47 protein-coding genes (2 of these 47 cut by a window edge) are annotated in these 57,671 nt (G+C 69.3%); 36 read left to right on the top strand and 11 right to left on the bottom strand.

Annotated elements, in window-relative coordinates:
• Window positions 1–1,445 carry the 3' portion of a GTPase HflX gene (gene hflX, locus NBY69_RS28950; RefSeq protein ID WP_250304837.1) on the top strand. The gene continues 61 nt to the left of window position 1, outside the view, so only the last 1,445 of its 1,506 coding nucleotides appear in the window; its start codon lies beyond the left edge, outside the window; its stop codon occupies window positions 1,443–1,445.
• Window positions 1,446–1,547: 102 nt separating this feature from the next.
• Here hflX and NBY69_RS28945 read toward each other — a convergent pair whose 3' ends face one another.
• Together NBY69_RS28945 and NBY69_RS28940 are read right to left on the bottom strand one after the other, a co-directional pair.
• Window positions 1,548–2,723, bottom strand: coding sequence for a serine protease (locus NBY69_RS28945; protein ID WP_250304836.1), 1,176 nt, complete (start codon window positions 2,721–2,723; stop codon window positions 1,548–1,550).
• 57 nt (window positions 2,724–2,780) lie between these two features.
• Entirely contained in the window at window positions 2,781–3,998 is a 1,218-nt protein-coding gene (locus tag NBY69_RS28940) for a serine protease (protein WP_250304835.1), read from the bottom strand.
• 303 nt (window positions 3,999–4,301) lie between these two features.
• Between NBY69_RS28940 and NBY69_RS28935 the strand changes: the two genes are divergently transcribed.
• The 5 genes from NBY69_RS28935 to NBY69_RS28915 all read left to right on the top strand — a co-directional run bounded on the left by NBY69_RS28935 (window position 4,302) and on the right by NBY69_RS28915 (window position 12,426).
• Complete coding sequence (locus NBY69_RS28935) at window positions 4,302–5,681, top strand: diaminobutyrate--2-oxoglutarate transaminase family protein (protein ID WP_250304834.1); 1,380 nt, start codon at window positions 4,302–4,304, stop codon at window positions 5,679–5,681.
• A gap of 27 nt (window positions 5,682–5,708) precedes the next feature.
• The gene (locus NBY69_RS28930) at window positions 5,709–7,643 is read left to right on the top strand and encodes an IucA/IucC family siderophore biosynthesis protein (RefSeq protein WP_250304833.1); all 1,935 of its coding nucleotides are present in this window, start codon (window positions 5,709–5,711) and stop codon (window positions 7,641–7,643) included.
• 30 nt (window positions 7,644–7,673) lie between these two features.
• On the top strand, window positions 7,674–8,438 hold the full coding sequence (locus tag NBY69_RS28925) for a GNAT family N-acetyltransferase (RefSeq protein WP_374211354.1): 765 nt from the start codon (window positions 7,674–7,676) through the stop codon (window positions 8,436–8,438).
• A 176-nt stretch (window positions 8,439–8,614) separates the two neighbouring features.
• On the top strand, window positions 8,615–10,417 hold the full coding sequence (locus tag NBY69_RS28920; protein WP_250304832.1) for an IucA/IucC family siderophore biosynthesis protein: 1,803 nt from the start codon (window positions 8,615–8,617) through the stop codon (window positions 10,415–10,417).
• A gap of 38 nt (window positions 10,418–10,455) precedes the next feature.
• Entirely contained in the window at window positions 10,456–12,426 is a 1,971-nt protein-coding gene (locus NBY69_RS28915) for an ATP-dependent DNA helicase (RefSeq protein ID WP_250304831.1), read from the top strand.
• 196 nt (window positions 12,427–12,622) lie between these two features.
• Here the strand turns inward: NBY69_RS28915 and lexA are convergent, their stop codons facing one another.
• The gene (gene lexA, locus NBY69_RS28910) at window positions 12,623–13,417 is read right to left on the bottom strand and encodes a transcriptional repressor LexA (protein ID WP_250304830.1); all 795 of its coding nucleotides are present in this window, start codon (window positions 13,415–13,417) and stop codon (window positions 12,623–12,625) included.
• A 502-nt stretch (window positions 13,418–13,919) separates the two neighbouring features.
• Here lexA and nrdR point away from each other — a divergent pair.
• The 5 genes from nrdR (at window position 13,920) to NBY69_RS28885 (ending at window position 19,806) form a co-directional block, all read left to right on the top strand.
• Complete coding sequence (nrdR, locus tag NBY69_RS28905; protein ID WP_250304829.1) at window positions 13,920–14,432, top strand: transcriptional regulator NrdR; 513 nt, start codon at window positions 13,920–13,922, stop codon at window positions 14,430–14,432.
• A 127-nt stretch (window positions 14,433–14,559) separates the two neighbouring features.
• On the top strand, window positions 14,560–17,436 hold the full coding sequence (locus NBY69_RS28900; RefSeq protein ID WP_250304828.1) for a vitamin B12-dependent ribonucleotide reductase: 2,877 nt from the start codon (window positions 14,560–14,562) through the stop codon (window positions 17,434–17,436).
• A 116-nt stretch (window positions 17,437–17,552) separates the two neighbouring features.
• On the top strand, window positions 17,553–18,158 hold the full coding sequence (locus NBY69_RS28895) for a YdbC family protein (RefSeq protein ID WP_250304827.1): 606 nt from the start codon (window positions 17,553–17,555) through the stop codon (window positions 18,156–18,158).
• Between the two features lie 46 nt (window positions 18,159–18,204).
• Complete coding sequence (locus NBY69_RS28890) at window positions 18,205–18,864, top strand: histidine phosphatase family protein (protein ID WP_250304826.1); 660 nt, start codon at window positions 18,205–18,207, stop codon at window positions 18,862–18,864.
• Window positions 18,865–18,876: 12 nt separating this feature from the next.
• Complete coding sequence (locus NBY69_RS28885) at window positions 18,877–19,806, top strand: ADP-ribosylglycohydrolase family protein (protein ID WP_250304825.1); 930 nt, start codon at window positions 18,877–18,879, stop codon at window positions 19,804–19,806.
• A gap of 105 nt (window positions 19,807–19,911) precedes the next feature.
• Here NBY69_RS28885 and NBY69_RS28880 read toward each other — a convergent pair whose 3' ends face one another.
• Window positions 19,912–21,471 (bottom strand): MFS transporter, encoded by a 1,560-nt coding sequence (locus NBY69_RS28880; RefSeq protein WP_250304824.1) that lies wholly within the window; start codon window positions 21,469–21,471, stop codon window positions 19,912–19,914.
• Window positions 21,472–21,678: 207 nt separating this feature from the next.
• Between NBY69_RS28880 and NBY69_RS28875 the strand changes: the two genes are divergently transcribed.
• From NBY69_RS28875 to NBY69_RS28865, 3 genes are all read left to right on the top strand, one after another.
• Complete coding sequence (locus NBY69_RS28875) at window positions 21,679–22,314, top strand: TetR/AcrR family transcriptional regulator (RefSeq protein WP_250304823.1); 636 nt, start codon at window positions 21,679–21,681, stop codon at window positions 22,312–22,314.
• A 60-nt stretch (window positions 22,315–22,374) separates the two neighbouring features.
• On the top strand, window positions 22,375–23,085 hold the full coding sequence (locus NBY69_RS28870) for a ribonuclease HII (protein ID WP_250304822.1): 711 nt from the start codon (window positions 22,375–22,377) through the stop codon (window positions 23,083–23,085).
• Between the two features lie 89 nt (window positions 23,086–23,174).
• Window positions 23,175–23,846, top strand: a complete 672-nt coding sequence (locus NBY69_RS28865; protein WP_250304851.1) for a hypothetical protein — start codon at window positions 23,175–23,177, stop codon at window positions 23,844–23,846.
• Window positions 23,847–23,930: 84 nt separating this feature from the next.
• On the opposite strand, the gene NBY69_RS28860 is transcribed toward NBY69_RS28865, so the two are convergent.
• Entirely contained in the window at window positions 23,931–24,563 is a 633-nt protein-coding gene (locus tag NBY69_RS28860) for a hypothetical protein (RefSeq protein WP_250304821.1), read from the bottom strand.
• Window positions 24,564–24,795: 232 nt separating this feature from the next.
• Complete coding sequence (locus NBY69_RS28855) at window positions 24,796–25,365, bottom strand: MepB family protein (RefSeq protein WP_250304820.1); 570 nt, start codon at window positions 25,363–25,365, stop codon at window positions 24,796–24,798.
• A gap of 137 nt (window positions 25,366–25,502) precedes the next feature.
• On the opposite strand from NBY69_RS28855, the gene NBY69_RS28850 reads away from it, so the two are divergent.
• Entirely contained in the window at window positions 25,503–27,662 is a 2,160-nt protein-coding gene (locus tag NBY69_RS28850; protein WP_250304819.1) for a RecQ family ATP-dependent DNA helicase, read from the top strand.
• 76 nt (window positions 27,663–27,738) lie between these two features.
• Here NBY69_RS28850 and NBY69_RS28845 read toward each other — a convergent pair whose 3' ends face one another.
• The gene (locus NBY69_RS28845) at window positions 27,739–28,455 is read right to left on the bottom strand and encodes a 4'-phosphopantetheinyl transferase superfamily protein (RefSeq protein ID WP_250304818.1); all 717 of its coding nucleotides are present in this window, start codon (window positions 28,453–28,455) and stop codon (window positions 27,739–27,741) included.
• A gap of 361 nt (window positions 28,456–28,816) precedes the next feature.
• Between NBY69_RS28845 and NBY69_RS28840 the strand changes: the two genes are divergently transcribed.
• From NBY69_RS28840 to NBY69_RS28815, 6 genes are all read left to right on the top strand, one after another.
• Window positions 28,817–30,115, top strand: a complete 1,299-nt coding sequence (locus tag NBY69_RS28840; protein WP_266640435.1) for a DUF4192 domain-containing protein — start codon at window positions 28,817–28,819, stop codon at window positions 30,113–30,115.
• Window positions 30,116–30,250: 135 nt separating this feature from the next.
• Window positions 30,251–31,021, top strand: a complete 771-nt coding sequence (locus NBY69_RS28835; RefSeq protein WP_250304817.1) for an NUDIX domain-containing protein — start codon at window positions 30,251–30,253, stop codon at window positions 31,019–31,021.
• 100 nt (window positions 31,022–31,121) lie between these two features.
• Complete coding sequence (locus NBY69_RS28830; RefSeq protein ID WP_250304816.1) at window positions 31,122–32,930, top strand: ATP-binding cassette domain-containing protein; 1,809 nt, start codon at window positions 31,122–31,124, stop codon at window positions 32,928–32,930.
• Between the two features lie 160 nt (window positions 32,931–33,090).
• A complete protein-coding gene (locus tag NBY69_RS28825) occupies window positions 33,091–33,978 on the top strand; it encodes a FadR/GntR family transcriptional regulator (RefSeq protein ID WP_250304815.1) in 888 nt (295 codons plus the stop codon).
• Between the two features lie 333 nt (window positions 33,979–34,311).
• Window positions 34,312–35,856 carry an RNA polymerase sigma factor gene (locus tag NBY69_RS28820; RefSeq protein ID WP_250304814.1) on the top strand — a complete coding sequence of 515 codons (1,545 nt, stop codon included), beginning with the start codon at window positions 34,312–34,314 and terminating at the stop codon, window positions 35,854–35,856.
• A gap of 144 nt (window positions 35,857–36,000) precedes the next feature.
• The gene (locus NBY69_RS28815; protein WP_250304813.1) at window positions 36,001–36,819 is read left to right on the top strand and encodes a trypsin-like serine protease; all 819 of its coding nucleotides are present in this window, start codon (window positions 36,001–36,003) and stop codon (window positions 36,817–36,819) included.
• Between the two features lie 126 nt (window positions 36,820–36,945).
• On the opposite strand, the gene NBY69_RS28810 is transcribed toward NBY69_RS28815, so the two are convergent.
• Complete coding sequence (locus NBY69_RS28810; protein WP_250304812.1) at window positions 36,946–37,176, bottom strand: hypothetical protein; 231 nt, start codon at window positions 37,174–37,176, stop codon at window positions 36,946–36,948.
• A gap of 434 nt (window positions 37,177–37,610) precedes the next feature.
• Between NBY69_RS28810 and NBY69_RS28805 the strand changes: the two genes are divergently transcribed.
• The 6 genes from NBY69_RS28805 to NBY69_RS28780 all read left to right on the top strand — a co-directional run bounded on the left by NBY69_RS28805 (window position 37,611) and on the right by NBY69_RS28780 (window position 44,383).
• Window positions 37,611–39,731 (top strand): type IIA DNA topoisomerase subunit B, encoded by a 2,121-nt coding sequence (locus NBY69_RS28805; RefSeq protein WP_250304811.1) that lies wholly within the window; start codon window positions 37,611–37,613, stop codon window positions 39,729–39,731.
• A 148-nt stretch (window positions 39,732–39,879) separates the two neighbouring features.
• On the top strand, window positions 39,880–40,401 hold the full coding sequence (locus NBY69_RS28800) for a DUF1453 domain-containing protein (RefSeq protein ID WP_250304810.1): 522 nt from the start codon (window positions 39,880–39,882) through the stop codon (window positions 40,399–40,401).
• The gene (locus NBY69_RS28795; RefSeq protein ID WP_250304809.1) at window positions 40,398–41,546 is read left to right on the top strand and encodes a sensor histidine kinase; all 1,149 of its coding nucleotides are present in this window, start codon (window positions 40,398–40,400) and stop codon (window positions 41,544–41,546) included. The genes NBY69_RS28800 and NBY69_RS28795 overlap by 4 nt, the downstream gene beginning before the upstream one ends.
• Window positions 41,543–42,211 carry a response regulator transcription factor gene (locus tag NBY69_RS28790; protein WP_250304808.1) on the top strand — a complete coding sequence of 223 codons (669 nt, stop codon included), beginning with the start codon at window positions 41,543–41,545 and terminating at the stop codon, window positions 42,209–42,211. Before NBY69_RS28795 ends, NBY69_RS28790 begins: the two co-directional genes overlap by 4 nt.
• 97 nt (window positions 42,212–42,308) lie before the next feature.
• Window positions 42,309–42,779 (top strand): DUF485 domain-containing protein, encoded by a 471-nt coding sequence (locus NBY69_RS28785; protein WP_250304807.1) that lies wholly within the window; start codon window positions 42,309–42,311, stop codon window positions 42,777–42,779.
• Between the two features lie 11 nt (window positions 42,780–42,790).
• On the top strand, window positions 42,791–44,383 hold the full coding sequence (locus NBY69_RS28780; protein ID WP_250304850.1) for a cation acetate symporter: 1,593 nt from the start codon (window positions 42,791–42,793) through the stop codon (window positions 44,381–44,383).
• Here the strand turns inward: NBY69_RS28780 and NBY69_RS28775 are convergent.
• Entirely contained in the window at window positions 44,357–45,079 is a 723-nt protein-coding gene (locus tag NBY69_RS28775; protein WP_250304806.1) for a response regulator, read from the bottom strand. The two genes, NBY69_RS28780 and NBY69_RS28775, sit on opposite strands and share 27 nt — an antisense overlap.
• Window positions 45,080–45,289: 210 nt before the next feature.
• Here NBY69_RS28775 and NBY69_RS28770 point away from each other — a divergent pair, with 210 nt between their 5' ends.
• From NBY69_RS28770 to NBY69_RS28760, 3 genes are all read left to right on the top strand, one after another.
• Window positions 45,290–46,105 carry an ABC transporter ATP-binding protein gene (locus tag NBY69_RS28770; protein ID WP_250304805.1) on the top strand — a complete coding sequence of 272 codons (816 nt, stop codon included), beginning with the start codon at window positions 45,290–45,292 and terminating at the stop codon, window positions 46,103–46,105.
• The gene (locus NBY69_RS28765) at window positions 46,095–47,018 is read left to right on the top strand and encodes an ABC transporter permease (protein ID WP_250304804.1); all 924 of its coding nucleotides are present in this window, start codon (window positions 46,095–46,097) and stop codon (window positions 47,016–47,018) included. The genes NBY69_RS28770 and NBY69_RS28765 overlap by 11 nt, the downstream gene beginning before the upstream one ends.
• Window positions 47,019–47,088: 70 nt before the next feature.
• Entirely contained in the window at window positions 47,089–48,120 is a 1,032-nt protein-coding gene (locus tag NBY69_RS28760) for an ABC transporter substrate-binding protein (protein ID WP_250304803.1), read from the top strand.
• Between the two features lie 91 nt (window positions 48,121–48,211).
• Here the strand turns inward: NBY69_RS28760 and NBY69_RS28755 are convergent, their stop codons facing one another.
• Window positions 48,212–49,846 carry a sensor histidine kinase gene (locus NBY69_RS28755; RefSeq protein ID WP_250304802.1) on the bottom strand — a complete coding sequence of 545 codons (1,635 nt, stop codon included), beginning with the start codon at window positions 49,844–49,846 and terminating at the stop codon, window positions 48,212–48,214.
• Between the two features lie 88 nt (window positions 49,847–49,934).
• On the opposite strand from NBY69_RS28755, the gene NBY69_RS28750 reads away from it, so the two are divergent.
• The 5 genes from NBY69_RS28750 (at window position 49,935) to NBY69_RS28730 (ending at window position 56,136) form a co-directional block, all read left to right on the top strand.
• Window positions 49,935–50,954 (top strand): LacI family DNA-binding transcriptional regulator, encoded by a 1,020-nt coding sequence (locus tag NBY69_RS28750; protein WP_250304801.1) that lies wholly within the window; start codon window positions 49,935–49,937, stop codon window positions 50,952–50,954.
• A 125-nt stretch (window positions 50,955–51,079) separates the two neighbouring features.
• Window positions 51,080–52,495 (top strand): extracellular solute-binding protein, encoded by a 1,416-nt coding sequence (locus tag NBY69_RS28745; protein WP_250304800.1) that lies wholly within the window; start codon window positions 51,080–51,082, stop codon window positions 52,493–52,495.
• Between the two features lie 73 nt (window positions 52,496–52,568).
• A complete protein-coding gene (locus NBY69_RS28740; protein WP_250304799.1) occupies window positions 52,569–53,537 on the top strand; it encodes a carbohydrate ABC transporter permease in 969 nt (322 codons plus the stop codon).
• A 12-nt stretch (window positions 53,538–53,549) separates the two neighbouring features.
• Window positions 53,550–54,425: a carbohydrate ABC transporter permease gene (locus NBY69_RS28735; RefSeq protein WP_250304798.1), complete on the top strand. Its 876-nt coding sequence runs from the start codon at window positions 53,550–53,552 to the stop codon at window positions 54,423–54,425.
• Window positions 54,426–54,546: 121 nt separating this feature from the next.
• Window positions 54,547–56,136, top strand: a complete 1,590-nt coding sequence (locus NBY69_RS28730; RefSeq protein ID WP_250304797.1) for a glycoside hydrolase family 13 protein — start codon at window positions 54,547–54,549, stop codon at window positions 56,134–56,136.
• 21 nt (window positions 56,137–56,157) lie between these two features.
• Here the strand turns inward: NBY69_RS28730 and NBY69_RS28725 are convergent, their stop codons facing one another.
• Complete coding sequence (locus NBY69_RS28725; protein ID WP_250304796.1) at window positions 56,158–57,405, bottom strand: citrate synthase; 1,248 nt, start codon at window positions 57,403–57,405, stop codon at window positions 56,158–56,160.
• 197 nt (window positions 57,406–57,602) lie between these two features.
• Between NBY69_RS28725 and NBY69_RS28720 the strand changes: the two genes are divergently transcribed.
• Window positions 57,603–57,671, top strand: the 5' portion of a protein-coding gene (locus NBY69_RS28720; protein WP_250304795.1) for a citrate synthase/methylcitrate synthase. It continues 1,077 nt past the right edge of the window; 69 of the gene's 1,146 nt are visible here — the first part of the coding sequence; its start codon is at window positions 57,603–57,605; its stop codon lies off the right edge, out of view.

Genomic DNA, 57,671 nt, shown 5'->3' with positions numbered 1-57,671 from the left:
AAAGCCTTCGGGCCGATGCCCTGATGGAAGAGGACGTCGCCTGGAGCCACAAGATCGACGGGGAGCGGGACGGCGATCAGTACGACCGCTCGGAGCGTGCTGCCCTGCGGCGCGTGGCCGGTCTCTCCACCGAGCTGGAGGACGTCACCGAGGTCGAGTACCGGCAGCTGCGCCTGGAGCGTGTGGTGCTGGTGGGCGTCTGGACCTCAGGGACCGCCCAGGACGCGGACAACTCCCTCGCGGAGCTCGCCGCTCTCGCCGAGACGGCCGGTGCGCTGGTCCTCGACGGAGTCGTCCAGCGCCGCGACAAGCCCGACCCGGCCACCTACATCGGCTCGGGCAAGGCCCAGGAGCTGCGGGACATCGTGCTCGAAACAGGTGCCGACACCGTCGTGTGCGACGGTGAACTCAGCCCTGGCCAGCTGATCCATCTGGAAGATGTCGTCAAGGTCAAGGTCGTCGACCGTACGGCACTGATCCTCGACATCTTCGCCCAGCACGCCAAGTCCCGTGAGGGCAAGGCCCAGGTCGCGCTCGCACAGATGCAGTACATGCTGCCGCGTCTGCGTGGCTGGGGTCAGTCGCTCTCCCGGCAGATGGGTGGTGGCGGTTCGGGGTCGGCGGGCGGCGGAATGGCGACCCGTGGTCCCGGTGAGACCAAGATCGAGACGGACCGGCGACGGATCCGCGAGAAGATGGCGAAGATGCGCCGGGAGATCGCGGAGATGAAGACCGGCCGCGACATCAAGCGGCAGGAGCGCAAGCGCCACAAGGTGCCGTCGGTCGCCATCGCCGGGTACACGAACGCCGGGAAGTCCTCGCTGCTCAACCGCCTCACGGGTGCGGGCGTACTGGTGGAGAACTCCCTGTTCGCCACCCTGGACCCGACGGTCCGCAAGGCCGAGACGCCCAGCGGCAGGCTCTACACCCTGGCGGACACGGTCGGATTCGTCCGGCACCTGCCGCACCACCTCGTCGAGGCGTTCCGCTCCACCATGGAAGAGGTCGGCGAATCCGACCTGATCCTCCATGTCGTGGACGGCTCGCACCCGGCGCCGGAGGAGCAGCTCGCCGCCGTGCGTGAGGTGATCAGGGACGTCGGCGCGACCGACGTGCCGGAGATCGTGGTGGTCAACAAGGCGGACGCGGCCGATCCGCTGGTGCTGCAGCGGCTGCTGCGTATCGAGCGGCACGCCATCGCTGTCTCGGCCCGTTCGGGCCAGGGCATCGCGGAGCTGCTCGCGTTGATCGACGAGCAACTGCCCCGGCCTCAGGTCGAGGTGGAGGTGCTCGTGCCGTACACGCAGGGACAGCTCGTCGCCCGTGCGCACACCGACGGCGAGGTGATCTCCGAGGAGCACACCCCGGAGGGCACGTTGCTGAAGGCGCGGGTGCACGAGGAGCTGGCCGCCGATCTGGCGCCGTACCTTCCGGTCGCGCACTGACGTCGCGGTTCACCGCACCGGACCGAAGGCCCGTCCCCGGCGATTTCCCGGGGGCGGGCCTTCGGTCCGTTCAGCAGCCGTTCAGTGGTCCTCTGCTGCGCTCTACCGGCCGGCGAACCTGGTGCTCATGGCCTTGTAGAGCTGTTCCGCGCCCTGGCCGAGACGCGGCCCCGCGAGCCAGCCCGAAGTGACCGGTCCGATCGAGGTGTTGGAGACCAGCTCCGACTTCCCGTTCTTCCCGGTGATGAACCAGCCGCCGCCGGACGAGCCGCCGGTCATGGTGCATCCGATGCGCCACATCGTCGGTGTGCCGGGGCTGATGGACAGTCGTCCCGGCCGGTCGACGCACTTGTTCATCAGCTGTCCGTCGAACGGCGGAGCCGCCGGGTAGCCCCAGGCGCCCATCGCCGAGATGTCCTTGGCCTCCGGGGCGTTGAAGTCGACAGCCAGCGCATTGCCGACGGTCTCTTCGAGCGACTTGCCGCCGTTCTCCGGCTTCACGTGCAGAAGCGCGTAGTCGTACGGCGCCCCCCGGCCGCCGGTCGGGCCGCCGTCGTTGATCCACGCATTGGAGGTCATGGCCCAGTCGGCCCAGTAGGTGCCGTACGGGGCTATCTCCTGCTGTCGTGCGGTGCGCAGCTGGGCGACCGACCTGCCCTGGTCGTTGTACGACGGAACGAACATGATGTTCCGGTACCAGCCGCCCTTGCCGCCCGCGTGGACACAGTGACCGGCGGTCCACACGAGGTTGGACCTGCCCGGGTTCTTCGGGTCCTTGACGACGGTTCCCGAGCAGACCATGGAACCTTCGGGGGAGTCGAAGAAGACCTTGCCCACGGGCGCCGCGTACCGGTGGTACGGGTGCTTCTCCTCCTGCGCTTTCACCGGCGCGGGTTCCGGGTCGGTGACGTTCTGGTCGCCGGAGATGTCGCGAGCGTCCATCGTCTTCTGCGGATCCTTGGCCTGCTTCATGCGGTCGGGCTTCCACAGGTCTTTGACCACAGGATTGACGAAGTCCTTGGCACTACGCAGCCACTTGTCCTTGTCCCAGTTCTTCCACTCGCCGTTCTGCCATTTTTCCGGGTCGAGGCCGTGCTTCTTCAGGGTGTCGGCCAGATCTGCTGCGGTACCGGCCTTGGCACCGGCGGGCGCGGAAGCGACGGGTTTGTCGGCCGCCGAGCCGGATGCCTTGTCGTCGCCCCCGCCACAGGCGGTCGCCGTCAGCGCCAGGGCCGCGGCGATACCGGTGGCAGTGAGGATCGGACGGATGGATCGCATGGAGTTGTTCCCCCTGGGGGTGTCTGGTCGTTGCTGCCGACGCGCCGGCCGCCCTGCTTACCGGTCCGCGTACTTCTTGCTGACCGAGTCGTAGACGCCCTTGGCTTCCTTGCCCAGGCGCGGGCCGGCCAGCCAGCCGGCCGTCACCGGGCCGATGGAGGTGTTGGACACCAGGGCGGGCTTGCCGTCCGCACCGTTGGCGATCCAGCCGCCGCCGGAGGAGCCCCCGGTCATCGTGCAGCCGATGCGGTACATCGTCGGATCGGCCGTGGCGATCGAGAGGCGGCCCGGCTGGTCGGCGCACTGGAACAGCTTCTGGCCGTCGTAGGGCGGGGCAGCCGGGTAACCGGTGGCCGTCAGGCTCGCGATCTTCGGCACGGCCGGTGCGTTGAAGTTCACCGGGAGCGCGCCGCCGACCGTCTCCTCAAGGGACTTGGTGCTGCCCTTCTCGGGCACGACGTGCAGCACCGCGAAGTCGTACGGAGCTCCCTGACCGCCGGTGGGCCCGCCGCCGCTGATCCACTGGTCCGAGGTCTGAGCCCAGTCGGCCCAGAAGACGCCGTACGGTGCGACCTCTTCCTTCTTGGCGTTCTGCAACTGTGCCGCGGACTTGGCGCTGTTGTTGTACGAGGGGACGAAGGCGATGTTGCGGTACCAGCCGCCCTTCTTCCCCGCGTGCACGCAGTGGCCCGCGGTCCAGACCATGTTGGACTTTCCGGGATGCGCCGGATCCTGCACGACCGTCGCCGAGCAGACCATCGATCCTTCGGGGCCGTCGAAGAAGATCTTGCCTGCTTCGGGGAGAGTCGCGTGGTACGGCGACTTCACGTTCTGCGCGGTCACCGGCGCCGGGGTCGGGTCGGTGACTCCCTTGTCGCCGGAGATGTCGTTGTCGACAGGGTTCTCCGGGGGCTTGGCCGCGCCGCGCATCCGGTCCGGGTCCCAGAGCCCGGAGATGATCGGGTTGAAGAAGTCCTGGGCCTCACGCAGCCACTTGTCCTTGTCCCAGTTCTTCCATTCGCCGCTCTTCCACTTGCTCAGATCGACGCCGTGCTTCTTCAGCTTGTCCTTGAGATCGTCCGGGATGGTGATCTTGCCGTCCGACGGCGTGGAGGCGCTGGTGTCCGGCTTGTCACTGGCGTTGTCGTCGCCGGGCCCACAGGCGGTGGCGGAGAGAGCGAGTATCCCTGAGAGGCCAACTGCGGCTATGACAGGGAGGGTTCGGCGGCGGGCGTTCCCGCGACGTGGTGTGCGGGTTGGGCGGAGCGGTCGCATGTGGTGATCCCCCTGGGACTCCGGAACAACTGAATTCGGCACGTGATTTCGGCACGGTGGAACTGAAGTGCGGGCCCCACTATGCCGGTGCCGATGGGGACGGTATCCGGCAGGGCTGCGGTTCCGCAGCCTCAATGATCTTGCGACTCACCCGTGATCCCGGGCCGCTGCCGTCGTTGTTACGTATGGGGGTTTTACGCTGCGCCCGGCCCCGGCGTCGACGGGCGTACGACGCGACGTGCACGAGAAGGCGCGACAAGAACGCGCGACGACCGAACCGTTACAGCGGGAGGACCAACAGCTGTGGCTGTGACCAAATCTGCTCCGGCGGCGCCGACCACGGCGCACGAAGGGATCCTGCGCCGGCAGTCGATGCGTGAGTCCGCCGCCCGTACCTACGCGCGGTCGCTGCCGATCGTGCCGGTCAGGGCGCGGGGCCTGACCATCGAGGGCGCGGACGGGCGGCGGTATCTCGACTGTCTGTCGGGAGCGGGGACGCTGGCTCTCGGCCACAACCACCCGGTGGTGCTCGAAGCGATCAAGAAGGTCATCGATTCGGGCGCCCCCCTGCATGTGCTGGATCTCGCCACACCGGTCAAGGACGCCTTCACCACGGAACTCTTCGAGACCCTGCCGCGCCAGTTCGGCGATCAGGCCCGCATCCAGTTCTGCGGACCCGCCGGTACGGACGCGGTCGAGGCAGCCCTGAAACTTGTGCGCACCGCTACGGGGCGCAGCGGGATCCTCGCGTTCACGGGCGCGTACCACGGCATGACGGCCGGAGCCCTGGCCGTGTCGGGCGGCGCCACCGACGTCCGGGTGACCCGGCTGCCGTATCCCCAGGACTACCGCTGCCCGTTCGGCGTGGGAGGGGAACGCGGCGGTGAACTCGCCGCCCGCTGGACCGAGAACCTGCTCGACGATCCCAAGGGGGGCGTGGTCCCACCGGCCGGGATGATCCTGGAACCGGTGCAGGGCGAGGGTGGTGTGATCCCGGGCCCTGACGACTGGGTCCGCCGCATGCGCGAGATCACCGCGGACCGCTCCATTCCGTTGATCGCCGACGAGGTCCAGACCGGCGTCGGGCGCACCGGCGCCTTCTGGGCGGTCGAACACAGCGGGATCGTGCCCGATGTGATGGTGCTGTCCAAAGCCATCGGCGGCTCCCTCCCCCTGGCGGTCATCGTCTACCGGCCGGAACTGGACGTCTGGGAGCCCGGTGCGCACGCCGGCACCTTCCGGGGCAATCAGCTCGCCATGGCGGCAGGTGCGGCGACCCTCGCGTACGTCCGCGAGAACCGGCTCGCCGAGCGCGCGGCCGACCTGGGTACGCGCATCATCGGCCGACTGCGGCAACTGGCCGGTGAACACCCCGGCATCGGGGACGTACGTGGCCGGGGCCTCATGATCGGCGTGGAGATCGTCGACCCGGAGGCCGGGGATGCCGGCGTCCCGGGCCCGGCGCCCGCCGCACCCGTGCTCGCCTCCGCCGTACAGCGTGAATGTCTGGCCCGAGGACTCATCGTCGAACTCGGTGGCCGCCACTCCAGCGTCGTCCGCCTGCTGCCCCCACTCACTCTCACCGATGAGCAGGCGGAAGCGGTGCTCGACCGGCTGGCCGATGCCCTGGCCGCCGCTGAGCGCACCGTGTACCGCCGTCATGAGACCCGCCCTCCCCTCTGATCCCGGCCCCCCACAAGGAAGCACTCCGTGAACACCACCCCCGAATCTGATGTGTCCGAGGCCCCAGCCCCACCCGCGGTCCCCGGCCTTTTCGCGGTCGACCCGCTCATGGTTTGTTCGGGAGCGTCCGGCGTTCTGCCGGTCGATTCCGGGTCGGTCGGTTCGGAGACCGTTCCGCGCCAGAAGACCGGGGGCACGAGTACGGGGAGCACTGTCCCCGAGCGTCATCTGACACCCGGCTTCCTCGACGATCCGGACGCGAACACCGCGGCTGACGGTGCCACCGTCGAGAACCTGCTCCGCTGCTGGGTCCGGGAGAACAACCTGGCCCGGCCGGCCGGGCCTCTCCTGCGTATCCCTCTGTACGCCAGCGGTACCGCACTGCTCGTCCCCGTGCACTACTGGTCCGCCACGGGCTGGCACCGGTTCGGCAGGCCGTCGCTCGAAGGCGGGTCCCTGCGCGCACCGCTCGCCGACGCGGTCACCGTCGCTGCGCTGCTCGGTCGGGAAGCAGGGGGGCACGGAGGCGCCGAACTGGTCGGCAGGGTGGCCGACTCGGTACGTCGCACCGCCTCCTTCATCGCTGACCGTCGCATCAATCCGGGGCCGTCGCCCGAGGCGGACCTCTTCCTCACCGCGGAGCAGTCCCTTCTTCTGGGGCACCCGCTCCATCCCACCCCGAAGAGCCGCGAAGGCCTCTCCGATGCAGAAGTCGGCCTGTACTCGCCCGAGTTGCGAGGCTCCTTCCCGTTGCACTGGTTGGCTGTCGACCGTTCGGTCCTGGCACAGGACTCGGCGTGGACCGAGCGTGGGCGCACTGTCGCCGCGGACCAGCTCACCGCCCGCCTGGCCGGAGTTCTCCAGCGTCCCGATGACACCGCCCTCCTCCCGCTGCACCCCTGGCAGGCCCGCGACCTCGCGCATCGCCCGGCTGTGGCCTCCCTCCTCGACGCCGGGCTCCTGCGTGACCTCGGCCCGTACGGCGCCCCCTGGCATCCCACCTCGTCCGTCCGCACCGTTCACCGGCCCGGCGCAGAGGCGATGCTCAAGCTCTCCCTGGGCGTTCGCATCACCAACTCCCGCCGGGAGAACCTCCGTAAGGAACTCCACCGGGGCGTCGAGGTCCACCGCGTACTGAGAGGCGGGCTCGGTGAGCAGTGGCGGGCCGTCCACCCCGGCTTCGACATCGTGCGCGATCCGGCCTGGCTCGCGGTGAACACGACGGACGGCGAACCACTCACCGGGCTCGACGTCGTCCTGCGCCACAACCCCTTCGGCCCCGGCGACGACGCCGTATGCATCGCCGGTCTCACCTCCGTTCATCCCCGTGCCGACGGGCGAGGTGCGCGCTCGCGCCTCGCCGACATCGTGACCGGACTCGCCCACCGCACCGGCCGGACCACCGGAGCCGTCGCGGCCGAGTGGTTCCTGCGCTATCTGGACCATGTCGTACGCCCGGTGCTCTGGCTGGACGGCACCGCCGGTATCGCCCTCGAAGCCCATCAGCAGAACACCCTCGTCATCCTCGACCCCGCAGGGTGGCCTGTCGGCGGGCGCTACCGCGACAACCAGGGCTACTACTTCCGCGAATCCCATCGCGACGCACTGGAGCGGCGCCTCCCCGGTATCGGAGCGACCAGCGACACCTTTGTCGCCGACGCTGTCACCGATGAACGCTTCGCCTATTACCTCGGTATCAACAACATCTTCGGACTCATCGGCGCCTTCGGTGCCGAGCAACTCGGCGATGAACGCCTGCTGATCGCTGCCCTCCGGAAATTCCTCACCACCACCGTCCCCCTCGGCTCCCCATTGACCGCCAAACTTCTGGACACCCCTGTCCTGCGCACCAAGGCAAATCTGCTGACCCGACTGCACGGCCTCGACGAACTCGTCGGACCGGTCGAAACCCAGTCCGTCTACGTCAGCTTCACCAACCCGCTCTATTCCAGCGGTACATGACCCGACCCACATGAGAAGAGGAGCGTCGTCGTGCCCTCCATCGATGCGAGTACCGACACCGTGACCGGGACCGGCCCTGCCTGTCGGGCCGACCGGGGAGCCGAGGACACCCTTGATCTGCGGCTGCCCGATGAACTGATGTCGCTCCTCCACGATGCGGGCCCGGCGACCGGGCCTCTGCCCCTCACCCGCCCCTGCACCGGTGACGATCTGCTCGACGACCCGGGCGCATGGGGCCCGGTCCCGACCCCTGCCGGGCAGTTCCAGCTCGTTCCTGTGGACGTCGGGCGTGACCTGGCGGTCGTCAGCAGCTGGATGAACGACCCTGCCGTCGCCGCTTTCTGGGAGCTGCAGGGACCCGAGTCCGTCACCGCCGTTCATCTTCGGGCCCAGCTCGCCGGTGACGGAAGGAGCGCCCCCTGCCTGGGCGTGCTCGAAGGCACCCCGATGAGCTACTGGGAGATCTACCGCGCCGATCTCGACCCCCTTGCCCGGCACTATCCGGCTCGCCCTCACGACACCGGCATTCACCTTCTCGTCGGCGGAGTCCGCGACCGCGGACGCGGTATCGGCACCACGCTGTTACGAACGGTCTCCGATCTCGTGCTGGACAACCGGCCCCGGTGCGCCCGGGTCGTCGCCGAACCCGATCTGCGCAACACCCCGTCCGTGGCGGCGTTTCTCGGCGCGGGCTTCCGCTTCTCCGCGGAGATCGACCTTCCGGACAAGCGGGCAGCCCTCATGGTCCGTGACCGGTCCCTCCGCGAGCTGCTGTGCCCCGACACCTCTGAGTAGCCCCTGCACACACGCATGGTCAATGACCTCCTGTGAATGGCCTTCGGCCAGTCCATTTCCGCGAAAGAACTACCGAGAACGACCTGTTGTGATCTCTTGTGAACGACCGGCTGTGAATCACTTGCTGCCTTTGATACACCGCTTGTGCCGTATCGGTTCCACCCCGAGGAGTCCCTGTGCTGAAGCCACTTGCCACCCCTGACTCCGAAGCAGAACCGACGCTGCTCGCTCCTCCCGAGCTGAATCCGAAGGACTGGGACCGTGCGGCGCGCCGTCTCCTCGCCAAGATGCTCAGCGCCTTCGCCTACGAAGAGATCATCGAACCCGTCGTTCACGGCGACAGCCACCTCCTCGCCCTCGACGACGACCTGCCTCTCACCTTCCGGGCCCGGCGCGGTGCCTACGGGAACTGGCACGTGGACCCGGAGACCATCGAGCTCCAGGGCGAACCGTTCAGCGACCCGCTCCGCTTCCTCGTCCTCGCCCGCCGTCTTCTCGCCCTGGACGGTGCCACGCTCGGCCATCTGGTCCGGGAACTCACCACCACGCTCGCCGCCGACGCCCGGCTCGACCACACGGCGCTCCCCGCGGCCGATCTCGCCGACCTCGACTACGCGCAGCTCGAAGGCCACCAGACCGGCCATCCCTGGCTCGTACTCAACAAGGGCCGCATCGGCTTCTCCGCGACCGACGCCGCCCGCTGGACCCCGGAGTCCCGCAGGCCGGTCCGGCTGCCCTGGATCGCGGTCAGTACGAAGCTCGCCCGCTACCGCGGCGTCGCCGGGCTCGCCACCCCCGACCGGCTCTACCGCCGTGAACTCGACGCCCCCACCCGGGAGTCCTTCGCCGCTGAGTTACGGGCCCGGGGTCTGGACCCGGACGCCTACCTCTATCTCCCCGTGCATCCCTGGCAGTGGGACGAAGCGATCCTGCCGCTCTTCGCGCCGGCCATCGCCCACCAGGAGATCGTCCCGCTCCACACGGACGCCGATCCACGGCTGCCGCAGCAGTCCATCCGCACCTTCCTCAACCTGGACCGCACCGACCGGCACACGGTGAAGCTACCGCTGTCGATCCTCAACACACTGGTCTGGCGGGGGCTCCCCACGGAACGCACTCTTGCGGCCCCCGCCGTCACCGCCTGGATCCAGGGACTGCGTGACGGTGACGCCTTCCTGCGCGACGAGTGCGGTGTCATCCTGCTGGGCGAAGTCGCCTCGGTCTCCGTCGAGCATCCCCTGTACGACCAACTCCCCGAAGTTCCGTACCAGTACCGGGAACTCCTCGGCGCGATCTGGCGCGAGCCGCTCGACGCGCAGCTGGCCCCCGGGGAGGGTGCCCGCACCCTTGCCTCACTTCTCCACACCGACCTCCAGGGACGCTCCTTCACGGCAGAGCTCGTCGCCCGGTCGGGGCTGGCTCCCACCACCTGGCTGCGCCGGTTGTTCGCCGCGCTCATTCCGCCGCTGCTGCGCTTCCTCTACTGCTACGGAACCGTCTTCTCCCCGCACGGGGAGAACGCCATCGTTGTCTTCGACGACCACGACGTGCCGGTACGTCTTGCGATCAAGGACTTCGTCGACGACGTCAACATCAGCGCCGAGCCGCTGCCCGAGCACGACTCGATGCCCGACGACGTGCGGCAGGTGCTGTTGACCGAGGAGCCTGCCTTCCTCACACAATTCATCCACTCCGGGCTCTTCGTCGGCGTCTTCCGGTATCTGGCGCCGCTCTGCGAAGATCAACTGGGTGTCCCCGAAGCCGATTTCTGGCTCCTGGTGCGGGCCGAGATCCTGCGCCACCAGGCCCGGTTCCCGGAGCTGAAGGAGCGGTACGAGATCTTCGACCTGCTCACTCCTCGGATCGAGCGGCTCTGTCTGAACCGCAACCGTCTCCACCTCGACGGCTACCGCGACCGCCCGAACCGCCCGCACGCGGCCGTGCACGGCACTGTCCCCAACCCTCTGCACGAGGTGTGATCCCGATTGTCAGTGCTGCCCCGTAGGCTGGTCCCGCTATGACGAAGCCCTCCCTCCCCGAGCTCCTGCACGCTGCCGTCTCCGCCGTCGGCGGCACGGAGCGCCCCGGTCAGGTCACCATGGCCGAAGCTGTCGCCGACGCGGTGGACGACAACGCCCATCTGCTGGTCCAGGCAGGCACCGGCACCGGAAAGTCCCTGGGCTACCTGGTGCCCGCCCTTGCTCATGGGGAGCGTGTCGTGGTGGCCACCGCGACGCTCGCACTCCAGCGGCAGCTGGTGGAGCGCGACCTTCCGCGTACGGTCGACGCGCTGCACCCGTTGCTGCGCCGGAAGCCCCAGTTCGCCATGCTCAAGGGCCGCTCCAATTACCTCTGTCTGCACCGCCTCCACGAGGGGGTACCGCAGGAGGAGGAAGACGGACTGTTCGACCCGTTCGAGGCGGCAGCTCCCACCAGCAAACTCGGTCAGGACCTGATCCGGATGCGGGACTGGGCGGACGAGACGGAGACCGGCGACCGCGACGACCTCACCCCTGGCGTCTCCGACCGTGCCTGGGGCCAGATCTCCGTCTCGTCGCGGGAGTGCCTGGGCGCGAGCAAGTGCGCGTACGGGGCGGAGTGCTTCGCCGAGGCCGCCCGTGAGCGGGCCAAGCTCGCGGACGTGGTGGTGACCAACCACGCGCTGCTCGCCATCGACGCGATCGAAGGCGCCCCGGTGCTCCCGCAGCACGAGGTGCTGATCGTCGACGAGGCACATGAGCTGGTGTCCCGCGTCACCGGTGTGGCCACCGGTGAGCTCACGCCCGGCCAGGTCGGCCGGGCCGCGCGCCGAGCCGCGAAGCTTGTCAACGAGAAGGCGGCCGACGCCCTCCAGACGGCCTCCGAGACCTTCGAGCGGGTCATGGAGCTGGCGCTCCCCGGTCGGCTCGAAGAGATCCCCGAAGACCTCGGGTACGCGCTGATGTCGCTCCGTGACGCGGCCCGGACCGTCATCTCGGCCCTCGGCTCCACCCGCGACAAATCGGTCCAGGACGAGGACGTCGTACGGAAACAGGCGCTGGCGTCCGTCGAGTCCATCCATGACGTCGCCGAGCGGATCACGCTGGGGTCCGAGTACGACGTCGTCTGGTACGAACGCCATGACCGGTTCGGGGCGTCGCTGCGAGTTGCCCCGCTCTCCGTTTCGGGCCTGCTCCGCGAGAAGCTCTTCACGGACCGCTCGGTCGTGCTCACCTCCGCGACCCTCAAGTTCGGCGGCGACTTCAACGGCGTCGGTGCCTCACTGGGTCTGTCGCCCGAAGGCACCGAGGGGGAGGACGTGCCGCAGTGGAAGGGCCTGGACGTCGGCTCGCCCTTCGATTACGCCAGGCAAGGCATTCTCTATGTCGCCAAGCACCTCTCGGCTCCGGGCAGGGAGGGATCACGCACCGACATGCTCGACGAACTCGCCGAGCTGGTGGAGGCGTCCGGCGGACGTACGCTCGGGCTCTTCTCGTCCATGCGCGCCGCGCAGGCCGCGGCCGAGGAGCTGCGGAGCAGGCAGGACAAGCCGGTTCTGCTCCAGGGCGAGGAGACGCTGGGCGAGCTGATCAAGAATTTCGCCGCCGACCCGGAGACCTGCCTCTTCGGCACGCTGTCGCTCTGGCAGGGCGTCGATGTGCCAGGACCGAGCTGTCAGCTCGTGGTGATGGACCGGATTCCGTTCCCCCGGCCCGACGATCCGCTGATGAGCGCACGCCAGAAGGCTGTGGAGGAGGGCGGCGGAAACGGCTTCATGGCTGTCGCCGCGACGCATGCCGCGCTCCTGATGGCGCAGGGTGCCGGGCGGCTGGTGCGGGCCATGGGGGACCGGGGCGTCGTCGCGGTGCTCGACCCCCGGCTGGCGACCGCGCGCTACGGCAGCTATCTGCGGGCGTCGCTGCCTGATTTCTGGTTCACGACGGACCGTAACCAGATCCGCAGGTCACTGAGTGCCATCGACGCCGCAGCCAAGGAAGCCGGTCGGTAGAGCCGGTCAGTGGAAGAGGCGGGTGCGCCGGAGCGGCGGGCGCGGCCGAGCGGGTTCCGGCGTGCCCTGATGCGCCAGGATGTTGCGCAGACAGCGCAGACAGCGCAGACAGCGCAGACAGAACAGAGGCGGACAGAGCAGGGCCCCGGAACCGGCGCAGTAGGTTCCGGGGCCCGGTCCATGGCCGGCGGCGCAGTCACATCCGCCGGAGTACTGCCACCACCTTGCCGAGGATCGTGGCTTCGTCACCGGCGATCGGCTGATAGGCGGCGTTGTGCGGGAGAAGCCAGACATGCCCGTCCTCGCGCTTGAAGCGCTTGACCGTGGCCTCGCCCTCCAGCATGGCCGCCACGATGTCGCCGTTCTCCGCGACGGGCTGGCGGCGCACGGTGACCCAGTCGCCGTCGCAGATCGCGGCTTCGATCATCGAGTCGCCGACGACCTTCAGTACGAAGAGTTCGCCGTCACCGACCAGCTGGCGGGGGAGCGGGAAGACGTCCTCCACCGACTCCTCGGCCAGGATCGGTCCACCGGCGGCGATCCGGCCGACCAGGGGGACGTACGACGCGGCGGGCTTGCCCGTGGTGTCGGTCGTCTGTGTGCTCGGCTGGTCGGAGCCGCGGACCTCGTACGCCCGGGGGCGGTGCGGGTCACGGCGCAGGAAACCCTTGCGCTCCAGCGCCATCAGCTGGTGGGCGACGGACGAGGTGCTCGACAGCCCGACCGCCTGACCGATCTCCCGCATCGAGGGCGGATAGCCACGTCGTTGCACGGAGTCCCTGATCACCTCGATGACCCGTCGCTGCCGGTCGGTCAGCCCGGAACTGTCCGCCCGGATTCCGGGAGGTCGACCGGGCAGCGAGCGCGCGGGTCGCGGAGGCACCGTGCCCTCGGGATCCGTAGCTGCGTCATTCATGGCATGCACCGGCTGTAGTCGGTTCTGGGAGCGGTCCTGGGCAGTGATGGTGGCACTGTCTGCGGTCGTGGTCACGTCGGCCCCTCTCGAGAAGTTCTCTCCCTAGTTGGACAACGGTAGTGGCTTTCGAAAGGTTGCGCCAAACACACGTTCGAGTGAAAAAATGAAAAATCCTTCACCTGAGCGTGCACTCGGGTGTATGAGCGGACCTGGGGGCTGAAAGGCAATTCGGTCGATTACGGTACCGTTCGCTGCTGGTGCCGCACGCTGCGGGGGTGTTCCCTGCGGAGCGTCGCAGTGCATTCTCAGTCTGTCATCGAGGGGCCCGGAATCCGGGTCCCGACGCGGTTCACGTACCCTCGGGCGAGCCGCGCGCTGTCGGTGGAAGCGCGAAACGCGCCGGGGCGGAAGTGGCACCAAACCCCCAGATCTAGTGGTTGGATTGCGGCAGCCACCCAGAGGTTGTGGTTCGTGGTCCTCGCGGCCTCGGCCATCGCCTATGCTTGGGGCTGCTTCGAGGGGCTCGTTCCGGGCCTGGCGAGGCCATTCAGTCACGCTGCGAAGGAGGCTCGGAATCATGCACTGCCCCTTCTGCAGGCACCCTGACAGTCGCGTGGTCGACAGCCGCACCACGGACGACGGCACGTCGATCCGCAGGCGCCGCCAGTGCCCCGACTGCTCCCGCCGTTTCACCACGGTGGAGAGCGCCTCGCTCATGGTGGTCAAGCGCAGCGGGGTCACCGAACCCTTCAGCCGTACCAAGGTCATCTCGGGTGTGCGCAAGGCATGCCAGGGGCGGCCGGTCACTGAGGACGCCCTCGCCAAGCTCGGCCAGCAGGTCGAGGAGGCGGTGCGTGCCACCGGGAGTGCCGAACTGACCACCCACGACGTGGGTCTGGCCATACTCGGCCCGTTGCAGGAACTCGACCTTGTCGCGTACCTGCGCTTCGCGTCCGTCTACCGGGCGTTCAATTCACTCGAAGACTTCGAGGCCGCCATCGCGGAACTCCGCGACGCGCAGCCCCCCGCAGTGGAATGCGAGTGCGGTGGGACCCCTGTGGTCCCCGTGCCCACCACTGCCGCTGACTGACCCGTCAGGGTCGGCGGCCACACATACCTGCCTGCGGCGCTTCCTGTGCCGCAGGTGTCAGACAGACACAGTGCCGTGAGAAGAACTGGGCACTTTTGGGCGTTTTAGCCCGCATATGGGAGGCGGCATGACAGAGACGGCGAGCGGCCCGGCACGTGGATCCCGCGCAAAGGGATCCAAGGCGGCTGCTACTCGGCAGGGGCTGCGCAGCGAGCGCATCCACACCACCCCCGGCGTGCATCCGTACGACGAGGTTGCCTGGGAACGCCGTGACGTCGTCATGACCAACTGGCGCGACGGCTCGGTCAACTTCGAGCAGTGTGGCGTCGAGTTCCCCGACTTCTGGTCGGTGAACGCGGTCAACATCGTCACCAGCAAGTACTTCCGCGGTGCGGTCGGCGCGGACAACCGTGAGAACAGCCTCAAGCAGCTCATCGACCGTGTGGTCAAGACGTACCGCAAGGCCGGCGAGGAGAACGGGTACTTCGCCTCCCCGGAGGACGCCGAGCTCTTCGACCACGAGCTCACCTACGCGCTGCTGCACCAGGTCTTCAGCTTCAACTCGCCGGTCTGGTTCAACGTGGGCACGGCGCAGCCGCAGCAGGTCAGCGCCTGTTTCATCCTCTCCGTCGACGACTCCATGGAGTCCATCCTCGACTGGTACAAGGAAGAGGGGATGATCTTCAAGGGCGGCTCCGGCGCCGGCCTGAACCTCTCCCGTATCCGCTCCTCGAAGGAGCTCCTCTCCTCCGGTGGCAACGCCTCCGGCCCGGTCTCCTTCATGCGGGGCGCCGACGCCTCCGCGGGCACCATCAAGTCCGGTGGCGCGACGCGCCGCGCGGCCAAGATGGTCGTCCTGGACGTCGACCACCCGGACGTCGAGGCCTTCATCGAGACCAAGGTGAAGGAGGAGGAGAAGATCCGCGCGCTGCGTGACGCGGGCTTCGACATGGACCTGGGCGGCGACGACATCACGTCGGTCCAGTACCAGAACGCCAACAACTCGGTCCGGGTGAACGACGAGTTCATGAACGCCGTCGAGGCCGGGACCACGTTCGGTCTGCGTTCGCGCATGACCGGCGAGGTCATCGAAGAGGTCGACGCCAAGGCGCTCTTCCGCAAGATGGCCGAGGCGGCGCACGTCTGTGCCGACCCGGGGATCCAGTACGACGACATCATCAACCGGTGGCACACCTCGCCCGAGTCCGGCCGGATCACCGCGTCGAACCCGTGCAGCGAGTACATGCACCTGGACAACTCGTCGTGCAATCTCGCCTCGCTGAACCTCATGAAGTTCCTGCGCGACGACGACCAGGGCAACCAGTCGTTCGACGCCGAGCGCTTCGCGAAGGTCGTCGAGCTGGTCATCACCGCGATGGACATCTCGATCTGCTTCGCGGACTTCCCCACCCAGAAGATCGGCGAGACCACTCGCGCCTTCCGTCAGCTGGGCATCGGCTACGCCAACCTCGGCGCGCTGCTCATGGCGACCGGCCACGCGTACGACAGCGACGGCGGGCGGGCGCTCGCCGGCGCCATCACCTCGCTGATGACCGGCACCTCGTACAAGCGCTCCGCCGAGCTGGCCGCGGTCGTCGGCCCGTACGACGGCTACGCCCGTAACGCGGACGCCCACAAGCGCGTCATGAAGCAGCACGCCGACGCCAACACGGCTGCCACCCGCACCGACGACCTGGACAACCCGGTCTGGGCCGCGGCGACCGAGGCATGGCAGGACGTCCTGCGGCTCGGTGAGCAGAACGGATTCCGCAACGCGCAGGCCTCCGTGCTCGCGCCGACCGGCACCATCGGCCTGATGATGGACTGCGACACCACGGGCGTCGAGCCGGACCTGGCCCTGGTCAAGTTCAAGAAGCTCGTCGGCGGCGGCTCGATGCAGATCGTGAACAACACGGTCCCCAAGGCCCTCAAGCGTCTCGGCTACCAGCCCGAGCAGGTCGAGGCGATCGTCGCCCACATCGCCGACCACGGCAATGTCGTCGATGCCCCGGGCCTCAAGCAGGAGCACTACGAGGTCTTCGACTGCGCCATGGGCGAGCGTTCGATCGCGCCCATGGGTCACGTACGGATGATGGCGGCGGCCCAGCCGTTCCTCTCCGGTGCCATCTCCAAGACGGTCAACATGCCCGCGTCCAGCACGGTCGAGGACGTCGAGGAGATCTACCTCCAGGGCTGGAAGCTCGGCACCAAGGCACTCGCCGTGTACGTCGAGAACTCCAAGGTCGGCCAGCCCCTCTCCGCCAAGACGAAGGATGTCGAGGCCAAGGAGGAGCCGAAGACCGAGAAGGTCATCGAGTACCGTCCGGTCCGCAAGCGCCTGCCCAAGGGCCGTCCCGGCATCACCACCTCGTTCACGGTGGGCGGCGCCGAGGGGTACATGACCGCCAACTCCTACCCGGACGACGGTCTCGGTGAGGTCTTCCTGAAGATGTCCAAGCAGGGCTCGACCCTCGCGGGCATGATGGACGCCTTCTCGATCGCCGTCTCGGTCGGCATGCAGTACGGCGTCCCGCTGGAGACCTACGTCTCCAAGTTCACGAACATGCGCTTCGAGCCGGCCGGGATGACCGACGACCCGGACGTACGGATGGCGCAGTCGATCGTCGACTACATCTTCCGTCGCCTGGCCCTGGACTTCCTGCCGTTCGAAACGCGTTCGGCGCTGGGTATCCACTCGGCTGCGGAGCGTCAGCGGCACCTGGACACCGGTTCCTACGAGCCGGGTGACGACGACGTGGATGTCGAGGGACTGTCCCAGTCGGCGCCCCGCCAGGTGGAGCCCCCGAAGGCTGTCCCCGCGAAGCCGGAGGCCGTCGCGGAGGCGCCCGCTCCCAAGCAGGCGCACAACTCGACGGAGCTGATGGAGATCACGCTCGGCCTGAACGCCGACGCGCCCCTGTGCTTCTCCTGCGGTACGAAGATGCGCCGTGCGGGCAGCTGCTACCTGTGCGAGGGCTGCGGCTCGACCAGCGGATGCAGCTGATTTCCGGCTGAGCGGCCGGTGAAGTGAGACAGGGCGGTGACCGGAATTCGGTCACCGCCCTGACGCACTCTGCCGGACCATGACCGGTGTCACTCTCCTGGCCGTACGATGGCGCCGTGCTGGTCAAGTGGATTCGCTGCACGGTGACAGATCCTCGTGGGTTCGAGCAGGGGCAGCGGAGGTGGGCGGGGCTGCTGGGTGAGCCGGGATTCCGGGGACAGGGGGGTGGCTGGAGCCGCGGTCGGCAGGGTGTGGCCCATGTGTTCGCCTTCTGGGAGAGCCGTCCCTTCTACGACTCGTTCATGGCGCGCTCGCACGACCGGATCGCTGCCGCTCAGGCGGGCACGTACCAGGACATGCAGGCCAAGCTGTTCGACCACCGCTTCGACGTGAAGACGGGATTCGAACCCCGCTTCGAGGACGCGGACGTCGTCCGGGTCGCTCACAGCCGGGTGCGTACGGACCGGGTCGAGCACTTCGCGCTGATGCAGGAGAAGGTCTGGAACCCCGCGATGGCGGGCTCGCCGGGAATGCTGAGAGGGCTGTTCGGGGAGGCGCCGGGGGACGAGTTCCTGGTGCTGTCCATGTGGCAGTCGGCGGCCGAGCGCGGGAAGTACCGGCCGGAGCGGATCGAGCGGCTCTCCCTGCGTGCCCAGCTCGACGCCGATGTGACGGCGCTGGCGGGCGATGTCGTGCAGCTGGAACCGTCCTGGACGGTCTGAACGGGCGGCCGACGCATCGGACAGGGATTCGATCTAGGGTCTTGGCATGGCACGACCACAACGCATCGTCCTTGTCCGGCACGGCGAGTCGGAGGGCAACGCCGATGACACGGTGTACGAACGCGAACCCGACCACGCCCTGAGGCTGACCCCGTCCGGTGTGAGCCAGGCGGAGGAGACGGGCGTCCGGCTGCGCGAGCTGTTCGGGCAGGAACGGGTCAGTACCTATGTCTCGCCGTACCGCCGCACCCACGAGACATTCCGCGCCTTCGGCCTCGATCCGGAACGGGTGCGGGTCAGGGAGGAGCCCCGGCTGCGTGAGCAGGACTGGGGGAACTGGCAGGACCGCGACGACGTGCGCCTCCAGAAGGCGTACCGGGACGCGTACGGCCATTTCTTCTACCGGTTCGCGCAGGGGGAGTCCGGCGCCGATGTCTACGACCGGGTCGGGTCCTTCCTGGAGAGTCTGCACCGCAGTTTCGAGGCGCCGGATCATCCGCCGAACGTCCTGCTGGTCACGCACGGTCTGACCATGCGGCTCTTCTGCATGCGCTGGTTCCACTGGTCGGTCGCAGAGTTCGAGGCGCTGGCGAATCCTGGGAACGCCGAGACGCGGACACTTCTGCTGGGGGCGGACGGCAGGTACACGCTTGACCAGCCGTTCGAGCACTGGCGCGTTCCTGAGCCGTACGGCGTCACCGGTTAGAGTGGGGTCGAGATGACCGCCGAATCCGCTTCTGACTCCGTTTCCGGGTCTCTTCCCGATGCTTTCGGACGTGCCTGGGCCAGCCTGCGTGGGCTCTCCGTGGGAGATGCCCTGGGTTCCCAGTTCTTCGTTCCCGACAATTACCCGCTCCTCGCCCGCCGTGAGCTGCCGTCCGCTCCCTGGCAGTGGACCGACGACACCGAGATGGCCTGTTCGGTACTGGCCGTGCTGGCCTCCCACGGCCGGATCGACCAGGACGTGCTCGCCGCCTCCTTCGCCGAGCACCACGACTTCGACCGCGGCTACGGCCCCGCGGTCAACCGGATGCTGCGGCTGATCAGGGAGGGCGGCGACTGGCGTGAGCTGGCCAGCGGCCTCTTCGACGGCCAGGGCTCGTGGGGCAACGGCGCCGCGATGCGGATCGCGCCGCTCGGCGCGTGGTACGCGCACGACCCGGAACAGGCCACGCACCAGGCGGAGATCTCCGCGTACACCACACATCAGCACCGTGAAGCGGTGGTCGGGAGCATGGCCGTCGCGGCTGCCGCCGCTCTCGCGGCGAATCCCGCGGGGCCGCCGTCCCCCGCCGGGCTGCTGGACGGCGTGATCGCGCTCGTCCCTCGCAGCGCCGTGGGCGCCGGGCTGCGCAGGGCCAGGGACATGCTGGACTACGACGACACCGGTACCGTCGCCGCGGTCCTGGGGTGCGGCCGGCGTACGAGTGCGCACGACACCGTGCCGTTCGCGCTCTGGTCCGCGGCGCGCGGGCTCGGCGACTTCGAGCGGACGTTCTGGACGACGGCCCAGGTGGGCGGCGACATCGACACGACCTGCGCCATTGCCGGGGGAGTGGTCGCGGCGGGACAGGGCGGGGCGCCTCCTGCCGAGTGGCTGGCGCGGACCGAGGATCTTCCGGCGTGGACTCCGTCGCGCCCGTCGTGACGCGGTGAGGTGACGACGGGCGCTGCGGAGTCCCGGGATCGCCGGCGAGCGTGTGCCTCGCCGCTGGAGCGGCTCTGCGGCTGTCCGGACGTGTGAGGCCCTGAATCAGACGGCGCCGGGGCCCGCCGTGCCGCTGAGCGCCTCCAGGTCGCTCTTGCGCACCTGGATGACGAACAGCGCGGTGAGCGCCGCCAGGGCGGCGAGACCGCCCGCTGCGATGAAGGCCGTGCCGATGCCGTGCGCGAGGATCGCGTCGCTCCAGGGGGCGGGCAGGGTGTGTGACTTCGCGAATGCCATCTTCTGCTGAGCGGTTCCGTCGGCGAGGAACTTCGCGACCTGCTCGGTGCCTTCGTGCCGGCTGGCCGTGCCGAAGACGGTCGTCAGGATGGAGAGGCCGAGAGCGCCGCCGACCTGCTGGGTGGTGTTGAGCAGTCCGGATGCGGCGCCGGACTCGCTGTCGGCGACGCCGGAGACCGCTGTCAGGGTCAGCGTGACGAAGTTCAGTCCCATCCCGAGACCGAAGAGCACCATGGGGCCGAGGATGCCGCCCGCGTACGAGCTGCCGGGGTCGATCTGCGTCAGCCAGCCGGTGCCGATCGTGGCGAGGATGCTTCCGGTCACCATGAAGGGTTTGGGGCCGACCTTCGGCAGAAGCCGGCTGGAGAGCCCGGCGGCGGTGACGATGGCGACGGTCACCGGCAGGAAGGCCAGGCCGGCCCTGACGGCGCTGTAGCGCAGTACGTCCTGCACGAACAGCACGATGAAGAAGAACATCCCCATCATCGCGGCGGCCAGACTGAGCATGATCAGGTACGTGCCCGCGCGATTGCGGTCCGCGAACATCCGCAGCGGGGTGATGGGCTGCGCCGAACCGCGCTCCACCGCGACGAACGCGAGGAGGAGCACGACTGCGGCGGCGAAGGAGGTCAGGGTGAGGGCGTCGCTCCAGCCGTTGTTGGCGGCCCGGATGAATCCGTAGACGAGCGTGGCCATGCCCGCCGTGGAGGTGACGGCGCCGGTGATGTCGAAGCGGCCCGGGTGGCGTGCGGATTCGTTGATGTAGCGCGGGGCGAGGAAGGCGATGAACAGGCCGATCGGCACGTTCACGAAGAGCACCCAGCGCCAGTCGAGCCAGTCGGTGAGCATGCCGCCGGCCAGCAGGCCGAGCGCGCCGCCGCCCGCGGAGACACCGGCGAAGACCCCGAAGGCCCGATTGCGTTCGGGACCCTCGGGGAATGTGGTGGCGACCAGTGCCAGGGCGGTGGGTGAGGCGATGGCGCCGCCGACGCCCTGCAGAGCGCGCGCCGCGAGCAGTTGCCAGGGTTCCTGGGCGAATCCGCCGAGCAGCGAGGCGAGCGTGAAGAGCAGGATGCCGGTGATGAACATCCGGCGTCGGCCCAGCAGATCACCGGCCCGGCCGCCGAGCAGGAGCAGTCCGCCGAAGGTGAGCGCATAGGCGTTGATCACCCAGGTGAGGTTGCTGGTGGAGAAGCCGAGCGCGGTCTGGATGTGCGGCAGAGCGATGTTCACGATGGTCGCGTCGAGCACCACCATGAGCTGGCAGGCGGCGATCACTATGAGCGCGAGACCTGCGTGTGCCGGGCGCCCGGCACCGGGTGGCGCGGACGCCTCGCGCGGCGGCGCGCCTATCTGATCAGCAGTCATGAAGCTTCCCCCTGCGACGAGTTGGTGTACCGAGTCGTCCCCCGTCGGTGACAGTAGCGAGGTCGGCTTAGGGAACGCAAGCGTTCACTAAGAGCTGTGTGGAAGAACGGGCGGCGGCAGGGGAGTCGACCAGGGTCCGTCCGTCGGTGACACTGGAACCCTTGATCAACCGACCGCGCCGGGGTCGGTCTCGACGGAGTGGGACAGATGGATGCTTCGCGCTGGGCCGGGGAGTCGGAGGAGTCGGGGGAGCCGTCCGTTTCTCCACGCCGCCGGGGGGCGGTGCTGGAGCGGGCGATCCTCGGATCCGCACTGGAGCAGTTGAGTACGGTCGGCTGGAACGGCCTCACCATGGAGCGGGTCGCTGCCGGGGCGCAGACGGGGAAGGCGGCCGTCTACCGCCGCTGGCCGTCCAAGGAGGATCTGGTCGTCGACGCCCTGCAGGCCGCGCTGCCCGACCTGCGGGCGGCCGTCGATCACGGCAGTGTGCGCGAGGATCTCTACCAGCTCTGCCGCAGGATCCGGGACGCGATGTTCTCCAAGCCGGGATTTGCATTGCGCTCGGTGCTTCACGAATGTGACAGCGCCGCGGCCGAGCGGTTCCACGGGCTGATCTTTCAGAAGGTGATCGAACCTTCGGCGCGGCTCTTCGATGACGTGGTGTCTCGCGGAATCGAGCGTGGCGACGTCCGTCCGGATGCGGTGAGCGATCTGGTTCGTGACGTTATTCCGGGGTTGATGATGTACCGATCAAAAGTGTGCGGAAGTGAATTTCCGGATGGTGACCTCGCCCGGATGATCGACGAAGTGATGGTGCCGCTACTGCGTCCGTACGGTCGCTGAAGCCCGGTGCGGCACCGGGGTGTCGCACCGGGTGTCCGGCGGCGTAACCTGGCTGGCGCCATGCCGTACGAACCACCCACGCACACCGTCGAGCGCTCACTGCGCGCCACCACGGGTGCCAAGATCGTCGCCGGTGTCGATGAGGTCGGACGCGGGGCCTGGGCCGGTCCCGTCACCGTCTGCGCCGCCGTCACCGGACTGCGTCGACCGCCGACGGGTCTCACCGACTCCAAGTTGATCAGCCCCAAGCGCCGCACCGCGCTGGCCGGGCTGCTGGAGTCGTGGGTCACCGCCTACGGACTCGGAGACGCCTCCCCGGAAGAGATCGACGCTCTCGGGATGACAGCCGCGCTGCGGCTCGCCGCCGTGCGCGCGCTCGACGCGCTTCCGGTCCGCCCGGACGCGGTGATTCTCGACGGCAAGCACGACTACCTGGGACTGCCCTGGCGGGTCCGTACGGTGATCAAGGGCGACCAGTCCTGTATCGCCGTAGCAGCCGCCTCGGTGATCGCCAAGGTGCGCAGGGACGCGATGATGGCGGAGCTGGCCACGCACTCCGATGTGTGTGCGGGCTTCGCCTTCGATGCCAACGCGGGCTACCCCTCGCCTGTGCACAAAGCCGCGCTGGAGGAGCGGGGGCCCACCCCGTACCACCGGCTCTCCTGGTCCTATCTGGACGGACTGCCCCAGTGGCGGCATCTGAAGAAGACCCGTTCCTCCGCGGAGGCTGTCGCACTGGAAAGCGGGGGCCAACTCGGCTTCGACTTCTGAACTTTCAGTGGACCGGCGGAGATCCTCTCCGTTCGAGTCGCACTGACGTGCCAACCCGATGGTGGGTGGCGCACCGCCGTTTGATAGACATCCATTTCTCGCCTCTCATCCCCGAGGAGTCTCAGATTCACGAGAGTGCCCAGGGTCCCCGCAGCGCTCCGGCCGCCGGCCGCACCGCGTCGACCCCTCGTCCTGTACCCGGCCCGCGTCCCGCGGCCGTGCCACGCCCCGCTCGTCCGGGGCCCCGTCCTGCTGCCCGGCCTGCGCCCTCCGCGCCTCCCGTCCAGCGGACATCCTCTTCCCTGCCGACGCAGGCCCGTTCGGACAACCGTCCGGCGGCCCGCCCGGAGACCCCTTCGGGAGACTCCTCCACTCCGCAGCTCCAGCTGATCCCCGCTACGGCGGACGGTTCGCTCGATGCCGCGGAGGAGGCCGTCGACCTGCTGCTCGACGCCGGGCGGCTGCCGGGTGACGTGCTGCTGCTCACCACCGGCGAGCAGCACCCGTGGGCGGCGCACGAGCTGTCCTTCGGTGAAGCGGCCTACTGGGCCCAGCACGACGCCCGTGAGGACGTCTTCTACGCGGACGCCGCCGCGGTGGGCCGTGCGAAGGCCAGGCCCGTGGTGGTCGTCGCGCTCAACGGCGGTTCCGACGAGTCCGTCGCCCGGGTGCTGCCCGTGGCCAGGGAGCGTGCCGAAGCGCTGCTGATCGTCTGCGGTGACCCGCAGCGGGTCAATGCCGTGCTGGGAGCAGGTGTCTGAACCGTACGTCCCCACCGCCCGGCCGCCCCTCGACAGGGGTGCGCCGGGCGGTGGCGTACCGGGGCCGTCGGGCAGCCGCTGCGTTCAGCGAGCGGCGGCGCGGCGCAGTGCGGCGGTCGTGCCCGAACGCAGCGGTACGGGGGCCGGATCCGTCCCGGTCCCGGAGCTGTCGGCAGGACGGGCAAGGGAGTTGGGCCGACGGCCGCCGCGGCCTTCGCCCAGGACCTGCCACCCGCCGCGGGTGAGTGTGATGTACGAGCCGCAGCGCAGCCCGTGCAGTGTGCAGGCGTCGCGCAGTCCCCACATCCAGGCCCCGTCCTCCTCCGTCCAGCGCTCGTCACCCTCGCGGCAGTAGAGCAGGACGGCGGTACGCACCGGTGTGCGGCGGCGCAGATCGTGCGGGATGACGCGGCGCAGGTGCGCGAGCAGGGCGTTACGGAAGTCCCAGCCGTCCGCGGGGCCGGTGCGCCGGGCGAACGAGGCGCTCGCGGCGAGGCGTTCGTCGTGTTCGAGCACCGCGACCACAGCGGTCGAGGGAACGGGACGGTGCCGGGAGTACAGGCCGGTGACCACGTCACGCGGACTGCGGAGCAGCGGTATTTCCGCGGCGGCCCATTCGGCAGGTTCGAGGAGTCTGCCGAGCCGGTTGCCGGAGTCGGTGGACCTGGATGTCGACGAGGCGGTCAGGGCGGCGGACGGAGCGAATCCGAAGGTCACGGTCCTCCCTTCGCATACGCGCCCACGATGCGGGCACGGGCGGATGAGGCACACCGGATCACGGCCCTTCCGAACCGCGGGCGGGCCGTGCGGGGAGCGTCTCCAATTCTTCCCGTCGTACGAACGGGCGGCAACGGCCGGTTCGCACGACTGTCGGAAATCTCCGGGGGCGGTGCGCCTATCCCTGCCCAGGAAGAGCGGGCGTGACTCCTTCCAGCACTGCGGCACCGTCCTACGGGTGGTACAGCTCCCGGGCGCGGGCGGAGCCGACGGGTCCGTCCTGCGGCAGGTGCAGGAAGTGGCCCAGCTGCCACTCCTGCGCCTTGCCGGCCTGGCGGTTGGCGGTGGTCACCCAGGGCGGGTAGACGCGGAAGGCCCGCTTCCCGCCCGAACCGTTCGCCGATACGACCCCGTGCCGGCGGAGCGTGTCCAGGGGAAGGACGAACTGGCCGAAGTGATGGCGGTCGCGGGTACTGATGACGAAGAGGTCGACGGCGTCCGCCGCGTCGAAGGGCTGGATGGGCCCGCCGGGGGACCTCTTCCACACGGTGACGAACTGACCGGCCTTGGTGGGGGTCGTTCTGGCCGCGCGGAACCGGACGGAGAGGCCGTCGAGGGTGAACGTGTGGGCGGCGTACGCGGCGCTCTCGGCTTCGGGGACCGGCTGCGAGCAGGTGAACCCGCACGGGTCGTAGACGCGTGCCTTCGCCGCGAGGAGATCGTCGTGGGCCGGGGTGGTGTCCGACCACGGTGCGCGTCCGGTGGGGTGGAGATCGGGTGGGTGTGTATGATTCGTCGCCATTCGTCCACCCTGTCATGCACGCCGATGGTCGCCGACGGCCGGGGCTCACGCACCGGCAGCCGGGACGGAGCGGGCGCGTGCTCTTTGTCACGGCGGCGGATTGGGTCCTTGTCAGTGCCGTGAGGTTGCATGGGGGCATGAGTAACCAGGAGCTGCGTGCCGAAGCCGACGCCATCCTCGCTGAGCTGGTCGGCGACCCGGGCGGATCGGCGCGGCTGCGGGAGGACCAGTGGCAGGCGGTGGCCGCCCTGGTGGTGGACCGGCGCCGCGCTCTGGTGGTGCAGCGCACCGGCTGGGGCAAGTCGGCGGTGTACTTCGTGGCCACCGCTCTGCTCCGGCGGCGCGGCTCGGGTCCTACCGTGATCATTTCGCCGCTGCTCGCGCTGATGCGGAACCAGGTCGAGTCGGCCGCGCGGGCCGGTATCCAGGCACGCACGATCAACTCGGCCAATCCGGAGGAGTGGGATGCCATCCACCGGGAGGTCGAGCAGGGCGAGGTCGATGTTCTCCTGGTGAGCCCGGAACGCCTCAATTCGGTTGATTTCCGCGAGCGGATGCTCCCCGAACTGGCGGCCACGACCGGCCTGCTGGTGGTCGACGAGGCGCACTGCATCTCCGACTGGGGCCACGACTTCCGGCCCGACTACCGCAGGCTGCGCACGATGCTGGCCGAGTTGTCCCCGGGTGTGCCCGTGCTGGCGACCACCGCGACCGCGAACGCCCGGGTCACCGCGGATGTGGCCGATCAGCTGGGCACGGGCGCGGGAGAGGCGCTGGTGCTGCGCGGCACCCTGGAGAGGGAGAGCCTGCGGCTGGGCGTGGTCCGGCTGCCGGACGCCGCGCACCGGCTGGCCTGGCTCGCCGAGCACCTGGACGAGTTGCCGGGCTCCGGGATCATCTACACCCTGACCGTGTCGGCCGCCGAGGAGGTCACCGCTTTTCTGCGGAGCCGTGGCTTCGCCGTGGCCTCCTACACCGGGCGCACCGAGAACGCCGACCGCCAGCAGGCCGAGGCCGATCTGCTCGCGAACCGGGTCAAGGCGCTGGTCGCGACCTCCGCGCTGGGCATGGGATTCGACAAGCCGGACCTCGGCTTCGTCGTCCATCTCGGATCGCCGTCCTCGCCCATCTCCTACTACCAGCAGGTGGGCCGCGCCGGTCGCGGGGTGGCCCACGCCGATGTGCTGCTGCTGCCGGGCAAGGAGGACGAAGCGATCTGGCGTTACTTCGCCGAGGTCGCCTTCCCGCCCGAGGGGCAGGTCCGCCAGACCCTCGCGGCCCTCGCCGACGCCGGCCGGCCGCTGTCCGTGCCCGCTCTGGAAGCCCTGGTGGACCTGCGGCGCAGCCGGCTGGAGATGATGCTCAAGGTGCTGGACGTGGACGGCGCGGTCCGGCGGGTGAAGGGCGGCTGGACGACCACCGGTGCCGACTGGACGCACGACTCGGAGCGTTACGCCTGGGTGGCGCGGCAGCGTGCGGCCGAGCAGCAGGCCATGCGCGACTACGTCAGCATGTCCGACTGCCGGATGGAGTTCCTGCGCCGCCAGCTCGACGACGAGAAGGCGACCGCCTGCGGACGCTGCGACAACTGCGCGGGAGTGTGGCTCGACCCCGCGGTGTCGACCGAGGCGCTGGCAGGCGCGACGAGCGAACTGGACCGTCCGGGGGTGGAGGTCGAGCCGCGCCGGATGTGGCCGACGGGGATGCCCGCCCTGGGCATCGATCTCAAGGGTCGAATCCCGGCCAGGGAACAGTGTGCCCCCGGGCGGGCCCTGGGGCGGCTCTCGGACATCGGCTGGGGCAACCGGCTGCGCCCGCTGCTGGCCGCGCAGGCGTCCGACGGGCCGGTCCCGGATGACGTCCTGCGGGCCGCGGTGACCGTCCTCGCGGACTGGGCCCGCTCTCCCGGCGGCTGGGCGTCCGACGGCCCGGAAGCGTCCGCCCGGCCGGTGGGCGTCGTCGCCGTACCCTCCCTGACCCGTCCCCGGCTCGTCGCCTCCCTCGCCGAGCAGGTCGCCACCATCGGGCGCCTCCCCTTCCTCGGCACCCTCGCGTACACCGGGCCCGACGGCGCGCACTCGGCGCACCGCAGCAACTCCGCCCAGCGCCTCCAGGCCCTGTCCGCCGCCTTCGCCGTCCCCGAGGATCTCGCCGGCACGCTGGCCGGTGCTTCCGGTCCGGTGCTGCTCGTGGACGACAGCACGGACTCCGGCTGGACCCTCGCGGTCGTCGCCCGCCTGCTGCGTCGCGCGGGCGCCGACGGGGTCCTTCCGCTGGTCCTCGCCACGGCGGCCTGAGTATGTCCCGTGCGTGACACCTGCCCGTCGACGTGACGGGCAGGCTTGCGCCCCTGCCCGCAGTACCCCGGTGAGGTCAGAGACCGGCGTACTCCGAGCTCGCCACGGCCACCGCTCCGGCGAACCCCTCGGGCACCTCCACATCACCCACCGACCAGCCCGGCCGGGGGTTCACAGCGGACGCGTCCGTTCCCACGTAGTCGAGCCCGATACCGCGGACGAGGCCGACCCCCAGCCCCTTCAGATAGGCCTCCTTGCGCGCCCAGACCCGGGCGAAGGCTTCCGGGCGCCGTTCCTCCGGCAGCCGCGCCAGCTCCGCCCTCTCGCGGGGATGCAGACGCTCACCGACCTCCCGCACGACCACCGGGGACGGCACGGCCTCGACGTCGACACCGACCGGGACGGCGGCGACGGCCAGCAGGGCGAGGTCACCGCTGTGCGAGAGGGAGAAATGCACGGGCACGTCCGCGATCACGGGCCGTCCGTGCGGGCCCCCGCACCCGGCGCAGGGTTCCCGGACGAGCGGAATCCCGCCCGGCTCCGTTCCCAGGTGCTCGCCGAGCACCACGCGCAGCGCCACGTGCGCCGCCACGTAGCACCGCCGGTCCTGCTCCCGGCGGAACGCCGCCGCGCGCTCCTTCTCCTCCGCGTCCAGCACATCCGGCGCCAGCCGGAACGCGACCGGGCCCTGCCGGACCGCGTCCACCAGCCAGACCGCGGCGGCCCCGGCGCGTCCTGGCGCGGCCCGGTGAGCAGAGGAAGCTTCGAGCAGCAGAAGGCGAGGAGTTGTCACCGCGGTTGTTCTCCGTCCGGATGGTCCGTCGGGTCGCCCGCGTGTTCTGCGGGCGCACCGGAGAGCAGACGGTACCGGGTGTCCGCACGGGGCGCGTGGTCCTCGGCCGGGTCTCCGCAGCCTCCGCCGCACTACCTGTGCCGGATCCTAACTGCCCGTCGATTTACGGGTGTTGATCTGAAAATCCTGGGCGTGGCGGCCTGGCTTCGCGGTTGGTGACATGTCGTCCGACTCGCGTCAGGGCTATGTCCTGTGCACAGGGAACGGCCGTACCGGCAGTGCGCGCACGAGGTTCGCGAGCCTGTGGACAAAGTTATCCACAGGGCTCGCGGATCCTTGGAGATCGCGGGATCTTCGAGCCATGAACAAGCACCACGAACCCACAGGTCCCTCTGCCGCCCAGGAACAGATCACCCTGCGTGGTCCCGCCGAACTCGCCGACGCCCTCCCCTACTTGCTGGGTTTCCATCCGACCGACTCGGTCGTGATGGTCGCGCTGCAGGGGCGCCGGGGCCGCTTCGGAGGACGGCTCAGGCTCGGTATTCCGCACGCGCCGCAGGAGTGGCAGCCCGTTGCCGAGCAGCTCGCCGACGGCCTCGTCACCGGCAGCGAGCAGCGAGGGCCCCGGCCCGAGGGCATCATCGTCTTCCTGTGCCAGGACCCGGAGCCCGGGGAGACGCCCGCGGACGTCATGGAGCGGCTGCGCCCCTTCGCCCAGCACCTGCGTACGGCCTGCGGTTCCCGGGACGTTCCCGTTCCGGAAGCGCTGTGCATCTCCGGCGGCAGGTTCTTCTCGTACTGCTGCCCGGACGCGCGCTGCTGCCCACCGGACGGGACACCGCTGGTCCTGCCCGGGACCTCGGTGATGGCCGCGGCTGCCGCGTACGCGGGCATCCAGGTGCGCGGCTCACTGCGCGAAATGGAAGCCAGGCTGTCCCCGTGGCAGCCGCCGCGCACCGGGGCGCAGGAGAAGGCCCTGGACGAAGCGGCCGGCGCTCTCGTGCCGCGGATTCTCGCCGGAGCCGATCGTGAACAGGTCGGCGACGAGACGCTGGATGCGGCCCGGCGGCTCGTCCGGCGCATCGAACAGACGCCACAGGCCCCGGACTGGCCACAGGCCGACGCGGCGGACGACGCGCTCATCACGGACGAGGAGGCCGCCGTGATCCTTCTGGGGCTGCAGGACCGCACGACCCGGGACCGGGCCGCCGAGTGGATGGAGGGACCTGCGGCCGGATCTGTGCTGCGGCTGTGGCGTGCTCTGTCGCGGCGCTGTGTCGGCCCGTACGCCGAGTACGGTGCGGCGCCACTCACCCTCGCGGGATGGGTGGCCTGGTCGACAGGGGACGAGCCCGGTGCGCGGGTGGCCCTCGGGCACGCCCTGCGGCTCGACCCGGATTACACCTTTGCCCGGCTGCTTCACCAGGCGTGCAACGAAGGCCTCGACCCGGAGGCGCTGCGGCACTGCCTGCGTCAGGAACGGAGCAGCCGGGTGGCGCCCCGGAAGCCCTCCGCTGCGGGCAGCAGGCGCAAACCTCCGAAGCCGCCCGGCAGCCGCCAGGACACACCGTGCGGAACGGACCGCCCCGGGGCCGCCGTGGCGCGCACGGACGCACGGCGTCGTAGCGGGCAGCGCGGCGGCACGAGGAACAGGCAATGACGGCGGGGACGGTGAAGAAGGCTGCCCGACGCCTCCCGTTGGGGTCGTCGGGCAGGGCGGACGAGGCAGGAATCGAAGAACACTTCGGATACCGAAGGGCGTGTTTATCGTCAGGGAGACGACTATGATCACGCCATGTCGCCCTACGACCCGTCGGCCTTTCCGCCCTTCGCTGTCACCGTCGATCTGGTCGTGCTCACGGTGCGCCGTCATGCGCTGTGCGCGCTGGCCGTACGCCGTGGAGAAGCACCCTTCCAGGGCCGGTGGGCACTGCCCGGTGGCTTCGTCAAGACGGACGAGGATCTCGGCGCCGCGGCGGCGCGTGAACTGGCGGAGGAGACGGGGCTGTCCGCCCTTGGTCCGTCGACTCCGGCCCCGGTTCCTGGCAGCGGCGCCCACCTCGAACAGCTCGGCACCTACGGCGACCCCGACCGTGACCCCCGGATGCGGGTCGTCAGCGTGGCTCACCTGGCGCTCGCCCCCGATCTGCCCGCGCCCAGGGCCGGCGGTGACGCTCATAGCGCACGGTGGGCACCGGTCGAGGTGCTCCTCGGTCAGGAGAGCGGCATCGTGGGGGCAGGCGAACCGCCGGCCCCGCTCGCGTTCGACCATGCGCGGATCCTGGCGGACGGGGTGGAGCGGGCCCGCTCCAAGATCGAGTACTCCTCGCTGGCCACGGCCTTCTGCCCGCAGGAATTCACGGTCGGTGAGCTGCGCCGGGTGTACGAGGCGGTGTGGGGTGTAGTCCTCGACCCCCGCAATTTTCATCGCAAAGTGACCGGAACTCCCGGTTTCCTGGTGCCTTCCGGCGGCACCACGACCCGACAGGGCGGGCGCCCCGCGCAGCTGTTCCGGGCCGGGGCCGCAACGCTGCTCAACCCTCCGATGCTTCGTCCGGAGGTCTGAGAACCTCTGCGATCCTGCACGAAAAGTCGTAAATGTCGCGTTATCTTGCTGCGGTAGCCGCCTCTGCCGCCAGGCGGTCCCGCTACCCGCGAGAGAAGCGATGCTCCAGGCCACCGGACTCACCAGCACCCCCCGTCGGGATCTGCCTCCCGCCGTGGATGATCTGACCTTCGAAGCCGGATCCGGACACGTCACAGCACTCCTTGGTGCCCCGGGTTCCGGCAAGACCACGGCCCTGCGGCTCATGCTCGAACTGGACCAGGGGCGTGGCATCACGTACTTCCGCGGTCTGCCTCTGCACTGCATCGCCCACCCCGCGCGCGAGGTGGGGGCGCTCCTCGGTGATGTGCCGGGCCATCCCGCCCGTACCGTCCGTGGCCAGCTCCGAATGCTCTGCGCCGTCGCCGGGGTGCCCGCGTCCCGTGCCGACGAACTGCTGGAGATCGTGGACCTCGGCGATCTGGGCAAACAGCGGATCGGCGCGCTCTCCCTGGGGATGGACCGCAGGCTCGGTCTCGCCGCGGCCCTGCTGGCCGATCCGCACACCCTTCTCCTCGACGAACCCGCCGAAGGGCTCTCGCCGGGTGACAGCACCTGGATGTACGGGCTGCTCCGCGCCCACGCCGCCCAGGGCGGAACTGTCCTGTACACCACCAGCGACCCCAGAACGGCGGCCCGGACGGCTGATCACGTCGTCACCATCGAGGACGGGCGACTCGTGGCGGATCAGGACGGCGCGGAGTTCGCCCGTACCCGGCTCCGCCCACGCGTCGCCGTGCGTACGCCCCACACGGCCCGCCTGGCCGGGCTGCTGGGCCGTGAAGCCCGCGAGAGGCAGCGTTCCGTGGAGGTCGTCGCCGAGAGCGGCAGTCGGCTCTCCGTCTACGGCAGCAGCTGTGCGGAAATCGGCGAGACCGCATTCCGGCACGGCGTCCTGATCCACCAGCTCGCCGACGAGACCGGCGACATGGGGCCGGCGCCGCGGCCCGAGCCTCCGAGTTCCGCGACAACTGCCCCTGAACCAGCGCTGCCAGAGACCTCCTTGCCCGAAACGCCCGCCCCTGAGGTCTCTCTGCTCGCAGCGCTCCCTCCGCTCGTGGAACCGGAACCGCAGCCGCTGATCGCTCCCCGGCCCGCCCGGGGCCCGTCGAGACCCCTGCGCTACGAACTGCGCCGGCTCTTCGGCGTGCGGACCGCTCTGCTGGTGACGGGCGCGGCCCTTGCCCTGTCGGTGGCTGTGGCGGTGCTGCTCGCCCGCGCCACCGAGACCTCGCTTCCTCATCTGCTGGTGGCCTGGCCCGATCAGCTGCCCCTTCCCCCCACCGCCTTCGGCGCCGGACTGCTCGGCGCGCTCGCCTTCGGCGACGAATACCGCTACCCCGCGCTCGCCGCAGGCCGGGGCGGAGTGCCCCGCCGTATCGGCCTGCTCGTCGCCAAACTCACCGTGTCGGCGGTGACCGCTCTGCTGCTCGCTCTGCTCACGGTCGTGGCCGATGCCGGAGTACTCCGCCTCGTCTACGGCGGGGAATTGAGCCATGTTCCGTCCGGCTGGCCTCACCTGGCTGCGAGTTGGGCCGGATTGACCGTGGGATGCGCCTGGGCGGGGCTGCTCGGCGCCGGCGTCTTCAGGAGCACGACCGCAGGCCTTGCCGCCGTGCTGTCGGTCCCGGTCGCCGTCGTGCCGTTGCTGCGGGCGGCGGTGTCGGGACCGGCCGCACGTTCGGTCGCCGGATTCCCCGCCAGGCTGCGCGAACTGGCATGGCTGGAGTGGCCGCACGAGGTCGACCGCTGGCTGATGGCGATTCTGCGACTGCTGGCGCAGCCCGTCGGGGCTGCCCTCACGCTGTCGCTCTCGGCCCTGCTCTGCGCGTATCTGTTCACCGGCCTTCGTGGCAGGGCCCGTTGGTGAGCATCTCGGACCCTGTCTTGGCCGACCTGCGCGCAACTCCTCGCAGAATGCCCGCTTCTTTCCGATAAGGCGTCAATTACGAGGAGGTCGGTGATCACCCTTTCGTGTGCTTTTCACCAAAGACCTCAAGGGGGACCTGGGGCACGCCGACAAAGGATGCGTGACTACCCTTGCGCACTCCATGATGACCACCTCCCGCACCCCCGAGTCCGGCCTCGCGGGCCCTGGTGAACTCGACCGCTTTCCGTACGCAGAGACGCCCGGCGCAGGCCGTGCCGGAGCCCCGGCCTGGGGCGGCGGTGACGCCGAGCTGGGCCGGGTGGGGCGGCGCACGACGGGCAGCCGTGGCCGCGGCCTGCACGGGCAACTCGTTCAGCAGCTCGGTCAGATGATTGTCTCCGGCGATCTCGGCGCCGACCGCCCGCTGGTTCCCGAGGAGATCGGGCAGCGCTTCGAGGTCTCACGCACGGTCGTGCGGGAGTCCCTGCGCGTCCTTGAGGCCAAGGGGCTGGTCAGTGCCCGTCCCAATGTCGGTACTCGGGTCCGTCCGGTCAGTGACTGGAACCTGCTGGACCCGGACATCATCGAGTGGCGGGCCTTCGGCCCGCAGCGCGAGGACCAGCGCCGTGAGCTGAGTGAGCTGCGCTGGACGATCGAGCCGCTGGCCGCCCGTCTTGCCGCCGGGCACGGACGTGAGGACGTGCAGCAGCGTCTCGCGGACATGGTCGAGATCATGAGTCATGCTCTCGCCCAGGGGGACTCGATCACCTTCTCCCGCGCCGACGCCGAGTTTCACGCCCTGCTCATCCAGCTCGCGGGCAACCGCATGCTGGAGCACCTCTCCGGCATCGTCTCGGGGGCGCTTCAGGTCTCCGGCGGACCGGTCACCGGCTGTGACCGTCCCACCGAGATCTCCCTCGTGCATCACGCGCGCATCGTGGACGCGCTCGCCGCGGACGACCCCCAGGCCGCCGAGGCGGCCATGCGTCAACTGCTCACCGTCCACCCGGAGGTGGAGCGCGTCGTTCCCGCGCCGCGGGTGCACTGATCGCGCGGTGTCGGCCGGGGTGCGCGTCCGCTGCTTTGGGCCGCCGGAATCCCGGGGAGTCCGGCGACGTGATTGTGGGTAAACGTCCCTTATGGCGGATCGCGTCGCAAATGGGGTGTGACTCGGGCCACGCGAATTGGGCGTAACACTCCTCGAAGCCACGCGATGACCTAAGAGGTGGTAGCCGAAGAGGGAATGCGAGCGTCGTTGACGGCGCTGTACAGCTCCGAGGCTCAGCCCGCGCCGTCGGTACATCCCCAGCCGGCGGTCGTCGGCTCCAGGCCCGTCAAGGGCGGAGTCGGAAGCCGTTTCCATCGTTTCGAGAGGTTGTTCGTGTCGGCCAGCACATCCCGTACTCTCCCGCCGGAGATCGCCGAGTCCGAGTCTGTCATGGCGCTCATCGAGCGGGGAAAGGCTGATGGGCAGATCGCCGGCGACGACGTGCGCCGGGCCTTCGAGGCTGACCAGATTCCGGCCACCCAGTGGAAGAACGTTCTGCGCAGCCTCAACCAGATCCTCGAGGAAGAGGGTGTGACTCTGATGGTCAGTGCCGCGGAGTCGCCCAAGCGCCCCCGCAAGAGCGTCGCAGCGAAGAGCCCGGTGAAGCGCACCGCGACCAGGACCGTCGCGGTCAAGACGACCGCGGCGAAGACCGTGGCGGCCACTGCGGCCCCTTCGGCCGACAGCGTGGACGCCGTGGCTGACGACGCCGAGCCCGCGAAGAAGGCTGCCGCCAAGAAGGTAGCGGCCAAGAAGACCGCCACGAAGAAGACGGCGGCCAAGAAGACGGCCAAGAAGACCGCCTCCAAGAAGGATGCCGACGACCTCCACGACGGTGACGAGGCCGCCGAGGAGACCCCGGCGGCCAAGGCCGGCGAAGAGGAGGAAGAGGGCGGCGAGGCCAAGGGCTTCGTCCTCTCCGACGACGACGAGGACGACGCGCCCGCGCAGCAGGTCGCCGTCGCCGGTGCCACCGCAGACCCGGTCAAGGACTATCTGAAGCAGATCGGCAAGGTCCCGCTCCTCAACGCGGAGCAGGAGGTGGAGCTCGCCAAGCGCATCGAGGCGGGGCTGTTCGCCGAGGACAAGCTGGCCAACTCCGACAAGCTCGCGCCGAAGCTGAAGCGCGAGCTGGAGATCATCGCCGAGGACGGCCGCCGGGCCAAGAACCACCTCCTGGAGGCCAACCTCCGCCTGGTCGTCTCGCTCGCCAAGCGCTACACGGGCCGCGGCATGCTCTTCCTGGACCTGATCCAGGAGGGCAACCTCGGTCTCATCCGCGCAGTCGAGAAGTTCGACTACACCAAGGGCTACAAGTTCTCCACGTACGCCACCTGGTGGATCCGTCAGGCGATCACCCGCGCCATGGCTGACCAGGCCCGCACCATCCGTATCCCGGTGCACATGGTCGAGGTCATCAACAAGCTCGCGCGCGTCCAGCGCCAGATGCTCCAGGACCTGGGCCGTGAGCCCACCCCGGAGGAGCTGGCCAAGGAGCTCGACATGACCCCCGAGAAGGTCATCGAGGTCCAGAAGTACGGCCGTGAGCCGATCTCGCTCCACACTCCTCTGGGTGAGGACGGCGACAGCGAGTTCGGTGACCTCATCGAGGACTCCGAGGCGGTCGTTCCGGCCGACGCGGTCAGCTTCACGCTCCTCCAGGAGCAGCTGCACTCGGTCCTGGACACGCTGTCCGAGCGGGAGGCCGGCGTGGTCTCCATGCGGTTCGGCCTCACCGACGGTCAGCCGAAGACGCTCGACGAGATCGGCAAGGTCTACGGCGTGACGCGTGAGCGCATCCGCCAGATCGAGTCGAAGACCATGTCGAAGCTGCGTCACCCGTCGCGTTCGCAGGTCCTGCGCGACTACCTCGACTGAGCCGTCACGGCTGAGTTCTGCAGCGGGCCCGGATCTCTCCGGTACGAGAGATCCGGGCCCGTTGTGTATGCACGAGTGGATGCGGGCGGCGACAGGCTGGTTGACTCCGGGTGAGGAGAATTCACCGGAGAGTCAGGAAGCTGTATGCGTCGTCCTATCGTCCGAGCGCGGGTCGGGGTGGTGACGCTGGCCGCGGCAGCGGTGCCGTCGGCCGCGCCGGCGTCTGCCGCCACTGCTGTGATCGGCGGTCACGCCGTGTCCGTCGTCGAGAGCCCCTGGGCGGTGGCTGTGTCCAGCCGTCAACGGTTCGGGGGAGACAGGGCGGGCCAGTTCTGCGGGGGAGTGGTGGTGGCCCCGCGCGAGGTGGTCACGGCCGCCCACTGTCTGAGCAGCGAAGTGCTCGGCACTCGGTTGAGCCAGGTGCATGATCTGAAGGTCATTGCAGGCCGCAGCGATCTGCGGACATCTGCCGGCCGTGAGATCGGGGTGAGCTCCACATGGATCGACCCCCGCCACGACCCGGTCAGCAATGCCGGTGACCTGGCGGTGCTGACCCTGTCGAGGGCGCTGCCCGGATCGGATGCGATCAGGATGGCCGACCCGGGCGATCCCGCGGAGCGGCCGGGCACCGACGCCACCGTTTACGGATGGGGTGACGTGGCGGGCACGGGGAGCTACCCCGCGGTGCTGCGTGCGACCCAGGTCTCGGTTCTGCCTGACGCGCGGTGCGCATCGGCGTACCCCGGGTCGTCGAGCGGGACGTTTCAGGCGGCGACCATGCTGTGCGCCGGGGAGACTCGGGGTGGGCACGACGCCTGCCAGGGCGACAGCGGGGGTCCGCTGGTTGCCCGCGGGCGACTCATCGGCCTGGTCTCGTGGGGGGCGGGCTGTGGCCGCGCGAAGAGCCCCGGGGTCTACACCCGGATGTCGGCCATGGCTGCAGCTGTCGCCGACCACGGCTGACCCGGGAAAGTCCCGGAACGAGCCCGGTTCGGGGCATGAGAACGGGCGGCCTCTCCTGTGGATACAGGCCGGGCCGCCCGTCGACCGGACTGCGACCGGTCCCTGGCTCGTCGTGGTTGCGAGGTGTCAGCGGTCCTCTTCTTCGGAATGTGCCGGCACAGCCGTGAGGCGGTCCGTCTCATCCTGTATGTCCGCGGCGATCTTCTTGAGTTCTGGCTCGAACTTGCGACCGTGGTGGGCGCAGAAGAGCAGTTCGCCGCCGCTGGTGAGGACAACGCGCAGGTATGCCTGGGCGCCGCATCGGTCGCAGCGGTCAGCGGCCGTCAGCGGGCTCGCGGGGGTCAGAACAGTAGTCACGTCGCCTCTTCTCTAGCTCGACGAGCTGTCGTACCAGGGTCAACATCCAACCAGGCCGAAAACGTTCCCGCTCGTGGCTTTTCCTTGAAAATTTTTGTCAAGGTGGCTGTCTGTCGCCGGTTGGCGGCGAATAGGCCGTATTGCGGTGGCTTTACGGTTTCGCGTTGCTTGTCTTCGTTTTGATCCTCCCGGCTGGCTGCCGGTTGTTGATGAGGACGTGCCCGGAGCCTAAATGGTTCATGCGTGGAAGGGAACGTGATGTGTGCTTCACTCCAACGAGCGATCGAACAGGTGTACGGTGCCGGTTTGAGTCCGGACGTCTTCTAGGGTGGCGTAACAACGCCTCTACCAGGGCTCGGTACCCTCTGACGGGCGACCGACGCCTGGCCTGTACCCACTGGGCCCCAAAATAAATTCAGCGAGGAGCGAACCGCGTGACCGCCGATACGTCCGTGCCGTCCACTGCGCTGCTGAGTGGAGCAGACCGTGATGGCTCCAACTACACCGCGCGGCACCTGCTCGTACTCGAAGGGCTCGAAGCGGTCCGTAAGCGGCCCGGTATGTACATCGGGTCCACCGACAGCCGCGGCCTGATGCACTGCCTCTGGGAGATCATCGACAACTCGGTCGACGAAGCTCTCGGCGGCTACTGCGACCACATCGATGTGATTCTCCACGAGGACGGCTCCGTCGAGGTCCGGGACAACGGGCGCGGCATTCCGGTCGACGTCGAGCCCAAGACCGGACTGTCCGGCGTCGAGGTCGTGATGACCAAGCTGCATGCGGGCGGCAAGTTCGGGGGTGGCTCGTACGCCGCCTCCGGAGGCCTGCACGGTGTCGGCGCCTCCGTCGTCAACGCGCTCTCGGCCCGGCTGGACGTCGAGGTCGACCGGAACAGTGCCACGCACTCCATCAGCTTCCGCCGGGGCGTCCCCGGCATGTTCACCGAGGCGGGCCCCGACAGCCCCTTCGACCCGGCCAACGGCCTGCGCAAGGCCAAGCGGGTACCCAAGACGAGGACCGGCACCCGCGTCCGCTACTGGGCCGACCGCCAGATCTTCCTCAAGGACGCCAAGCTCTCTCTGGACCACCTGTACCAGCGGGCCCGCCAGACGGCCTTCCTCGTTCCGGGGCTGACCCTCGTGGTGCGGGACGAGCGCGGTCTGGACGGTGCGGGGAAGACGGAGGAAACCTTCCGCTTCGACGGCGGGATCAGCGAATTCTGTGAGTACCTCGCACAGGACAAGGCCGTCTGCGACGTCCAGCGGCTGACCGGCCATGGCACGTTCAAGGAGACCGTCCCGGTCCTCGACGACCGGGGCCACATGACGCCCACCGAGGTCACCCGCGATCTCGGCGTGGACATCGCGCTGCGCTGGGGCACCGGCTACGAAACGACCGTCAAGTCGTTCGTCAACATCATCGCGACGCCCAAGGGCGGCACCCATGTGTCCGGCTTCGAGCGCTCCCTCACCAAGACCGTCAACGAGGTGCTGCGCTCGGCCAAGCTCCTGCGCGTCGCCGAGGACGATGTCGTCAAGGACGACGCGCTGGAAGGGCTGACCGCGGTGGTGACCGTGCGGCTCGCGGAGCCCCAGTTCGAGGGGCAGACCAAGGAGGTACTCGGCACCTCCGCGGCCAACCGGATCGTCGCGAACGTGGTGGCCAAGGAGCTCAAGGCGTTCCTGACCTCCACCAAGCGTGACGCCAAGGCCCAGGCCCGTGCGGTGCTGGAGAAGGCCGTCGCAGCCGCCCGTACGCGGATCGCGGCCCGTCAGCACAAGGATGCGCAGCGCCGCAAGACCGCGTTGGAGTCCTCCTCGCTGCCGGCCAAGCTCGCCGACTGCCGCAGCGACGACGTCGGGCGGAGCGAGCTCTTCATCGTGGAGGGAGACTCCGCGCTCGGTACGGCCAAGCTCGCCCGGAACTCCGAATTCCAGGCGCTGCTGCCGATTCGGGGCAAGATCCTCAACGTTCAGAAGTCGTCCGTCTCGGACATGCTGAAGAACGCCGAGTGCGGGGCCATCATCCAGGTCATAGGAGCCGGGTCGGGACGGACCTTCGACATCGATGCGGCGCGCTACGGAAAGATCGTCCTGCTCGTCGACGCGGATGTGGACGGCGCGCACATCCGATGTCTGCTCCTCACGCTCTTCCAGCGCTACATGCGGCCGATGGTGGAGGCGGGACGGGTCTTCGCGGCCGTGCCGCCCCTGCACCGCATCGAGCTGGTCCAGCCCAAGAAGGGGCAGGACAAGTACGTCTACACGTACTCGGACAACGAGCTCCGGCAGAAGCTCCTGGAGTTCCAGCGCAAGAACGTCCGGATCAAGGACTCCATCCAGCGGTACAAGGGGCTGGGCGAGATGGACGCCGACCAGCTGGCGGAGACCACGATGGATCCCCGGTTCCGGACGCTGCGGAGGATCAACATCGGTGACCTCGACTCGTCGGAGCAGGTCTTCGATCTGCTGATGGGCAACGAGGTGGCCCCCCGCAAGGAGTTCATCACCAGCTCCGCGGCGACGCTGGACCGCTCGCGCATCGACGCCTGAGCCGGGGATCTCGCGGCTCCATTCCTGCGGCTCCACCCACGGGTGGAGCCGCAAGATCCACCCTCGCTCCACCCCTGCTCCGATCTGCTGACCCGTGCTTCTCCGTAGCGTCGAAGGCCTACTCCTTCCCCGCTCACCGGAGGCATTCATGTCAGCGTCCACGCTCACCGACGTCGTGGTGATCGTCGCGGTCGTCGCACTGGTGCTCGCGCGACAGTTCCGGCCGCAGAGGATCGGCCGCGACAGGCGGTGGTGGCTTCTGCCCGCGGTACTGGTTTTTGTCTCTCTGCGCCAGCACGGGCTGCTCGACGTGCATCACCGCACCGCGTCCGTCGCGCTGATAGCCGGAGAGCTGCTGGCAGGTCTGGTGATGGGGGCCGGCTGGGCCTGGACCACCAAGGTCTGGAGCGAGGCCGACGGCACCGTCTGGGCCAGGGGCACCAAGGCCACGGCCGCCGTCTGGGTGGTGGGACTGCTGGTGCGGTTCGGGGTCGCGGGTATCGGTGCGATGGCCGGGGTGCGACTGGGCACCGGAGCGATGCTTCTCGCGCTGGCGTCCTCCCTGCTCGTACGGTCCGGAGTGCTGGCGTGGCGGGCCGGGCAGATACACCCGACGTACCGTGTTTCTGCCGCAGGATCGCCCGGACAGGGATGGAAGGACCGCGTATGACGCTCGCTGTCTGGACGACCTGGCCCTCCCGGGAGGCGCTCACCCGGGCCGACCGGACCCGCGCACGCCGTGCGTTCGGCTGGGGTGTGCGGCTCGTCGTTCTGGGGGCACTGATGTGGAGCCCCTTCGCGAGGATCGGCACCCATGGGTGGGTCCTGGCTGCCGCTGTGGCCTCCATCGCGGGCTGCGCCGTCGTCGCCCGGGGTTTCTTCCGGACCAGTCTGGAACACCGGCTGTGGCCCTCTGTGGGGCTCCTCGTGGTGCTGATGGGCGCGGCCGTCCTGGGGCATGCGGCCGGGTTCCCGATCCCGGCCGCGGTGCTCTGGTGCGGGTGCGCCGTCACCGCTCTGGAGCGGCTGCCGCTCGCGGCGGCGCTGCCCTGCACCGCGACCGCGCTGGCCGCTTACGCGCTGGTGAGCGACGACCAGCGGCTGACGATCACGATCACCACGGTGGGCCTGGCGCTCGCCGGATACGTCCTGCGGCTCGACGCCGAGGCCCGGGGCAGTGCCCAGCGGCTGCTCACGCAGGAACGGGCGGCCCTGGCCGCCGAGGCGGAGACCGCCGCGCTGGCCGAGCGGTCCCGGATCGCCCGCGAGATCCATGACGTGCTCGCCCACAGCCTCTCCGCGCAGATGGTGCACCTGGAGGCCGCCCGACTGCTGATCGAACGGGACGCCGGACGGGAGCAGATCCTGGAGCGCGTGGTCGCCGCGCGCGGAATGGCGCGTGAGGGGCTGGCCGAGACCCGGCAGGCGCTCTCGGCGCTGCGTGGGGAGATGACGCCGGTGGAGGAGTTTCTGCAGGAGGTGGTAGGCGGCGCCCGGCTGGCGGTTGCGGGGAGACGCAGGCCTCTGCCCGCTGAAGCGTCCCAGGCCGTTCGGCGGGTGGCGCAGGAGGCGATGACGAATGTGCGCAAGCATGCGCCGGGCGCCGAGGTCTCCGTACGGCTGGAGTATCTGGCCGACGAAATCACCCTGGAAGTAAGGGACTCGGGGGCCCGGGTGCTGGGTGGCGAGCTCGCTGTCAGTGGCTCGGGTTACGGTCTGGTGGGAATGCGGGAGCGCGCCGAACTGCTCGGCGGGACTCTTGAGGCCGGACCCGACGAGGAGGGCTTCTTGGTACGGCTGAAGGTGCCGGCATGACGGCTCGGGTGGTGGTCGCCGACGACCAGTCCGTTGTGCGCGAGGGCATCGTGATGCTGCTGGGGCTGTTGCCGGGGATCGAGGTGATCGGTGCGGCGAAGGACGGTGTGGAAGCGGTCGCGCTGGTGGCCGAACTCGCCCCCGACGTGGTGCTGATGGACCTGCGGATGCCTCGTTGCGACGGAGTGGAGGCGACCCGTCGTATCCGTGCGGAACACCCGTCCACCCAGGTCGTGGTGCTCACGACGTTCGCGGACGACGACTCGCTCTTCCTCGCGCTGCAGGCCGGAGCCCGTGGATTCCTGACCAAGGACGCCGGCGGGGACGAGATCGTGCGGGCCATCGAGGACGTGATGGCGGGCCAGGCCGGGCTCTCGCCCAGCGTGCAGCGGCTGCTCGTCGAGAGGGTCACCTCCCAGGCCCCCGCACCGGCCGTGGTGGATCTGCCCGACGGGCTCACCCGGCGCGAGGCCGAGATCCTGGCGCTCATCGCGGAGGGACTCTCCAACCCGGAGATCTCCCGTGCACTGCACATCTCCACGGCCACGGTGAAGACGCACATCAACAACCTCTTCGCCAAGACCGGGGTGCGCGACCGTGCGCAGGCGATGCGGTACGCCTATCAGCAGGGACTCGCACTGCCACCGGGCACATCCATCACCTAATGGGGTGAAGAGGGGGCGATAAGGGTTCGGAGACTCCTTCACGTACCCATCCTTGGGCACGCGGCTGCAGCGGTCGCGCACAGGGAGAGGGTGTTCGGTGGAGAAGGACGACGGGCTCGACGCCGCTGAGGTGCGGTTGGACGACCCCTGGCAGGACGCGTTGGCCGCAGGCTGGGGCGAGTTGGACGGTACGGGCGCTCCTGCGCCCGTACCCGCGCAGGCAGTCCCCGGATGCAGCCGCAGTGCGGCCGACATCTATCTGGACGTGCAGAGCAGCGCCGCCTTCCAGGAAGTACGCAGCCGCTACCGGAGGTTCGTCGTTCCCGCGGTGTGCGGCTTCTTCGTCTGGTACGTGGCGTATGTCGTCCTGGCCACGACCGCACCCGGGTTCATGGCGCGTCCGGTCGCCGGAGCGGTGAACGTGGCGATGGTGGCGGGACTCGGACAGTTCCTCTCCACGTTCGTACTGACCTGGGCCTACGCCCGTCACGCTCGGCTTCGCAGAGACCGGGCGGCGCTCCATCTCCGTTGGGACACACAGGAATTGACGCGAGGGATCAACCGTTGAGCAGCCATTCGATCACCACACAGCACCAGACTCTGGCGCTGCTGCTGTTCAGCGCCTTCATCGCCGTCACGCTCGCGATCACCACCTGGGTGAGCCGCAACCGGCACGGTTCCGCCGAGGAGTTCTATGTCGGCGGACGGCTGTTCTCCCCCATGGAGAACGGCTTCGCCATCGCGGGTGACTACATGTCGGCGGCCTCCTTCCTCGGCATCTCCGGACTGATCGCGCTCTTCGGCTACGACGGCATGCTCTACTCCGTCGGCTTCCTGGTCGCCTGGCTGGTCGTTCTGCTCCTGGTGGCCGAACTGGTCCGGAACTGCGGGAGGTTCACCCTTGCCGATGTCGTCGCGGCCCGGATGAGTGAGCATCCCGTCCGCATCGCGGTGGGATCCTCGTCCGTCACCGTGTCCGTGCTCTATCTGGTCGCGCAGATGGTCGGCGCCGGAAGCCTGGTCTCGCTCCTGCTCGGCGGGAACAGCGGAGCGGCCCAGGCCTGGACGGTGATCGGCGTCGGGGCGCTGATGGTCGTCTATGTGACCCTCGGCGGCATGCGGGCGACCACCTGGATCCAGATCGTGAAGGCCGTTCTGCTGATGGCGGGTTCGATCCTGCTCACGGTGCTGGTCCTGGTGCGCTTCCACGGCGACGTCAATTCGCTGCTCAACTCCGCCGCCCACCGCAGCGGTCACGGTATGCGGTTCCTGGGGCCGGGCCTGAAATACGGCGGGGACTGGACCTCGCGCATCGACTTCATCAGCCTCGGGCTCGCGCTCGTCCTCGGCACGGCCGGCCTGCCGCACATCCTGTCGCGCTTCTACACCGTGCCCACCGCACGCGCCGCCCGCCGCTCGGTCGTCTGGTCCATCGGACTCATCGGCAGCTTCTACCTGATGACGATCGTGCTCGGCTTCGGCGCCGCGGCACTGGTCGGTTCCGACGAGGTGCGGGCGTCGAATCCGGCAGGGAACACCGCCGTACCCCTGCTCGCGCTGGAGGTCGGCGGTGGATCCGGCTCCACCGGCGGGGCCGTGCTCTTCGCCGTGGTCGCGGCCGTCGCCTTCGCCACCATCCTCGCCGTCGTCGCCGGGATCACGCTCGCCTCGTCGGCCTCCGTCGCCCACGACCTCTACGCGACGCTCAAGCGCCGGAGCACCCGCCAGCGCAGTGAGGTCGCTGTCGCACGCGTGGCGGCGGCGGGTATCGGCGCCGTCGCGATCGGCCTCAGTCTGCTGGCGAAGGACCTGAACGTCGCCTTCCTGGTCGGTCTGGCCTTCGCCGTCGCCGCATCGGCCAATCTTCCCGTCCTGCTCTACTCGCTGTTCTGGCGGAACTTCACCACGCGCGGCGCGGTCTGGTCGGTGTACGGCGGGCTGATCCCCGCGGTGATCCTGGTGCTGCTGTCGCCCGTTGTCTCCGGCAGCCCCACATCGCTCTTCCCGGATGCGGACTTCCAGTTCTTCCCGCTGGAGAACCCGGGGCTGGTGTCCATCCCGCTCGGCTTCCTCGCGGGCTGGATCGGTACGGTCACCTCGTCCGAACCGCCGGACGCGGCCCGGCACGCGGAGACGGAGGTGCGGTCACTGACCGGCGCCGGGGCCGTCTGATCCGGGTACGGCCCAGGCATAGCGGTGCTCGGGCCGCCCCGTGTCGCCGTACTTGAGCGTCAGCCGGAGCCGGCCGGTCTGTTCCAGCTGGCGCAGATAGCGCTGCGCGGTGGAGCGGCTCAGTCCGGTTCTGGCGGCCACCTGATGGGCCGACAGCGGTTCGTGCGCGCCCGTCAGTACCTCGCGGATCAGATCGGACGTCGGCACGGAGTGCCCGCTGGGCAGCCCGGAGGAGGCGGCGGGGCCGGTGGTGCGCAGCGCGCTGAAGATCCGGTCGACCTGCTCCTGACCCGCGGACCGGCCGCTGCCGCCGACCCGGCTCACCGTGCGGCGCAGCGCCGCGTAGCTGTCCAGCCGGGAGCGCAGCACGGAAAAAGTGAACGGCTTGACCAGGTAGTGCAGGGCACCGTGCCGCATGGCGGACTGCACGGTCGTCACGTCGCCGGCCGCGGTCACCATGATCACGTCGGTATGGTGGCCGAGCTGCCGCATACGGCGGACCAGCGAGAGCCCTGTCTCGTCCGGCAGGTAGTGGTCGAGCAGCACCAGGTCGATCCGCTCGCGCTCCAGCGTGGCCATCGCCTGGGCGGCGCTGTGCGCACGGGCGGCGACGTGGAATCCGGGAACCTTCCCCACGTACGCCGCGTTGATCTCAGCGACACGGAAGTCGTCATCGACCACCAGTACATCAATCATCGGGCCGCTCTCTGTTGAAACCGGTCGGCACCCCACGTGTGCCGGTCGGTGCAAGACCGACCGGCAATTGGGCGGTCGGTCCAAGGCGTTGTTGCAACCACGTAGTTGTAGCGCGCGCAAAACGAGCACAACAGTCTCTTGCAGGCAGAAGACTGCCTTGCGCGCACAAGACTGCCGCTGTGGTGTGTGCCACATCTACGGTCCCGCTTCATGAGCACAGACAAGAGCCCCGCCATTGAGCTGCGGGGCGCCAGCAAGGTGTTCCGCACCCCGTCGGGGGTGCCGCACACCGCCGTGCGGGAGCTGGATCTTACCGTCGGCCGGGGCGAGTTCGTCGCCGTCGTCGGCCCCACGGGCTGCGGCAAGTCCACCACGCTGACCCTGGTCAGCGGTCTGGAGGAGCCCACCGAGGGCGAGGTGCTGGTCGGCGGCGAGCCGGTCCGCGGCATCGGTGACAAGGTCGGATTCGTCTTCCAGCAGGACGCGGTCTTCCCCTGGCGGACCGTCCTGTCCAACGTCATGGCGGGCCCGCGCTTCCGCGGCGTACCGAAGGCCGAGGCGAAGGAGAAGGCCCGGGAGTGGCTGGCCCGGGTGGGGCTGGCCTCCTTCGAGGACCGTTACCCGGACCAGCTCTCCGGCGGCCAGCGCAAGCGGGTCGCGCTGGCCGCGACCTTCGTCAACGACCCCGAGATCCTGCTCATGGACGAGCCGTTCTCGGCGCTCGACGTGCAGACCCGGGCGCTGATGTCCGACGAACTGCTCGAACTGTGGGCGGGCACCGGCGCCTCGGTCGTCTTCGTCACCCACGACCTGGAGGAGTCCATCGCGCTCGCTGACCGGGTGGTCGTGATGACGGCCGGCCCGGCGACCGTCAAGCAGGTCTTCGAGATCGATCTGCCCCGGCCGCGCAAGGTCGAAGCGGTCCGGCTGGAGCCCCGGTTCGTCGAGATCTACCGGGAGATCTGGTCCTCGCTCGGCGAGGAAGTCCGCATCACCCGTGAGCGAGGTGCCGTCGATGCCGCCTGAGACAGAGCCGGCGACGGACGCCGCCGCCCGTACCACCACCCCGGACACGCCTGCCGACGCCACCGGAACCGCCGTCGCGCTCGACAAGCGGACGGGACGGACCCAGGAGCGTCAGCGCGCCGCGCGCAACCGTCGGGTCCTCGTGTACGCGAGCCGGATGCTGTTGCTCGTCGCGATCGTCGGACTGTGGGAGGTCCTGGCCCGCGCCAAGATCATCGACCCGTTCAACTTCTCGATGCCGTCGAAGATCTGGGACCAGATCCGCCAGTGGTCGCTGCACGGCACCGCCCAGGGATCCCTCTGGGAGCAGATCTGGTACACGATGTACGAGGCGCTGCTGGGCTGGGTCATCGGTGTGATCGCCGGTGTGGTCCTCGGTATCACCCTCGGCCGGATCCGTTTCCTCTCCGACGTGCTCGGCCCGTACATCAAGGTTCTCAACGCCATTCCGCGCATCGTGCTCGCGCCGATCTTCCTCATCTGGTTCGGGCTCGGCCCGGCGTCGAAGGTCGCCTCGGCGGTCGTGCTGGTCTTCTTCCCGGTCTTCTTCAACGCCTTCCAGGGATCCAAGGAAGTCAACCGGAACCTGGTCGCCAACGCCCGGATCCTGGGCGCCAGCAACCGGCGGGTCACCTTCCAGGTCGTCATCCCCTCGGCCACCTCCTGGATCTTCACGAGCCTCCATGTCAGCTTCGGCTTCGCCCTCATCGGCGCGATCGTCGGCGAGTACATCGGCGCCACCAAGGGCCTCGGGCTCCTGGTCTCCGTCTCCCAGAACACCTTCAACGCGGCCGGTGTGTACGCGGCGATGGCGATCCTCGCGGTCGTGGCGCTGATCACCGAAGGGCTGCTCACCTTCGCCGAACGGCGGTTGTTCAAGTGGCGGCCCGTCGAGGCCGACGCCGAGCGCTGACGGCTGCGCTTCCGGCTTTCTCTCCGTAATTTCTTGGCAATTCGGCACAAATCACAGGGACGTGATGAACATGCGCAGCATCAGCAGGGTGTCGGCAGTCGCAGTGGCGGGCGCGCTCGCGCTGACCGCGCTCACCGGCTGCGGCGGTGATCCGGCCGGCGAGGGCAAGAACGCCGGCAAGGTCAAGATCATGGTGGGTGGCCTGGACAAGGTCATCTACATGCCGGCCATGCTCACCCAGCGACTCGGCTACTTCAAGGACGAGGGCCTCGACGTCTCGCTGCTGAGCGAGCCCGCGGGCGTACAGGCCGAGACCGCGCTGGTCTCCGGAGACGTCCAGGGCGCGGTCGGTTTCTACGACCACACCCTCGATCTTCAGGTCAAGGGCAAGCACGTCGAATCCGTGGTGCAGTTCTCGCACGCACCCGGCGAGGTCGAGCTGGTCTCCAACAAGGCCGCAGGGGACGTCAACGGGCCCGCGGACTTCAAGGGCAAGAAGCTGGGCGTCACCGGTCTCGGTTCGTCCACCGACTTCCTCACGAAGTACCTGGCGGTCAAGAACGGTGTGAAGACCAGCGAGTTCACGCCGGTCGCCGTGGGTGCGGGCCAGACGTTCATCGCCGCGCTGAAGCAGGGCTCGGTCCAGGGCGGTATGACGACCGACCCGACGGTGACGAACATCCTGGACCAGAAGCTCGGCAAGGTCCTGATCGACATGCGTACGCCGGAGGGTTCACAGGCCGCACTCGGCGGCCCCTACCCCTCGTCCAGCCTGTACATGAACGCCGACTGGGTCGACGGACACAAGGCGACGGTCCAGAAGCTGGCCAACGCCTTCGTGAAGACGCTGAAGTGGATGTCGTCGCACTCGCCCGAGGAGATCGCGGCGAAGATGCCGGCCGACTACGCGCAGGGCGGCAAGGAGCTCTACGCCCGGTCCATCAAGTCGACCCTGCCGATGTTCACGACGGACGGCGTGATGCCCGCCAACGGGCCGGAGACGGTCGAGAAGGTCCTCAAGGCCTTCAACCCCAACCTCAAGAACGCCACGGTGGACCTGTCCAAGACGTACACCACGGAGTTCGCGAAGAAGGCGCAGTAGCAGTACCCCACCCGGAACGGGGAGCGGCCTCCCCGCGCGTGCGGACGCGCGGGGAGGCCGCTCCCCGTCGTTCCGTCCCCGGACGGCCCGGTCAGCGGGCCCCTTCCAGCTCCTCGGGATCCCGCTCGGACAGCGCTTCCGGGAGTACGACGGTGAACTCCGCCCCGCCGTCCGCACCCCCGCCGACCCGTGCGGTCCCGCCCTGCCGCTCGGCGAGCCTGCGCACCATCGGCAGCCCCAGGCCGCGTTTGCCGTGTGCGGGCGGCTTCTTGGTCGACCAGCCCTCCGTGAAGATCAGCTCGCGCTGCTCCTCGGGGATACCCGGACCGTTGTCCTGGACCCGCAGGACCGCCGTGTGCCCCTCGGTGCGCAGTTCGAGTTCCACCTGCGCACCGGGCGAACCGGACGCCGCGTCCAAGGCGTTGTCCACCAGATTGCCCGTGATCGTCACCAGACCCTGCGGGTCCACCAGCCGGCCGGGCAGCAGCGTGCCGGGTGTGAGCGTCAGCGAGACCCCGCGCTCCGCGGCGACCGTGGCCTTGCCGACGAGCAGGGCGGCCAGCAGCGGGTCGTGGATCTTCTCGGTGACCTTCTCGGCGGTGGTGCGGTGCACGCCGACCACCTCGGTGATGAACTCGGTGGCCGCGTCGTGCATGTCCAGTTCGAGGAGACCGAGCAGGGTGTGCATCCGGTTGGCGTGCTCGTGGTCCTGCGCGCGCAGGGCGTCTATCAGCCCGCGGGTGGAGTCGAGTTCACGTCCCAGTTGCTCCAGCTCCGTCCGGTCGCGGAGGGTGGCGACGGCGCCCCCGTCGTCCGTGGGCATACGGTTGGCGATCAGGACGCGCTGACCGCGTACCGCCAGCAGGTCCTCGCCCGTGACGCGGCCCGCCAGCACATCGGTGGTACGGCCCTCGCCCAGCGCCTCGCCGAGCGGAAGGCCGATGACTTCCGGGCCGAGGCTCAGCAGTCGCTGCGCCTCGTCGTTCATCAGCCGTATCCTGCCCCCGCGGTCCAGGGCGACGACGCCTTCGCGGATGCCGTGGAGCATCGCCTCGCGCTCGGCGAGCAGGGCGGCGATGTCGGAGAACGCGAGATCGTGCGTCCGGCGCTGGAGCCGCCGGGAGATCAGGTACGCGGCCAGCGCCCCGGTGGCCAGCGCCCCGCCCGCGTAGGCGAGAAGGCCGGGGATCAACGCGAGCAGCGAGGCGCGCACGCTGTCGTACCTGATACCGACCGACACCGCGCCGACGATCGTGCCGTGCGTGTCGCGCAGCGGGACCTTGCCCCGGGCGGAGCGGCCGAGCGTGCCGCTGTCGATCTCCATGACCTCGTGACCGGAGAGCGGCTCCTTGGCGCTGGTGGAGACCGGTTTGCCGATCTCGGCGCGGTTGGTGTGCGACCAGCGGATCGAGTGCCGGTCCACGACCACGATGTACTCGGCGTGGGTCGCTCTCCGGATCCGTTCGGCGTCGGCCTGCACCGGTCCGCCGACCGTCGGTGGGGTGTGGAGAAGTTCCTCGGCCAGCCGGGGGGAGGCGGTGGTCTCGGCGATCGCGAGGGCGCGGCGCATGGCCTGGGCGTCGAGTTGTGCACTGAGGGGGCGCAGGAAGAGGCCGATGGCCAGGACGAGCACCCCGCCCGCGACGGCCAGTTGCATCAGCAGTACTTGCGAGAAGACACGTCGGGGCAGCCCGATGCGGAGTCTCCAGGGCTGTCCGGTGGTCATGGGCACGAACGGTAGAGGGCTGGAGGGCCCAACCGGAAGTTCCAGGATCACGCAAGCCGTTTGCGGTGCCTGCGCTAATCTTGCGCGCATGACGCGACGACTTGCACAAGTGGCACAGAAGGTCGGGGTCAGTGAGGCCACGGTCAGCCGTGTGCTCAACGGCCGCCCGGGTGTTTCCGAGGCCACTCGGCAGGCCGTCCTCTCGGCCCTCGACGTACTCGGGTACGAGCGCCCGACCCAGCTGCGCGGCGAGCGGGCCCGGCTGGTCGGTCTCGTCCTCCCCGAACTCCAGAACCCGATCTTCCCGGCCTTCGCCGAAGTGGTCGGCGGCGCCCTCGCCCAGCAGGGGCTGACACCCGTGCTCTGCACCCAGACCAAGGGCGGAGTCTCCGAGTCCGACTACGTGGAGCTGCTCCTGGAGCAGCAGGTCTCCGGGGTGGTGTTCGCCGGTGGTCTCTACCATCAGCTCGACGCTCCGCACGATCACTACAAGGTGCTCGCGGACCGCAGGATCCCGGTCGTGCTGATCAATGCGGCGATCGAGCACCTCGGTTTCCCCAGCGTCTCCTGCGACGACGCGGTCGCGCTCGACCAGGCCTGGCGCCACCTCGCCTCGCTCGGTCACGAGCGGATCGGTCTGGTGCTCGGCCCCACGGATCACGTCCCCTCGATGCGGAAGCTGGACGCCGCGCGCGTGATCGCGGCCGGACTCGGCGCGGACCTGCCCGACGAGCGGGTCGTACGGGCGATGTTCTCGCTGGAGGGCGGCCAGGCCGCGGCCACCCGGCTGCTGGACCGGGGGGTCACCGGAGTCATCTGCGCGAGTGACCCGCTCGCGCTCGGAGCGGTGCGCGCCGCCCGTCGTCGCGGCCTGTCGGTGCCCGGTGACATCTCGATCGTCGGCTATGACGACTCCGCCTTCATGAACTGCACGGACCCCCCGCTGACCACCGTCCGCCAGCCCATCGAGGCGATGGGGCGGGCCGCCGTGGAGCTGCTGTCCGTGCAGATCGGAGGCCGTGCGGTGCCCTCGGACGAGCTGCTCTTCGAGCCCGAACTGGTGGTGCGGGGCTCGACCGCACAGGTCTCGCGCGACAGGACCCGCTAGCTGTCGAGAATTTGCGGAATCTGCGCGACATCTTGCGGAGCGGTAGGGGCGGTGGTTGAGTGAGCGCCGCCACACAGCGACGCGGCTGTGGGCCTCCCGCGCTCCTGCCCCCAAGGGGACCACCGATGAGAAGCACCTGGTTCCGCCCGACCCACCGCCGCACGACGGCGGCTGCCCTTGTCTCCGCGCTCGCCCTGACCGCACTCGCCGCATGCGGCACGAGCAGCAGCGGTGACGGCAACAACGCTTCCGGCAGCGGCGGTTCAGACCCGTCCGCTCCGCTCGATCCGAAGACCAGGGTCACGCTGACCATGGACTGCATGCCGCCGGCTGCGAAGGCGGCGGAGCTGCGCGAGTGGAAGGAGGACATCAGGACGTTCAACCAGAAGTACCCGAACGTCACGATCGAAGGGAAGTCCACCCCGGGCCAGTGCGAGGAACCCACCCGCTTCACCGCCGCGCTCAAGGGCAGGTCACAGCCCGACGTCTTCTACACGTACTTCACCGACCTCCAGCAGGTGCTGGACAACGGCGGCGCCGCGGACATCTCGGCGTATGTGAACGAGAAGACGGTTCCGGCGATCGGCAGCGTCGACCCCGGCGTGATGAACGTCCTCAAGAAGGACGGCAAGCTCTACGGGTTGCCCACCAGCAACTACACCATGGGCCTGATGATCAACCGCAAGCTCTTCAAGCGGGCGGGGCTGGACCCGGACAAGCCGCCGACGACCTGGGCCGAGGTCCGTACGGACGCGAAGGCCATCGCGGCCCTGGGCAACGGCATCGCGGGTTACGGCGACTACAGCGCGACCAACCAGGGCGGCTGGCACTTCACGGCGGAGATGTACGGCCTGGGCGGTGACGTCGTCACCCCGGACGGCAAGAAGGCAGCCTTCAACGACGCCACCGGCAAGGAGGTCCTGACCAACCTCAAGGCCATGCGCTGGGACGACGACAGCATGGGCAGGACCCAGTTGCTCAAGTGGGGCGACCTGCAGAAGCAGATCTCCACCGACAAGCTCGGGATGTTCCTCGCGGCGCCGGACGATCTCACGTACATGGTCCAGCAGCTCGGTGCCACCTACGCGGACTACGGAATGGGGCCGATCCCCGGCGGCCGGGCCACGCTCTTCGGCGGCAACGACTACATGATCAAGCGGGGAAGTTCCCCGGACAAGATCAAGGCCGCCATCGCCTGGGTGAACTTCAAGACGCTCACTCCGGGCAAGGGCCAGTTCGACTGGGCGCGTTCGAAGTCCGACGCACTGCCCGTCGGGCTGCCGCAGCCGAACTTCTGGACGGGTGACGTCAAGGCGACGGACCTGCGGTCCCGGACGGACAACGCGACCATGCCGGTGGAGAACTTCAAGCCCTTCATGGCCGACCCGGTCAAGGGCAAGGCGGAGCCGGCCAAGGCGCAGGAGATCTACAAGGTGCTCGACAACGCGATGTCGGGTGTCCTGACCAACAAGAACGCGAATGTCGACGCGTTGCTCTCCACTGCCGAGCAGCAGGTCAACCAGGTCCTGGCGAACCGGTAACCGCACTCCGGGGGGCCGGACTCCGAGGTCCCGCCCCCGCCCCGCCCGAGACCCGGCGCCAAGGAGACAGACGATGTCGGCCCCCACCCTGTCCACGAGCGGCAAGCCGGTGCGGTCGCCGCACGGCGACGGCCCGCCACCGCAGGCCCGCCGTGCGGTGTTCGTACGCGGTCTGCGGCGCAACCTCTCCGCCCACGGCTTCCTGATCGGCGCGGTGCTCTGCTTCGCGTTCTTCTCGTGGTACCCGATGGTCAGGGAATTCTTCCTGGCCTTCCAGAAGACCGAGGCGGGCAGGACCACCTGGGTCGGCCTGGACAACCTGGAGTACGTCTTCCACGACCCAGCGTTCTGGCAGGCCTGGCGGAACACCCTGCTCTTCTCCGCCCTGGCGCTGGTCCTCGGCTTCGCCGTGCCCTTCGTCATCGCGCTCGTGATCAACGAATTCCGGCATGCCCAGGGGTACTTGAGGCTGCTGGTCTACCTCCCGGTGATGCTGCCGCCGGTCGCGTCCGTGCTGCTCTTCAAGTACTTCTACGACCCGGGGTACGGCCTCTTCAACGGCATCCTGCACTTCCTGCACCTGCCGGAACAGCAGTGGCTCCAGTCCACCGGCACGGCGATGCTCTCCGTGGTCGTCGCCGCGACCTGGATGAACATGGGCGGTGCGACGCTGATCTACCTCGCGGCCCTGCAGGGCATCCCGGGCGAGCTGTACGAGGCGGCCGAACTCGACGGGGCCGGGCTCTTCCGGAAGATCTGGCACGTGACGATCCCGCAGACCCGGCTGATCCTCTCGCTGCTTCTGCTGATGCAGATCATCTCGACGATGCAGGTCTTCACCGAACCGTTCCTGCTGACCAACGGCGCAGGCCCGGAAGGGTCGACGACCACCGTCGTCTACCTCATCTACCAGTACGCGTTCAACTTCAACAACTACGGCGGCGCGGCAGCGCTCGGCCTGGTCCTGCTCGTACTCCTCGCCGGATTCTCGGCGCTGTACGTCCGACTCAGCCGCGACAGCGACAGCGACAGCGAGAGCTAGGAGCGAGGGACGATGGCAGAGCGCACTCTGATCTCACCCGCCCAACTGGGCCGTGCCCGTGGGAAGACCGTCTACTGGGGCGTCCTCACCCTGGTCGTCCTGCTCTTCACCCTGGTCTTCCTCGGTCCGCTGTACTGGATGGTCACCGGCGGTCTGAAGACGGCCCAGGAATTCGCCCAGTCGCCGCCCACCCCTTTCCCCAGGAGCCTCCACCCGGAGAACTACTCCAAGGCGTGGAACGTGATGCAGCTGTCCAAGCTGCTCCTCAACACGCTCTACTACGCCTTCGGGGCGCTCGCCTTCCAGCTGGTCCTCGATGTGGCCGCCGCCTACTCGCTCTCCAAGCTCAGGCCCGTACTCGGCAAAGTCATCCTCGGGATGATGCTGGCCACGCTGATGATCCCGGCGACCGTCCTCGTCGTACCGCAGTACCTGACCGTGCTGGACGTGCCGGTCTTCCAGCGCAATCTGCTCAACTCGCCCTGGGTGATCTGGCTTCCGTCCGTCACGAACGCCTTCAACATCTTCCTGCTGAAGCGGTTCTTCGACTCGATCCCGCGTGAACTCCTCGACGCGGCCTCCATCGACGGCGCCTCCCCCCTGCGCACGCTCCGTTCCGTGGTGCTGCCGATCTCCCGTCCCATCCTGGGCGTCGTCTCGATCTTCGCGGTCGTCGGCGTCTGGAAGGACTTCCTCTGGCCGATGCTCACCCTGCCGGACCCGGACAAACAGACCCTCAACGTCGGTATCTACTCCCTCGCCCAGGGGGTGCCCGAGAACTGGCTCGTCGCCGCACTCGCCATGGCATCGGCGCCGACCCTGATCATCTTTCTGATCTTCCAGCGCAACATCATGAGCGGTCTGACCGCGGGCAGCCTGAAGGGCTGACCACGCCCTCGCACCCCCTCCCTCCGAGTACTCCGCCGCCGGTCCTCCTCCTGGCGCCCGCTGTCCGGGGCCGGCTGTCCGGGGCGACGGCGGAGTCCCACCTGCCCGAAAGGACCGTCACGTGGCAGCCCTCCCTCCCTTCGAGGCCACCGGTGACTGGTGGCGTTCCGCAGTCATCTACCAGGTGTACGTACGCAGCTTCGCCGACGCGGACGGTGACGGCACCGGCGATCTGGCGGGTGTGCGCGCCAGGCTGCCGTACCTCGCCGAACTCGGCGTCGACGCACTCTGGTTCACGCCCTGGTACCTCTCGCCGCTCGCCGACGGCGGTTACGACGTGGCCGACTACCGCGTCATCGACCCCGCGTTCGGCACTCTCGGTGAGGCCGAGAAGCTCATCGCCGAAGCCCGGGAACTGGGCATGCGCACCATCGTCGACATCGTGCCCAACCATGTCTCCGACCAGCACGACTGGTTCAGGGCCGCGCTGGCTGCCGGGCCCGGCAGCCCGGAACGGGAGCTCTTCCACTTCCGTCCCGGGCGCGGCGAGAGGGGTGAACTGGCCCCCAACGACTGGCCGTCCCAGTTCGCCGGATCCACCTGGACCCGTGTCGCCGACGGCGAGTGGTACCTGCACCTCTTCGCCCCCGAGCAGCCCGACCTCAACTGGTCGCACCCGCTGGTGCGCGGGGAGCACGAGGACGTGCTGCGCTTCTGGTTCGAGCGGGGCGTCGCGGGCGTACGCATCGACTCCGCCGCGCTGCTCACGAAGGCGGCAGGGCTGCCCGACTTCGTGGCGGGGCGCGACCCGCATCCGTACATCGACCAGGACGAGATCCACGAGATCTACCGCTCCTGGCGGGCCGTCGCCGACGCGTACCACGGCATCTTCGTCGGCGAGGTCTGGCTGCCGGACGCGGAGCGCTTCGCCCGGTACCTGCGCCCCGACGAGCTGCACACCGCCTTCAACTTCAATTTTCTGACCTGCCCCTGGGACGCCACCCGGCTGCGCCGGGCGGTCGAGGACACCCTCGCGGAGCACGCACCGGTCGGAGCGCCGGCGACCTGGGTGCTCTGCAACCACGACGTGACCCGCACGGTCACCCGCTACGGGCGCGACGACACCGGCTTCGAATTCGCCGCGAAGACCTTCGGCACCGCCACCGACCTGGAACTCGGCACCCGCAGGGCCCGTGCGGCGGCGCTGCTCTCGCTCGCCCTGCCGGGATCCGTCTATCTCTACCAGGGGGAGGAGCTGGGCCTTCCCGAGGTGGAGATCCCGCTGGACCGGATCCAGGACCCGATGCACTTCCGCTCGGGCGGCAGCGACCCGGGGCGGGACGGCTGCCGGGTGCCGCTGCCCTGGACCGCGGAAGCACCCGCCGCCGAGCCGTGGCTTCCGCAGCCCGCGGGCTGGACCCGGTACGCGGCCGAACTCCAGGCGGATGAACCGGAGTCGATGCTGTCCCTGTACCGCACGGCGCTCCGGCTGCGCAGGTACGAGGCGGGCTTCGGGGACGGGCCGCTGCACTGGCTGCCCGCCGCCGACGACGTACTCGCCTTCGCCCGGCCCGATGGCCTGATCTGCGTCGTCAACCTCGCCGCGGAGCCCGCCGAACTCCCCGGCCACGCGCACGTGCTGCTCAGCAGCGGTCCCATGGACGGCGGAGGACGCCTCCCGCAGGACACCGCGGTGTGGCTGCGGGCCTGACCGTGACCGTCGCGCGCTGGTTCAGGGGAGCGGCTGCGGCGGGCGCGGGCCGGTGTACTGGCCGCTGGGGCGCATCCGCAGGGGCCGCTCCGCGTACTCCTCCAGTGCATGGGCGATCCAGCCCGCCGTCCTGGCCACGGCGAACAGGGTCTCCCCGGCCTCGGCGGGCATCCCCGCCGACACCGAGAGCACGGCCAGCGCGAGATCGACATTGGCGTGCAGCCCGGTGCGGCGGGCCGCGGTCGTCACCACGTCGCGGGCCGCGGCCAGTGCGGGCGCAGCCGCGGGTACGTCGGCCAGCAGCGCGAACAGCGCCTGGGCGCGCGGGTCCTCGCCCCGGTACAGCCGGTGGCCCAACCCGGGTACCCGGCGTCCCGCTCGCAGATGGTCCGCGACGACCGGGGCGGCGCCGCCCCGCTCCAGGGCCTCGGCCAGCATCCGGTGGGCGAGGCCGCTGGCGGCGCCGTGCAGGGGCCCCTCCAGCGCGCCGAGCCCGGCGGACACGACGGCGTACGGATGGGCGCGGGCCGACGCGGCGATCCGGGCCGCCAGCGTCGACGCCGCCAGATCGTGATCGATGAGCAGGACAAGAGCCGTTTCCAGCACCCGAAGTGAGGCTGCGTCAGGTGCGCGGGCGGTCAGCCGCGACCAGAGCCGCCGCGCCAGTCCGTCGCCCTCCCGGTCCGGGGCGCCCGATGCGGGCAGCGAACCCACCAGGGTGGGGACGAGACTGCGCGCCGCCCCGAGCACCGCCTCCGGTGAGAGATCGAATCGCAGGGGGTCGGCGGCCGAGGCCGCGACGGCGGACGCCCTGAGCCGGTCCATCGGCGTGCTGTGCGCGGGCAGCGCGCCGACCGCGCGACGGCCCGCCTCCAGGGCCTCCGGCGGTGCGGTGAACCGGGTCCCGGCCCGCAGCTCTCCGGTCCACAGCCACTCGGCGACTTCCTCGTAGCTGTGGCGACGGGCGAGCGCGGTCGCGTCCACCCCGCGGTAGTAGTACCGGTCGGTCTCGGTGTCGATCAGCGTGACGCCGGTACGGAAGACGAGCTCGGCGCCGCCGGACGGGGGCTCCCGCCGGGCGCCGCGCCGGGCCAGCGCGTCGATCTCGGCCGCGTCGAAGGTGCTGCCGCGTCCGCCGGGCGCGCGACGGCTGCTGAGCTGCCCGCGGCTGACGTACGCGTACACCGTCTCCGGCTTCACACCGAGTCTGGCGGCTGCCTCCCTGGTGGTCAGCCGGGGGTCCTCGGGCGCCGCTGATTGATCGCTCATGCCGTTCACCGTATCCAGAACCATCCGTATATTGATTCAATCAACATTGACAGGATTACAGTCAAGCATGGACAGTCGAATCAATAAAGCGAATCGATGCAGCCGCTATCGATGCAGCCGCTATCGATGCAGCCGCTATCGATGCAGCCGCTATCGACGCAGACGCTGATGACAGAGGCAGGAAGCAGGAGGAGACCATGTCCACCATCACCGCCCCACGAGGGCTCGCGGGCGTCGTCGTCACGGACACCGCACTCGGTGACGTC

The sequence above is a fragment of the Streptomyces sp. A 4/2 genome (assembly GCF_940670765.1).
Classification (GTDB): Bacteria; Actinomycetota; Actinomycetes; order Streptomycetales; family Streptomycetaceae; genus Streptomyces.
This window is presented reverse-complemented; position numbering and strand designations above follow the sequence as displayed.

What these genes read in the sequence shown, in the direction of transcription:
- NBY69_RS28915 (WP_250304831.1), top strand. Translation starts at nt 10,456, where the DNA reads ATGACGAAGCCCTCCCTCCCCGAGCTCCTGCACGCTGCCGTCTCCGCC.
- NBY69_RS28740 (WP_250304799.1), top strand. Translation starts at nt 52,569, where the DNA reads ATGTCGGCCCCCACCCTGTCCACGAGCGGCAAGCCGGTGCGGTCGCCG.
- NBY69_RS28795 (WP_250304809.1), top strand. Translation starts at nt 40,398, where the DNA reads ATGACGCTCGCTGTCTGGACGACCTGGCCCTCCCGGGAGGCGCTCACC.
- NBY69_RS28765 (WP_250304804.1), top strand. Translation starts at nt 46,095, where the DNA reads ATGCCGCCTGAGACAGAGCCGGCGACGGACGCCGCCGCCCGTACCACC.
- NBY69_RS28890 (WP_250304826.1), top strand. Translation starts at nt 18,205, where the DNA reads ATGGCACGACCACAACGCATCGTCCTTGTCCGGCACGGCGAGTCGGAG.
- NBY69_RS28870 (WP_250304822.1), top strand. Translation starts at nt 22,375, where the DNA reads ATGCCGTACGAACCACCCACGCACACCGTCGAGCGCTCACTGCGCGCC.
- nrdR (WP_250304829.1), top strand. Translation starts at nt 13,920, where the DNA reads ATGCACTGCCCCTTCTGCAGGCACCCTGACAGTCGCGTGGTCGACAGC.
- NBY69_RS28830 (WP_250304816.1), top strand. Translation starts at nt 31,122, where the DNA reads ATGCTCCAGGCCACCGGACTCACCAGCACCCCCCGTCGGGATCTGCCT.
- NBY69_RS28875 (WP_250304823.1), top strand. Translation starts at nt 21,679, where the DNA reads ATGGATGCTTCGCGCTGGGCCGGGGAGTCGGAGGAGTCGGGGGAGCCG.
- NBY69_RS28735 (WP_250304798.1), top strand. Translation starts at nt 53,550, where the DNA reads ATGGCAGAGCGCACTCTGATCTCACCCGCCCAACTGGGCCGTGCCCGT.
- NBY69_RS28855 (WP_250304820.1), bottom strand. Translation starts at nt 25,365, where the DNA reads ATGGCGACGAATCATACACACCCACCCGATCTCCACCCCACCGGACGC.
- NBY69_RS28900 (WP_250304828.1), top strand. Translation starts at nt 14,560, where the DNA reads ATGACAGAGACGGCGAGCGGCCCGGCACGTGGATCCCGCGCAAAGGGA.
- NBY69_RS28770 (WP_250304805.1), top strand. Translation starts at nt 45,290, where the DNA reads ATGAGCACAGACAAGAGCCCCGCCATTGAGCTGCGGGGCGCCAGCAAG.
- NBY69_RS28940 (WP_250304835.1), bottom strand. Translation starts at nt 3,998, where the DNA reads ATGCGACCGCTCCGCCCAACCCGCACACCACGTCGCGGGAACGCCCGC.
- NBY69_RS28760 (WP_250304803.1), top strand. Translation starts at nt 47,089, where the DNA reads ATGCGCAGCATCAGCAGGGTGTCGGCAGTCGCAGTGGCGGGCGCGCTC.
- NBY69_RS28885 (WP_250304825.1), top strand. Translation starts at nt 18,877, where the DNA reads ATGACCGCCGAATCCGCTTCTGACTCCGTTTCCGGGTCTCTTCCCGAT.
- NBY69_RS28745 (WP_250304800.1), top strand. Translation starts at nt 51,080, where the DNA reads ATGAGAAGCACCTGGTTCCGCCCGACCCACCGCCGCACGACGGCGGCT.
- NBY69_RS28750 (WP_250304801.1), top strand. Translation starts at nt 49,935, where the DNA reads ATGACGCGACGACTTGCACAAGTGGCACAGAAGGTCGGGGTCAGTGAG.
- NBY69_RS28945 (WP_250304836.1), bottom strand. Translation starts at nt 2,723, where the DNA reads ATGCGATCCATCCGTCCGATCCTCACTGCCACCGGTATCGCCGCGGCC.
- NBY69_RS28835 (WP_250304817.1), top strand. Translation starts at nt 30,251, where the DNA reads ATGTCGCCCTACGACCCGTCGGCCTTTCCGCCCTTCGCTGTCACCGTC.
- NBY69_RS28775 (WP_250304806.1), bottom strand. Translation starts at nt 45,079, where the DNA reads ATGATTGATGTACTGGTGGTCGATGACGACTTCCGTGTCGCTGAGATC.
- NBY69_RS28850 (WP_250304819.1), top strand. Translation starts at nt 25,503, where the DNA reads ATGAGTAACCAGGAGCTGCGTGCCGAAGCCGACGCCATCCTCGCTGAG.
- NBY69_RS28840 (WP_266640435.1), top strand. Translation starts at nt 28,817, where the DNA reads ATGAACAAGCACCACGAACCCACAGGTCCCTCTGCCGCCCAGGAACAG.
- NBY69_RS28755 (WP_250304802.1), bottom strand. Translation starts at nt 49,846, where the DNA reads ATGACCACCGGACAGCCCTGGAGACTCCGCATCGGGCTGCCCCGACGT.
- NBY69_RS28790 (WP_250304808.1), top strand. Translation starts at nt 41,543, where the DNA reads ATGACGGCTCGGGTGGTGGTCGCCGACGACCAGTCCGTTGTGCGCGAG.
- NBY69_RS28725 (WP_250304796.1), bottom strand. Translation starts at nt 57,405, where the DNA reads ATGAGCGATCAATCAGCGGCGCCCGAGGACCCCCGGCTGACCACCAGG.
- NBY69_RS28815 (WP_250304813.1), top strand. Translation starts at nt 36,001, where the DNA reads ATGCGTCGTCCTATCGTCCGAGCGCGGGTCGGGGTGGTGACGCTGGCC.
- NBY69_RS28880 (WP_250304824.1), bottom strand. Translation starts at nt 21,471, where the DNA reads ATGACTGCTGATCAGATAGGCGCGCCGCCGCGCGAGGCGTCCGCGCCA.
- NBY69_RS28800 (WP_250304810.1), top strand. Translation starts at nt 39,880, where the DNA reads ATGTCAGCGTCCACGCTCACCGACGTCGTGGTGATCGTCGCGGTCGTC.